Source organism: Sandaracinobacteroides sayramensis (genome assembly GCF_022014495.1).
GTDB lineage: Bacteria > Pseudomonadota > Alphaproteobacteria > Sphingomonadales > Sphingomonadaceae > Sandaracinobacteroides > Sandaracinobacteroides sayramense.
The window spans coordinates 168,436-224,068 of sequence record NZ_JAKLSQ010000007.1 but is presented as its reverse complement, the minus strand read 5'-3'; the positions used below and the strand labels follow the sequence as shown (position 1 = coordinate 224,068).

Sequence of the window (55,633 nt, the reverse complement as noted above, 5' to 3'; positions counted from 1 at the left end):
ACCCAGCGACGCTTCGCACAGCGAGGCGGAAAAGGCGTTGACGCCGCCGACGCGATAGCCCTTGGCGGCGCTGGCATAGAGCATGACGTCGTCTGCCGCATCGAACTGGGCCGCGAAGCGGGGGTTGATGCCGTTTTCCTTTTGCCGGCCGGAGAAGCTGGCCGGGAAAACGGCCACCCCGTCCTGCGAGCCGGCGAAGCGCACTTCGCTGTCGAACAGGCGGGCGCCCGCGATCAGGCGGAGATTATCGGCAGGCCTGAAGGTGAACTCGCCGAAGGCGGCATATTCGGTCGTCCGGGTGCGGAAGTCCTGACTGTAGACGTCGGGGACGACCCCGGGAAGCGGGGTCGGCGGGAAGACCAGCCGGTTATCGCTCTTCTGGTAGAACAGCCCCGCCGTGACATTGACCCAGCCTTCGAAGTCCGAGGCATAGCGGATTTCCTGCGCTCTGCTTTCCACACGGCTTCGCGCGCGCATGATGGCGGGGATGGCCGGTGTCCCGAACAGCAGCTGCGCCACTTCGGAGAAATCCTCGCTTTCATGCACCGTGCGCCCGAACAGGGTGGTGGCAAGGGTTATGTCGCCGGCCCCGGTGTCGTAGCCGATGGTCAGCGTGCCGAGATCCCAGTCGTCTGAGCCCGGCTCCGGCAGGTCGAACAGGCGCGGCTGGGTGAAATTGCCGGCGTTGATGTCGGCGAGCGCGCGTCCGTCTGTGGTGGCCCGCTGGAACATGTAGCGGGGCGTGACGGTAAGCGCGCCGAAGTCCGCCGCCAGCACCAGCGCGCCGCCGAAGCGGTGCGAACTGTCGACATTGCGCGCCGTCCGGAACGGCGCCGGAGCGTTTGCCGCGGCGACACGGTCGTAGATGCCGGACAGCGATTCGTAATAGCCGGACGCGCGAACGGCGACCTTGCCTGCCACGAGGGGTATGTTGACGACGCCGTCCAGCGAACCATTGGCGCCGCCGTTTGCCGTGGTGGACAGGCGGCCGAGTGCGGAGCCCTCGATCGCGTTCATGTCGGGCGCGCGGGTGATGAGGCGCACCGTGCCGCCCATGGAGCGGGCGCCGTACAAGGTGCCCTGCGGCCCGCGCAGCACTTCGATTCGCTCGAAATCCAGCACGCGCGGATCGATGCTGCCCGGCAGCGGCGAATCGTCGAGGTAGAAGCCGGTCGTGTTCTGCCCGAACACGCCCCGGATGGTGACCGTCTGGGCGGTGCCGCCAAGGCTTTGCGTGTAGCCGAAGGCGAGGTTCGGAACCTGTGCCGCATAGCCGCGGAAATCGCTGATTCCCCGGGCTTCCAGCGCGGCGCCGGTAAGGGCGGAAATGCTGAGCGGGATATCCTGAACCGATTCCGCCCGCCTCTGGGCTGTGACGATGATGTCGTCTGCCGGGGCGGTTTCGGCGGCGTATGCACGCGCTGCGGGCAGCGTTGCCGCGCCCGTCAGCAGCAGGGCGATGGTGACGGCGCCGGAAATGCGCCCATGGCTTTCTTGCCGTCTGCAACGAACCAGCATCAGACTACCCCCTCTTTTTTGATTAGAAATATAAATATGATGTCAATATCAGTTTTAAGACATTCCCTGTCAACAGCGATGTCGGGCTTCCGGCATTTGCGCCATGTCTGGCCGTTGCGGGTCGGATGTTCGCCACGGGTTCAGCCGGGCGCGCGGCCAACCAGCCTCGTCGCGACGGTGGCGGCGTCGGCCAGTTCCAGATCGCGCGGAACCTGGCCATAGAGGGCCTGATACCAGAGCACGGCGAGAAAGTCGGCCAGTTCCGCCTTATCCGGAACGGTGCGCCCGGTGAGCGCCAGCAGGGCGGGATCCGGGTGGATCACAAGCTTGCGCGCCAGTTCGTCCATCATCGAGCCCAGCGCATACGCCGACAGCAGCGCCACATCGAGGGGAAGGGCGCCCTCCTGATTCGGCGCCTGCTGACCGCGCGCCTCCTGATCGCGCAGCACCGCCTGTGCGATGCGCTCATACCATTGCTTGTTGACGGCATGGGCCAGGTCGCGGAAATCCTCCACCTCGTCGCCCAGTTGCAGGATGCAGCGCATCAGCCCGGCATTGGCGTAGGTCACTTCCAGCCATTTCAGGTGCGACGCGCGGATCGCCTCGAACGGCCCTTTTCCTTCGGGTCGGACCGCCATCATCTTCATCGCGACGCTCAGATACTCGGCCAGCACGACCTGCGTCACCTGCTCCTTATTGTCGAAATAGAGATAGAAGGTGGCCGCGGCCACACCCGCCGCCTCGCAGATGTCGGACACCCGCATCGCATGATAGCCGACATCGTCCAGAACCTGGATGGCGCCGAACTTCAGCTTGTCCTTCGTCCGCTCGCCTTTCGTCCGCTTCGGTGCGGTATCGATCATATAGTCGAGGTAGTCCGCATAGCGGACAAAACTGTTCACCTCGCGCGGAGCGGCGGGCGTTTGCCCGTTCTTTCGCTCTTTAGCCGCTGATTTTGCCATGAATCCCCAAGCCTTGCACTAAAAACATGATACTGATATCAGGTTTTTAAACCTGCGAGGACAACTATGGACATTCAACCGAAAAGCGCAATCGTAACAGCGGAGCCGGGTTCCCAGCTCGGAGTTTCCGAGTGGGTCACCATCACCCAAGCCATGATCAACCACTTCAGCCTTGCAACGCTTGACGACGATCCGATGCATGCCGACCCGCAGTGGGCGGCGGAAAAGGGGCCCTTTGGAAAGACGGTTTCCTATGGCTTCCTGACGATGTCGCTGCTGACCCACCTGCTGCACGACGTACTGGGCGACGGCCCGGCGCGGGAGCCGGACCGGGGGGGCTATTTCCTCAACTTCGGCTTCAACCGCATGCGCCTGGTGACACCGGTTCCGGTGGATTCGCGCGTGCGGGGCCGCTTCCGGCTGGCCGAACGCAGCCGCGACCGCGCCGGGCGCGCGCGGCTGGGAATCGGCGTGGAAATCGAGATTGAGGGCGAGGCGCGCCCGGCGCTGGCCGGTGTGTGGCTGGTTGTCTGGGTGCCGCCCGCCAATGGCTGAAGCGCGATCCGCGATCCGCGCCGGAACGCTGGCCGGCCCGCGGCTGGGCTTCTATGCGCTGGGCGGCTTCGGCACCGGCGTGCTGACCACGGTGCCAGCGGTTCTGCTGCTGTATTTCAGCACCGAAGTGCTGGGGATGCCGCCCGGGCTGGCGGCGCTCGTGGTGCTGCTGCCGAAACTCTGGGCCATATTGTGGGATCCTCTGGTGGGGGCATGGTCCGACCGAATACGGTCGCGCCTCGGCCGCAGGCGCCCGTTCATTCTGGCCGGCACTGTCGGCGGACCCATTTTCTTCCTGCTGCTGTTCGGCTGGCCCTATCCGCAAGGGGCCGCGGCCTTTGTGCCGGTGCTGCTGCTCTATCTGCTGATGACCAGCTTCTATTCCGTGTTCGCCGTTCCGTTCGTCGCCGTGCCCGCAGAGGCCAGCGACGACGCAGCCGTGCGGGAGCGGATTACCGGCTGGCGCATCGGCTTCGCGATGATCGGCGTGTTTACAGGCGCGGCGGCCGCGCCGGCGATTGCAGCGGCGGCAGGCGGTGGCCGGCATGGCTATCAGGTGATGGCGGCGGTGATCGCCGCCCTTTGCGCAGCAGCGCTTGCCAGCAGCTTTCTGGCCACGCCCTCCCATTTCAGAGCCATGCCGGACGCAGGCAGCCGCCCCCCGTTCAGACTGCGCGCGCTCGCAGAGCGCACGGCGCGCTTCTGGCGGCTCACCGGCGTCTATGTTCTGCAGCTTGTGGGGGTCGGCGTCGTGACGGCGCTGACCCCTTACTGGGTGGTGCATGTGGCCAAGCGCTCCGACGGAGACGCAGGGCTCGCGCTTGGCGCCATGTTCCTGATGACCATATTGACCGTCCCTTTGTGGATGGCCGGCATCCGACGCTGGACGGCCGGCGCCATGCTGGGGGTTTCTGCAGCGATGTTCGGCGCTGCGGCGTTGCTTCTTGCCCTCCCCGGCGGCGGGCCGATGCTCGCAACCTATATGCTGCTCGGCATTCCCTTCGCGGGCATCCAGCTGGGCGCCTTTGCCCTTGTCGCCCATGTCATTCACGCGCTTGCCGGCGAACGGGAGGGACTTTTCACCGGGATCTGGACGGCGGGCGAGAAATCCGGGCTTGCGCTTGGAGCGGCGCTCGCCGGCCTTGGCCTGCAGCTGGGCGGCTTCGTGTCGGCGGCACCCGAACAGTCGGAGGCTGCAATCCATTCGCTGCGCTGGCTGATCGCCGCTGGCCCGATGGCTTGCATGGCTTTCAGCCTGGCCCTGCTGTGGAAGGAGATGCGCCGATGACTGCGTTCGAGGCTGCGCCGCTGTTCGATTCGGTTGCGCATTGGGCGAAGGTGGCCCCCGGGCGGATCGCGCTGGTCGATGGCGAGACACGGCTGAGCTATGCCGAGCTGGCGCAGGCGGTTGACCTGCACGCCCGCGCCATGATCGCCGCGGGCGTGGCGCCGGGCGAGCGAGTGGCCTGCCTTGCGGCGCCATCGGCGGATTTTCTTGTGAGCTTCCTCGCCGCCTGTCGCGTGGGCGCGATCTGGATCGGCCTCAACCCGCGCTATCGGCTGGACGAGCTGCGTTATGTGCTTGCCGACAGCACCCCCCGGCTGCTGTTCGCGAGCCGGACAATCGACGGGCGGGACTATGGCGAGGAACTCGCCTGCCTCGGCGTAGAGTTTCCCGACCTGCGCCAGTTGCCGACGGATAGCCTGGCCGATTTTCTGGCGGCGGGAGAGGCGATTGCGGAGGCGGAGCTGGAGGCGCGCCGGACGACGGGACGGCAGGCGTGCATGATCGTCTATACCTCGGGCTCGACCGGCGCGCCCAAGGGGGCGGTGCTGCATCAGGCGGGGATTTCGGCCTTCTCGGAAGCGCAGAACCGGCTTTGGCCGCTCGATCCCATCTGCGTGCTGAACTATTTCCCGATCAACCATATCGGCAGCGTCGTGGACATAAGCTGCCCGGCGATCGTGGGGGGCGGCACGGTTGTGATGATGCCGAAGTTCGATCCGCGGGCATCGCTGCAGCTGATGCAGCAGGAGCGCTGCACCCTGTGGGTGAGCGTGCCCAGCGTGTTCCAGATGCAGCTGGACCTGCCGGACTTCGCCAGCTTCGACCTGTCGGCCGTGCAGCTGATCGTCTGGGAAGGCGCGCCGATGGCCGAGCCGCTGATCCGCCGCCTGCATGCGCTGCATCCCCGCCTCGCCACCAACTATGGCATGACGGAAGCCACCAGCGCCATTCTGGCCGAGCCACCGTCCGGCGATCCGGCGCTGCTGGCGCGGTCCGTTGGCTTTCCGTTCGAACATGCCGAGGTGCGCCTTGCCGGCCCGGACGGGCAGGACGCGGAGGAAGGCGAGATCCTGCTGCGGTCGCCGCTGGTGATGCTGGGCTATTGGAACCGGCCCGCGGAGACGGCGGCCGCCATCGATCCCGACGGCTGGCTGCACACGGGGGATATCGGCCGTCGGCTGGCGGACGGGCGCTTCGCCATCGCCGGACGGATCAAGGAAATGTACAAATCCGGTGGCTACAATGTGTATCCGCTGGAAGTGGAAGCCGTGCTGCAAAGCCATCCGGACGTGCAGGCGGCGGCCGTGGTGGCCGTCCCCGATCCGCTTTGGGACGAGGTGGGCTATGCCTTCGTCGCGGCGGAAGCGGGCCTGACGGACGCGGCGCTCATGGACCATGCCCGCAAGCGGCTGGCGAACTACAAGCTGCCCAAGCGAATTCTGCTGCGCGGCGAGCTGCCGCTGCTGCCGATCGGCAAGGTGGACAAGCTGAGCCTGCGCGCGGAGGCGCGGGCACTGGCTGCAAAGGACAAATAGGGCAGGCCTTGGGCTGGAGGCCCAAGTTTGTGTTGGACAATTTTATAAACCTGATGTCATAAATATATTATACATGGGAGATGAGGGATGCGGGGTAGAACGAGAAGATCGACCAAGGTGGGATTCGCCGGCGGCGTGGTGTTGCTGGCTCTGTCGCCGGCATGGGCGGCCGAGGGGCCGAGCACGCAGGCGCAGGATATCATCGTTACCGCCGAGCGGCGCGAAACCCGGCTGATCGATACGCCGATCGCCCTCACCGCCTTCACCGCCTCCAATCTCGAAGATCGCAATGTCTCCAGGCTGGAGGATCTGGCCGGCTTCATTCCCGGCGTCTTCATCGACCAGGGCAGCCTGCGCACCCAGCGCATCGCCATCCGCGGCCTGTCGGCCGACCTCAACAATCCCGGGCTGGACCAGAGCGTCGGCCTCTATGTCGACGGCGTCTATCTGGGGCGGGCCACGCCCGGCAACGCCAGCCTGTTCGACCTTGAGCGGATCGAAGTGCTGCGCGGGCCGCAGGGCGCGCTCTATGGCAAGAACACCATCGCCGGCGCGATCAACTATGTGACGCGCCTTCCCGGCGCCGAACTGCGCGGACGCGCCGAGGCGGGCTATGGCAACCACAGCGCCTGGCAGTTGCGCGGCGCCGTCAGTGGCCCATTGGGTTCGGGCGTGTCGGCCGGCGTCGCGGGCGCGGTCGACCGGCGGGACGGCTTTGTGCAGAACAAAACCACCGGAACCCGCCTGGACGATCTCGATTCGCTGGCCGCGCGCGGCACGCTGCGTTTCCAGCCGGGCGCCGATCTCGACATCATCCTGCGCGCGGATTACAGCCGCGACCGCACCAACAGCGGCAGCAGCGATGTGCTCTCCAACGGCGCCTTTGCGGGCACGCCACTGGCCGAAGCCGACCCATGGGACCGCGAGGTGACCAACGACATAGATGCCGTGCAGAACCGCGACGTCTGGGGCGTGTCGGGCGAACTGAACTGGAAGCTGGGCGGCGGCAAGCTGGTCTCGATCACGGCGGTGCGCGGCTTCAGCTGGAACAATTTCGCCGACAATGATTACACCATCCTCGACATGCTGGCGTCGGGCATCGACGAGAGCCAGAATCAATTCTCGCAGGAACTCCGCTATGGCGGCACGAGCGGCCGCCTGACCTACATGCTGGGCGCCTTCTATTTCCATCAGGGCCTGGACACGCAATCCAGATCGCGCGTGGGGCCGGCTGCCGGCATCTATCCGGCCCCCGTGTTCGGAGTCGTCAACGGCAATGTCGATACTGACAGCTATGCCGCCTTCGCGCACGCGGACTATGCCTTCACCGATGCGCTGAGCCTGACCGCCGGGCTCCGATACACCTATGAGAAGAAGAAGCTGGTCCACAGCCAGGTGGGCGATCCTTATGCCGTATTGCTCGGCACCTATCCCGAGCGCACGCTCGACCGTTCGGAGGATGATTTCTCCCCCAGCTTCACGCTCAACTACAAGCCATCGGCCGATGTGCTGCTGTATGCCGGATATTCGCGCGGCTTCAAATCGGGCGGCTTCAACGTCTTCTCCGTTACGCCCACGAACGACGCCCGCTACGATCCGGAACATGTCGACAGCTTCGAAGTGGGCCTGAAGGCCGGCCTGCCGTCGCTGGGCGGCTGGGTGGCCGTCGATGCCTTCCGCATGAACTACAACAATATGCAGGTGAACCAGCTCGTCACGGTGAACGGCGTGCCGCAGTTCGTCACCTCCAACGCTGCCCGCGCCCGAACCCAGGGCGTGGAGGCCGAACTGCACTTGAGCCCGGTGGACGGCCTCGATCTCGCCGCGACCTACAGCTTCCTCGATACGAAGTTCGCCGACTATCGCAATGCCACCAGCTCGGGTGCCGACTACACCGGCAACGTGCTGCCCTTCGCGCCGCGCCACAGCGGCAGTCTGGCGGCCCAATATACGGTTCCGGTTTCGGGGGCGCTGGAGTTGTTCCTGCGCGGCGAAATGAACATGCGCAGCCGCATCTATTTCGGCCCTGACAACGCCTTCAGCCAGAATGGCGTGACGCTTCTGAACGCGCGCGCCGGCGTGCACGACCGCAACGCCGGGTGGGGCATCTACGGCTGGGTCCGCAACCTGGCGGACCGGGACTATGCCGTTGCCCGCTCGCGCGGCGCGCTCGTGCCCGGCCAGACCATCCAGTCTCTGGGGGCGCCCCGCACGCTGGGCGTGGAGCTCACCTTCGACTTCTGAGCCCTTCCAGCCCCGGGGAGAGGGCTTGCGCCCTCTCCCCTTGTTTGTCAGCCGCCTGCCTTCCGCATGGGGAAGTCGGCATCATAATAGTTCAGGATCAGCGACACCGCGCCGTCCGCACCGCGTGCGAAGCGGAACTGCTGTTCGGGGTCGATCGACGAGGCGTAGCGGCCGTTTCCAAGCGGCTGCAACGGGATCAGCGGCGCACCGCTGGTCGCTCCGCCATAGCTCAGATACAGCCCGTCATCCTTCGCGACGAAGTGCAGCCGGTCGAACCCCAGCCTGCGGTTGGTGATCGCATAGGGTCCGGCAATCCACGCCGCCTCCGCCGGATCGAATGGCCGGGCCTCTGCTCCAGCTTCGGGCAAACCGAGGAAGATGCGCGCCAGCCTGTGCTCTACGGTGACGGCCGGGAAATTTTCCCCCTGGCCATTGGCGAGGACCACCACGGTCAGCCGGGAATCGGGATAATAGGCGATGTGGCTGGAAAAACCGTAGATCGAGCCCGGATGCGAATATTTGCGCTGCCCTTGCATCGTGCCGGCGATCAGACAGCCCTTCCGATAGGCATTCGGGGTGCCGTCGGCCAGCAAATCCCCGGACAGCGCCAGATTCCGGACGTCCGCGGACGTCTGCCTGCCGAACAGGCCATTGGAAAAACGCACGAGATCGGGCGCGCTGGAGACGATGGCGCCGGCAGAGAAGGGCACCAGCCAATCATAGGCGGTGCCGTCACGAACGGAACCGCCACGAGTGAGATAACCCTTCGCCCGGTCGGCGCGGGCGCCGAAATCCGAGTTCGTCATTCCGAACGGACGGAAGATGTGATCGGCGACATAGGAGTCGTAGCTTTGGCCCGTCACTGCTTCAAGCAGCAGGCCCAGAAGATAGGTGTTGGAGTTCGAGTAGCTGAACTGCGTGCCCGGCGCGAACATCAAGGGTTTTGCGGCGAAAAAGCCCAGCATGTCCTGCCGCGAGAGCCCTGTCGGCTTGTTGTAGGGGAATTCCTTGTTTTCCAGATAATTGGGAATGCCCGAGCTGTGCGTCAGAAGCTGGCGTGCCGTTGCATCGCGGCTGGGGGCGGGCAAATCGGGCAAATAGCGCGAGATAGGGGAATCAAGGTCGATGCGGCCCCTGTCCACCTGCTGCAGCACCGAAAGGCAGGTGAGGGGCTTGGTGATCGAGCCGATCGGAAAGCGGGTGTCTGCAAGCACGGGGGCATTGCTCTGGCGATCCGCCACCCCGAAGCCGCGCGCGTAGATCAGCTTGCCGTCGCGGGCGACGGCGACCGCCATCCCCGGGAACGGCCCCTTGTCCAGGATGTCCTGCATGGAAGCGTCCGCCCGTGCCGCCTGCGCAGCCGCCGGACTGACCGCCGTCGCAGGCGGCACCGTCGCGCAGGCCAGCGGCGTGCAGCACATCAGCAGCGCGGTAAATCTGAGTGGCGGGGAAAGGCGCATGTGCAGGTTCCTGATCTCGTATGCGGCCTCATTGCCGCAAAACTGACGTCAATGTCATAAATTACTTGCCGGCGGCACGCAATCTGCGGCAGAAGTGAAATCAACGTCAGTTATATTGAAGGTTGCCGATGGCGACGTCCCTCGACGATGAACTCATGGCTTCGCTTGAACGCCTGCGGCGTGAGGGGCTGTTCAAGGCCGAGCATCCTCTTGCCTCGCGTCAGTCGGCGGCGGTCATGGTGGCGCAAGGGGCGTCCTCGCGGCGGCTCCTGAACCTGTGCGCCAACAACTATCTGGACCTGGCGGCAGACCCGCGCCTGGCGGGGGCCGCGCATGAGGCGCTCAGCGAACATGGGCTGGGCATGGCTTCCGTCCGGTTCATCTGCGGCACGCACGCGCTGCACCAGGCGCTGGAGGCCCGGCTGGCGGCTTTCCTCGGCCAGCCGGACGCCGTTCTGTTTCCTTCCTGCTTCGATGCCAATGGCGGGCTGTTCGAGGCGTTGCTGGATGCGGGCGACGCCGTCATCAGCGACCAGTTGAACCACGCCAGCATCATCGACGGCATCCGCCTGTGCAAGGCGGACCGCCACCGCTATCCGAGCGGCGATATGCACGCGCTTGCCGCGTGCCTGGAAGCTGCCGCAGGCGCGCGCCGCAAGCTGGTGGTGACGGATGGCGTCTTCTCCATGGACGGGGTGATCGCCGACCTGCCAGCGATCCGCGCGCTTTGCGACACGCATGGAGCGTTGCTGATGGTCGACGATTCCCATGCGGTCGGCGTGCTGGGGCCGGATGGCAGCGGCACGGCCGCCCACCATGGCGGCGTTCGCGTCGATATCGTCACGGGAACGCTGGGAAAGGCGTTGGGCGGGGCGGCCGGCGGCTATGTCGCATCCTCGCACGCCGTCGTCGGCTGGCTTCGACAGAAGGCCCGGCCCTATCTCTTTTCCAATGCATTGCCCCCGGCTCTCGCCGCTTCGGCGCTTTGCGCCCTCGATATCGTCGCCAGCGAACCCGGCCGCCGCGCCGCGCTGGCCGCGAATGCCGCGCGCTTCCGGGACGAGTTGCAGGCGCGCGGGTTCCAGTTGGCGGGGGCTGGGCATCCCATCGTCCCTGTCCTCATCGGCGATGCGCGCAAGGCCGCCGCGTTCGCGCAAGGGCTGTTGGAGAGCGGGCTCTTCGCCGTCGCCTTTTCCGCGCCGGTGGTGCCGCCGGGCGAAGCGCGCATCCGCACGCAGATGTCGAGCGGCTTGTCTGCCGGGGATATCGACTTCGCCGTCGACCTCTTCGCCTGGACAGGCCGGCGGTTAGGGGTGATCGCATGAACGAACTTGCCGGCCGCTGCGCCATGATCACAGGCGCGGGAAGCGGCATCGGGCGGGCGGCTTCGCTTCGCTTCGCAAGGGCCGGCGCGGCGCTTTGCCTGACCGACAGCAATGCGACCGCCGCGCATGACGTCGCGCGCAGCATCCAGGCCGGTGGCGGCCGGGCAATCGCGCTTGCCGCCGATGTCACCAGGCGCAGCGAGGTCGAGGCCGCCGTGCAGGCCGCCGAGGCGGCTTTCGGCCCGCCGGACATACTGCTCCACAGTGCCGGGATCGGCCTGGAAAGGCCCTTTCTGGAAACCGGCGCGGACGAATGGCAGCGGCTGATCGACGTGGACCTGACCGGCACCTTCCACGTCTGTCAGGCCGTGGCCCGCAGCATGGTGCAAAATGGTGGAGGCCGCATCGTCACCATCGCTTCGACAGCGGGTGTCCGGGGCGGAAGCGGGCGAGCGGCCTATGGAGCGGCAAAGGCGGGCGTTATCGGCCTGACGCGGGCGATGGCGGTGGAACTGGCACTGCATGGCATCGGGGTGAACTGCCTTGCACCCGGCGCCATCGAGACAGAATTGGTGCAGCGCATGCACTCGGCCGAAACGCGCATCGTCTATCGTGCCGGCATTCCGATGGATCGCTATGGCACGCCCGAAGAAGTTGCGGAAGCCGCCCTGTTTCTGGCAGGCGAGGCGTCGGCCTATATCACCGGCCATGTGCTGGGCGTGGACGGCGGTTTCCTTGCGGCGGGTGTGATGCATCGCCGCCAGGCGACAGGTGATGAGGGAGCAGCCCTTGCCGGAACGGATTGAGAAGACGGCGATAAGCGAGATCGAAACGCCTGCCCTGCTGCTGGATCCCGTGGTGATGGATCGCAATATCGACCGGATGCGCGCTGCCGTTGCGTCGCTGGGGGTCGCCTTCAGGCCGCATGTGAAAACAGCGAAGTCGCTGGCCGTCGTGCGCCGGATGACGGGGGGCGTGCCGGGCCCGATCACGGTTTCCACATTGCGCGAAGCGGAGGTGTTCGCCGACGCGGGCTACACCGATATCCTGTATGCGGTGGGCGTGACGCCCAACAAAGTGGCGCGCGCGCAGCGGCTGCGCGGCCGGGGCGTCGATTTGAAACTGATCGTGGACAATGCCGACGCCGCAACTGCAATCGCAGCGGCCGGAGACCCGGCTGACCCGCTGCCCGTTCTTGTCGAAGTGGATTCCGATGGCCATCGGGCGGGCGTCGCGCCCTCTGACGCCGCCGCGCTGCTGGGCATTGCCGCACGGCTGCGGGGCGGCGCCACTCTGTGTGGCCTGCTCACCCATGCGGGCGCCAGCTATGGCGCGACCTCGCACGCGGAGATCCGGCGCTATGCGGATCAGGAGCGCGACGCTCTCCTTTCAGCCGCCGCCATCCTGCGAGAGGCCGGGCATCCCGTTGAAACACTGAGCGTGGGTTCCACGCCGACCGCGCTTTTTGCAACCGACCTGTCAGGGATCACGGAGGTTCGCGCCGGGGTGTTTGTGTTCTTCGATCTGGTGATGGCGGGAATCGACGTCTGCCGTGTTGAGGATATCGCCCTCTCCGTCCTGGCCAGCGTGATTGCCGTGCAGCCGGATCGGGGCCGCTTTCTGGTCGATGCGGGCTGGTCGGCCTTGTCGCGCGATCGGGGAACTGCGCGGCAGGCTGTCGATCAGGGCTATGGTCTGGTGTGCGACGCCACCGGCAGGCCATGCCCGGACCTGATCGTGCTGGAAGCCAATCAGGAACATGGGGTGGTCGGCCTGCGGCCGGGCAGCACCAATATTCTTCCGAAGGTGGCGGTTGGCGATCTGGTCCGCATCCTGCCCAATCATGCCTGTGCAACGGCCGGGCAACATGCGGCCTATCGGCTGATAGATTCGGTCCGGCGCACCGTGACCGGCAGCTGGCCGCGATTTGGAGGGTGGTGATGGCGGATACCGAAATCCTGCGCGCGCCGTCATCGCGACAGAGGCGTTGCACCACGAATGACTGCTAGAACCGTGGTCAACGGCGCGCTCATATTGTCATCATCATGGGGAACCATATTCCGCGCCAAGCCGGGTCTGCCCTGGCGGCCGGTCGTTCAGAAAATGCTGGATGACGCGCTCATGGTCGTGAATGCACACCATGGTCAGCGGCTGGTCGCCACTGTTCGTGAACCGATGCGGCGTATGTGCTGGAACGATCACCACATCGCCGGTGCAGGCGAAGAGGCTTTCATCCTGCACTTCGAAATCCACCATCCCGGACAGCACAAGCCATGTCTCCGCATAGGGATGGATGTGCAAGCCTGGACCTTGGCCGCGGTCGAGATCAACGGCGAAGAATGATATCCCGGCGCCAAAATGTTCACCTTCGAACTTCCATGTCCGATTGGGCGCTTTCGATGTTTCGGCTGCGCGAATGATATGGTGCATGACGCTAACTACCCCTCCAATTTGCCATCATTGCCCGAGACGGGCGGAGTCACTTTGCTTGTTCTGGGCGCGCAGCGGGAATATCGCTCTCAAGGAAGCGTCGCGCAGCCACAGGCCGCCCCACATGAACAGGCCCAGATAGACGCCGAACAGGAGATGGCTGAATACAGGGTTTCCGACGCGGAACTGTGTCGAGACCGCGCCGCCCAGAGAGGCGGTCATCAGGATCGCCCCGGCAACGGAAGATCGTGGAAAGAGATAGAGAGCCAGGCAGGCCAGTTCGATCAGACCGAGCAGGAAGACATGATTATCCGGCCAGCCCAATTGGCGCAGTGTTTCCCCCGCAACCTCCGCTCCGACGAGCTTCGGAGCGATGGAGGCGGCAAGAAGGAACAGCGTAAACAGGCCCGTCAGGGTCCATCCCATGGTATTCCGTGTCTTTTGGGTCATTTCCCCGTTCCGGCTTTCTGCCTTTGCGCCAGTACATGCGCCACGAGCGCGTTCGCATGACCATGCCCCAGCCCATGCGTTTCCTTCAGCCAGGCAACCAGCTCCATATGCTTCAGGCCCGGCTTGGCGCGGATCATGCCGAACCACTCATCAACGGGCCGACCATATGACTTTTCGATCGATGGAAAGTAGGAGGCCGGCCCTCTCACGGGCTGGGGCTGAGCAGCTTTATTATGAGTCATCTCGTCTCCGTTGGATGGACGGTTGCAACCGGGCGCCGTTACATATTATCTTAGCGTCAAGATATTTATCTTGCAATCAAGATAATAAGGAATGTCATGAGTTCGGATGACCGGGTCGAGGCGCGACGAAGGCAATGGGCTGAGGAAATGCCCGGCCTTGATACGAGCGGCATGGCCATCCTTGGCCGCGCGCGTGTGATCACGCTAAGTGTGCGCCCGGCCATCGAAAAAGTCTTCGACAGTCAAGGTCTGGATACGGGCGATTTCGACGTTCTTTCGACTCTGCTTCGCTCAGGCCCACCTTACCGGCTGCGCCCGACAGAGTTGTTCAGATGGCTCATGATCACCTCCGGCGGGCTGACCGCGCGGCTGTCCAGGCTGGAGAAACGCGGCCTTGTGGAGCGGGTTCCGGACCCGGCCGATGGGCGAAGCCTACTCGTCGGGCTTTCGGCAGACGGGCTTGAGAAGGCCCGCGCTGCGATCGTCGAGGACATGCGAACCGAAGCGGATCTGCTCGACGGCCTGTCGGCAAAGGAGCGGGAAACTCTGGCCGAGCTGCTTCGAAAGCTGGCCCTTTCGCTCGAGTCCAAGGGGTTGTGAGCAAGCGCTACTAAGCCGTGCGGCTGTAGCGCGCTAGGACGAGCTGACGGCAACGCGCCAAATCTTCGATCGGCAGGATAAGCGATGAAGCAGGCCACGCCTGGAACCTCGCGCATCCGGCTACGGCCGGAGTGTCCCGGCCATGTTTGGTCGTACGACTTCGTCGACCCTCTACATCACGCCGTGTAGTCCATGGGAGAATGGATACTGTGAATCGTTCAACGGCTCGATGCGCGATGAGCTGCTCAATGGCGAGCCTTCTACACCCTGGCCGAGGCCAGGACACTGACGGCAATGGCGCCGGAGGCCACTATTCACTAACAATTAAACCGGACCACTCAGTGGGGGCCGATCAGCTGCCTTATCCTACAGAGAGAAGATGCATCCCACCGGGCTGCTGGGCAAAGGCAGGCCGTCGGTCGAGGAAGTGCCCAATCACATCGATCGCCGTCAGGCTGTGCTGGCTCGGCTTGACCGTCGTGAAGCTGCCTCCACCCGCGAGCGAGAAGGGAAGCAGCAACTGGTCGGCCAGATAGGGACCAGCAAAGGCATCCGATTCCAGATAGCCACGCATGCGCCCGACCGCCTTCTTGGAGACTCGCTCCGCCGTCACGCCCAGTTGGCCGAAGCCGCTGACGATCTCGGTTCCATGCTCGAACTGCGCCTCCAGCAGCAGGATGTTACCCGGCCCCTGATCTTCGGGCAGTTCGCGCACGCAGACCTCCCGCTCCGACCAGCCAAGGTCGCGACGCACGACGTTGATTTCGCGCTCCGCGATCTCGAAGGGCAGTCCCGCGAACAGGGCATGTCCACTGACGCCAAGGAGCGCCCCGCGCTCTACGCAATCGATCGCCTGCAACGGAGACGGTGTAATATCCACTTCGATCCGGCCGCCACCGCGCGGGTAGAAGCCGTGCCGGATCAGCCGTGCCTCAACCTTCGGCCCCATGCGATTGATGATCGGCAGGAAGCATTTCGCGATGAAATCGAATGGCGGGGCGAGCATATTATGCGTGCCGCCCTCCAGAACCAGCCGCGACGGTGCATCAGCCAACAGCAAGGGCATCAGCACCGTCTGGAGGACAAGTCCCGTGGACCCCGCCGTGCCAACAGCGAAATGATATTCACCCGGCATGACGCGCCCCGGCGTGAAGCTGAGCGCGGACGAGCCGATATGCAGCCCCTGGCATTCGGCATTGCCAATGACGCACGCCGCCTCGACCGCGGTCACATGCTGGCGCATGAGCCCCGGCTTCGACCGCCTGGCGCGGACATTCTCGATCCGAACAGCCTTGCCAGTGGCAAGCGAGAGCGCGCACGCGTTGCGCACGACCTGCCCGCCGCCTTCGCCTGCCGATCCATCGATGATGATCATGTGTTCACCAATTCAAGAAAAAGTTGGTCGGCCCGAATATCGACATCAGGCTCCGTTTCCCGGACAGGCAACTCGCCCGCCCGTAAAAGTTCGTCGCGGATCAGGTCATCCAGCGCCGCTATGCGCGTGGCGTTGCTCTGTTCATTGCTCCGGCGCTTCGCTTCGACCAACTTCGTTATCTCATCCCGCATGGGCTCGGACAGCGCGCAGCGGTCGACCAGCGTCTGAAGGTCCATCGGCGGACGACCATCCCGATTGAGGCGGAGGCAGCGGATCGCGAGCGCCGGACGAAGGGCATAGAAGTACTTCTTCACCGGCACATCACCGTTATCCGTCAGCCAGCGATCCGCAGCATTCTGACCGAGATTGGCGTAATGATGGGCGATGCCTCGTGCATCCATGGCGCGATCCGCCAGCGCGGACAGCCTTGCCACCACCGGATGATCGGCACGATAGCGGATGGGACTTTCGATCCATTCGCTGACCACTGCGTTCGACCTGAGCATGAGGCCCAACGCCTTACGGATATCCCATCCGTTCAGGTCGATCTCATCTTCGATGGGCGTCTCGATCACATCCCGCCCCGGTTTCAGCGACAAATACCAGCTGCGCGCCCGCACATAGAGAAAGCGCACATCATAGTCGCTGTCTGGCGACGGAAATCCCCATGCGCGCGAACCGGACTCCACCGCCAGCAGGATACGCACGTCATACGTCTGCTCGATGCTGTCCAGCCGTGTCTCGATCTCGCGCCGGACGGTTGCGGGAATGGCCTTGTCGGTACCGGTCTGCATGATGCTTCTCGATTAGGAAGCAGTGTGCGTCCGGGGCTTCACCCCTTGACGCACACCACCTGTTTCAACGTGTGGACGATCTCCACCAGATCGGCCTGGGCGGCCATCACGGCTTCGATCGGCTTGTAGGCCTTGGGCGTCTCGTCGATGACGCTCTCGTCCTTGCGGCACTCGACGCCGGCCGTATCGGCGATATGCTCGTCGAGCGAGACCAGCTTTTTGGCCTGGGTGCGGGACATCACGCGTCCCGCGCCATGGCTGCAGCTCTCGAACGATTCCGCATTGCCGAGACCGCGTACGATGAACGATTTCGCGCCCATCGAGCCCGGGATGATACCCATCGTGCCTTTCGCCGCGCGCACCGCGCCCTTGCGGGTCACGAGCACATTCTCGCCGAAGTGGTTCTCCCGCGTCACATAATTGTGATGACAGTTCACCGCTTCGAGCTCGGCGTCGAAAGGCTTGGCGATCTGGCCGCGAAGCGCCCGGATCACGTTGGTCATCATCATCCGGCGGTTCAGCGCCGCGAAGTCCTGCGCCCACTCGACCGCCTCGACATAGTCGTCGAAATGGTCGGTCCCTTCCGGGAAGTAGGCCAGATCCTCGTCGGGCAGGTTGATGAACCACTTGCGCATGTCCTGCTTGGCCAGTTCGATGAAGAACGTGCCGATCGCATTCCCCACGCCGCGCGAGCCCGAGTGGAGCATGATCCAGACGCGCTGTTCGGTATCGAGGCAGAGTTCGATGAAGTGGTTGCCCGTCCCGAGCGTCCCCAGATGGGTGAGCTGGTTGGTGTTCTTGAACCGCGGATATTTCGCCGTGATCCGGTCGAACCGCTCCACCAGCGTCGCCCAGGCCTCCACGATCTCGGCCGGTGGGTCGCCCCACGAACCGGTATCGCGCTTGCCGCGATTGACGCTGCGCCCGTGCGGCACCGCCCGCTCGATCGCCAAACGGATGCCTTCCAGATTGTCCGGAAGATCGCCCGCCATCAGCGATGTGCGCGCCGCCATCATGCCGCAGCCGATGTCGACGCCCACCGCCGCCGGGATCACCGCGCCCTTGGTCGGGATGACCGAGCCAACCGTCGCGCCGATACCGACATGCACGTCCGGCATGGCCGCCACATGCTTGAACACGAAAGGCATGCGCGCCGCCTTGCGGAGCTGCTCATGCGCCTTCTCATCGACCGGCACGCCCCGGGTCCACAGCTTGATCGGCTTGCCGCCCTCGACGTGCTGAAAATCAAAATTTGCCTCGGTCATCGAGACCTCCCTTGCATAATCATGGTGCCGGCGACGAGTTTTGGCGAGACATCCCGGATTTCTCCGGGGCGGATTCGAACCGCTCGGCCTTTCGGCCTTTACCGATGTAGTCCCGCCGGCATTCGCCAGCTTGAATTTGGTGCCATGGCGACAAGTGTTTGACAGACTTCTCTCCGTCCTCGCGGACGGTCCCTGTTCTACCGTTAAACTACGGACCGATTGGGCGGTCCGGCGGGATTCGAACCCGCATCTGGGGCGTGATAGGCCATGTAGTCCGTCGGGCATTCGCCATGATTTTTGTGTTTCCGGTCACGGCGACGAGAAGTGAGAAAGACCGTCCCGAGGGACTGGCGCTCTATCCAGCTGAGCTACTGCATCGTTGCCGATACAGGCGGGACTTGAACCCGCGACAACCACATTACCAATGTAGTCCTTCCCGGCATTCGCCGTGATGATCTTGTCGGGTCGTGGCGACGAGGTTCGGCAAGACGCGGCCCTTAAGCTACGTGTCGGCGGCGGGATTCGAACCCGCATCTCCCTTTCGGCACAACTGCCTTCCGGGCGCTTTACTCGTCGGGCCTCCTCTGGTGACATGTAGTCCTGCCAGCATTCGCCACGACCCTGTTCGTTCAGACCTCCACTTGTTCCACGATGCTCACCCAGTCGTGCGTCTCGCCGGAGACGAAGCGCGCGATGGTGTCGAACACCGCATCGGAGAAGCCTCCGACATTCAATATGTCCTGCCGGCTAGCCGCCTGCGTGGTGCCGTAAGGCGCGATGTCGATGCAGACGAGCTTGGCTTGCGGGTTACGCTTCGCCAGTTTCGTCCATTCCTGCATCGTCGCCGTCGATCCACTCCGCTGCGCATCGACCCAGGACTCGTTGTCCGAGACGATAACCACCAGATCGACCGCCGCCATCTCCTTGTTGAGGAGCGCGAGGGGCGCCGAGACGTTCGTTCCACCACCGCCGACCGCCGCCAGCTTCGCGGCATTCGCCGCGATCCGGTCGGTAGCCTTCAGCTTCATTGGTACGACCGCCTGCTCGAACGGGATGACCCGTGCCTCGCGGTTGGATCGCAGCATCGCCGCCGCGACCAGGGCCGCGACATCGATGCAGCGAACCTTTGACGACGCGCCCTTGCGGTAGCCCGTCACCGGCATCCCCATCGAACCCGACACGTCGGGGCAGACGACCACGTGGCCCGGCACCTTCGGCATGCCTCGGAGCGACAGCTCCCGTGCTTCCTCCAGCGCCGCCTGTACCTTGAGCGGCACGCCGTCGCCGACCTGGCCCAATGCCACCATCAGCTGATAGGGCATGGGCCGCACGGCATGGAGCGCGTCACGGTCGGCAAGCCGGGCCGCAACCTGATCGATAAGCCCCTCCACAGCGAATGCGCCGTTGCGCGCCAGCGTGTTGAGGTTCATCCTCAGGGCCTGCCAGCCCATGCGGGTCGCAAGCTCCGCCCACTGCTCCGCGACAAGCGGATAAGCGGTCAACCACTCGAACGGCACTTCGGGCAAAGGCTGGGCCTGATCCTGTTTCCAGGCCTCGAACGCGGCAATCTCGGCGGGCAGCGCGGCGACGTCATAGGGACGACCGATCAGCCAGCCATAGAAGGCCTTGCGGCCCGCATCCGCCGGACGCGGGTGGACCATCTTGACGATGTCCGCCAGGCTCGGCGCATTGCCGGTCGCAGCATGCATCAGCTCGCGGATCGACGCCCGCTCCAGCCACTGCTGGACCAGCCGCTTCGGCCGGGTGCCGAGAGATGTTCGCCCAACCTGGCCCGATCGCATGATCTGCACGAAACTACGCAGCACGCGGCCGTTGTTCACGACCTTGCCGAAGACCCGGACCGAAAGGTCGGGATCGGCGACGGTCAGATACGCCGCCAGCAAGGCGGGCATATCCTTCATCGCGCCGGACGTACGGGCATAGACCGCAGCCTGAGCGACGAAATAGGGATCGACCGAACGGGCCGCCTCCAGCACATCGGCAAGCTGCGTTTCCGCCGCGCCGTAGAAATTATCGGCGAGCGTGCCGGTCGCTGCCAGCTGGGCGAGCTTCGCCTTTGGCCCATAGGCATAGGCCGGCGAACCCTCCCGGTTCAGCGTATCGGTGCGCGGCAACAGCTTCGCCACGGCGCTTGCAAACAGTCCCTTGTTGGCCATCGTCCAACTCCTTCATCTGGTCAGGGCGGCAGGATTTGAACCTGCGGCCTCCTGCTCCCAAGGCAGGCGCTCTGCGCAAGCTGAGCTACGCCCTATGAATTCTCCGGTCCTTGGGGCGGCCGGCCCATTCCGACCGCCCCAGTTCCGCCTGCCGACCGAGTAGTCTGCCCCGGTCGACGCCAAAAGAACTGCACGGAGCATGCCAAACCATCAGAAAGAGACAGAAAAACTCACATCATATTGATTTTATCTATTTTATTTTTCTCCCCATCGGAACGCTCAAGCTTGGGATTCTGAAAAATATGATCGCATGAGATAGGATTTTATCCTATGATATAAGAATGAAACCCCTGACCGTTATCGGCTTCCTCGGCTCCACCCTCGACGCGAGCAAGTTCGGCCCCTCGCGTTGGAACAAGTGGCGCCCGACCGTCGCGCTGACCATGCATGAGGATCTGCGGGTTGATCGACTGGTGCTGTTGCACGGCACCGCCCATCGTCGCCTCGCCGAATATGTCGCGGAAGACATCGCTTCCGTTTCGCCGGAGACTCAGGTCGACATGCGGGTCCTCGATTTCCGCGACCCCTGGGATTTCGAGGAGGTTTATGGAAAGCTGCTCGACTTCGCGCGGGCCGAGCCATTTGATCCGGACGAGCAGGATTATCTCCTCCACATCACCACGGGCACACACGTCGCGCAGATATGTCTCTTCCTGCTGACCGAGGCGCGTTACCTGCCGGGGCGCCTGCTCCAGACCCAACCGGCGAAGCGCGCCGAGGATGGTGGGGCGCCCGGTCGCTGGAGCATCATCGACCTCGACCTTTCGCGCTATGATAGCATCGCGACCCGCTTCGCCGTTACGAGCGCGGAGAGCACGTCTTTCCTCAAATCCGGCATCGATACACGCAACGCCGCCTTCAACCGCATGATCGACGAGATCGAGCAGGTAGCGCTGCGCTCGCGCGCACCAGTGCTGCTGATGGGACCAACTGGCGCGGGCAAGAGTCAGCTGGCCCGGCGCATCTACGAACTCAAAAAGGCCAAGCACCAGATTGCCGGGCCATTTGTGGAAGTGAACTGCGCGACCCTGAAGGGCGACAGCGCCATGTCGGCCCTGTTCGGCCATCGCAAGGGGGCCTTCACCGGAGCGGTTGCCGACCGACCGGGCTTGTTGCGCGCCGCTGACAAAGGCATGCTGTTCCTCGATGAGATTGGCGAACTCGGCCTCGACGAACAGGCGATGATCCTGCGCGCCATCGAGGACAAGCGCTTCCTGCCCGTTGGCGCGGACAAAGAGGTGGCATCAGACTTTCAGTTGATCGCCGGCACCAATCGCGACCTCGGCGAGGCAGTAGCCGCTGGTGCTTTCCGCGACGACCTTTATGCGCGCCTCAATCTCTGGACCTTCCGCTTGCCGGGCCTCGTCGACCGGCGTGAGGATATCGAGCCCAATCTCGACTATGAACTGGACAGGTTCGCGGAACGCGAGGGCGACCAGGCCAGCTTCAACAAGGAAGCGCGCCTGCGCTATCTCGCCTTCGCGACGTCCGGAGAGGCAAGCTGGCCGGGCAACTTCCGCGACCTCGCCGCCAGTGTGACCCGCATGGCCACGCTAAGTCCGAAGGGACGGATCGATGTCGACAGTGTCGATAAAGAGATTGAGCGCCTGCGACGGCTATGGTCGGGGCAGGCCGACAATGCTGCCGATATTCTTTCAGGGCTGTTGCCCCCGGAACGCATCGGCGAACTCGACCTGTTCGATCATGTTCAGCTTGCCGAGACGATCCGGGTGTGCAGGACCAGTCGCTCTCTGTCGGAAGCGGGCAGAATCTTGTTCAATGCGTCTCGTACTCGACGCAGCAGTTCGAATGACGCTGACCGCCTGCGGAAGTATCTCGCACGGTTTGGACTGGATTGGTCGACGGTGGACAAATGACGAGCGACGCCAACAAAGCGGACGCTCGAAGGCCAAAAATAGTTCCTTGAGACCTGCCCTTGGTTCCCCAAGCCACGACAACGGAGCGAGCGACTGGCTCTGGGACCTTTGCCACCGTCAGCTTCGGGTACTGGCGGCAGTGGCTGAGCTGATCGACGCCGACGCGGGCAACGACGCAGCCGGGCAGCCTGGGTGCCTCTACCCGTCCGTTCGTCTGTCGCTCAGGAAACTGCGGCAAAGCTCCCTCAGTGCCGCGCGGTTTCCGGGCAGCAGCGTGTCGGTGATCACATAGCTGTAGATCAGGAAAGCGCGCGCCTGCACCTGTTCGGCCGGAATCCCGTTCGCCGCGATCACCGCCTCGAAATAGGCAAGCCGGTGGCGGTCGATCTCGGCCATGGCCTTCGCCGGGCGCTCATCGGTCAGCGCCCAGGTGCGCATCGCCATTTCGATATAGGCGCCGGTCTTTGCGCGATCCATGTCCGGGATGCTGAACAGCCGCACCAGCCGGTCCTCCGGCGCTGCATCCAGCGCCCCCAGTTCGGTGACGAGCCCGGTGGTGGTGCGCAGCCGCCAATAGTCGATCATCGCTTCCAGAAAGGCATCGCGCGAGGGGAAGCGCGCGTAGAACATGCCCTTCGTCACGCCAAGCTGCCCGGCGACCAGCTCCACCCGCACGGAATCGATGCCGCCCGTCGCCAGCTGCTCCAGCGCCGTCAGGAACCAGCGCTCTGTCGGGATCTTCGGCTTCGGCCCGCGCCGGGCGGGCGGCTCGGTCAGCTCGGAAATATAGGGCTGCAACGGCAGCGGAGGAAGCTTCATGGCACCCGAGCCTAGGTCCTCCGTCCCGCACGGTCAATCTCTGCGCGGGCCTATATCATCCTGGTTCGAATGTATTTATCCAGCCTATGTTGACGAGATGTTTCAAAGAGGATTATCAATAATACATACGGATACGAATGAATAAGCCATAACGGCTAAGGGGAGGTTAGGATGGTTTTTGATCGACGGGTGAATTGGGCCCTTCTGCTGGCAGGTTCCGCGCTGACCCTTGGCCTCGCCGGCCCTGCGCAGGCGCAGGAAACGGAAACCGCAAAGGAAGAACGCGCAAGCGGCCTTGACGACATCATCGTCACCGCCCGCCGCCGTGAGGAAAGCCTGCGCGACGTGCCGATCTCCGTCAGCGCCTTTTCGGCCGAAGCGTTGGAGGAAAAGGGCACGCCCGACATCACCGGCCTGCAACGCTCCACCCCCAACCTCACCATCCAGGTGGCGCGCGGCACCAACTCCACCCTCACGGCCTTCATCCGCGGCATCGGCCAGCAGGATCCGCTCTGGGGCTTCGAGCCCGGCGTCGGCCTCTATGTGGACGACGTCTACATCGCCCGCCCACAAGGCGCCGTGCTAGACATCTTCGACATCGAGCGCATCGAAGTGCTGCGGGGCCCGCAAGGCACGCTCTATGGCCGCAACACCATCGGCGGCGCGGTGAAATATGTGACGAAGAAGCTCGGCAACGAGTTCACCGGCAAGGTGCGGGCGGAATATGGCACCTATAACGAGCTGAACCTCGTCGGCTCCGTCGCCATCCCGCTGACCGACTGGCTCTCGGTCGGCGGAGCCGTCGCCTGGTACAACCGCGACGGTTATGGCGAGAACCTACATTCGGGCGCCGAAACCAACAACAAGGATGTGCTGGCTGCCCGGCTGTCGCTGGAAATGACGCCGGTCGACAACATCTTCATCCGCCTCGCCGGCGACCGCACGGAAGACAAGTCGAACATCAACCACGGCCACCGCGAAACCTTCGAGCCCAACTCGAAGCAGGCCGTGCTGCCTGGCAAATATGACACGATGGCAGGCCTCGGAGACGACCAGAAGGTCGTCACGCAGGGCGTCTCGCTGCTGGGCGAATGGAACGTGTCGGACACGCTCACCCTGAAGTCGATCACCGCCTGGCGCGACGGCTACACCCGTGGCCCCGGCATCGACTTCGACGGCACGCCGCAGCCCTTCCTGGATGTGGCCGCCAGCGGCAACGTCTACAAGGACCATCAGTTCAGCCAGGAACTGCAGGCGCAGATCGAAACGGATCGCCTGCAAGGGATCGTCGGCCTCTATTACATGGACGCAACCGCCAGCGGCGCCTTCGACACCATCCTCGGCCGCGGCCTGATCCCGGAAGCCGCGCTCGTCCCCGTCGTCAGCGCCTACACCGCGCTGACGCAGCTGACGACCGGCTCGGTCGACACCAGGAGCTTCGCCATCTTCGGGGACTTCAACTACGATATCACCGATCGCCTGAAGGTCTCGGTGGGTGCCCGCTGGACGCGCGACAAGAAGACGGGCGAGGTGTTCAAGGCGAACTATTTCGGCACGCTCGGAAGCCCGCTGCTGAAGCCCTATGTGCCCGTGCTGCCGCCGCCCTATAACGTGCCGCAGATCCTGACGGACTACAGCAACGATCGCACCTTCGAGGAGTTCACGCCGCGCGTCAGCCTCAGTTTCGAGGCGAGCGAGCAGGTGAACCTCTATGCCGCCTATGCGCGCGGCTTCAAGTCGGGCGGGTTCGACATGCGGGGCGACGCCAGCGCCACGCCGGCGACGAAGGACGGCTATGATTCCGAAATCGTCGATTCCTATGAAATCGGCCTGAAGGGCGCCTTTCTCGACAACAGCCTGCGCCTGAACGCCGCTCTCTTCTACGCGGACTATCAGGGCCAGCAGGTGACGACACAGGTCGCCAAGGTGACGCCGCCGCCCGGCGTCGTCAGCTTCGTGGACAACGCCGGCAGTTCGCGCATCTGGGGTGTCGAAGTGGAAGCGAATGCGATGATGAGCCGCAATTTGAGCGCCAACATCACGCTGGGTTATGTGAACGCCAGGTTCAACGAATTCCTCGTCTATGACATGGTGAGTGGCACGATGGTGGACGTGGCCGACAGCCGCGTGTTCCAGAACACACCCGAGTTCACGCTCTCAGCCTCCGTCAACGCGCACGGCGAAGTGGCGGGCGGCTGGCTGACGGTGCAACCGGCGATTTCCTTCCGCAGCGAAACCCACCTGTTCGAAATCCCGATCCCGGCGATCGATCAGGGCGCCTATGCCCTCGTCGACCTCTCCGTCACCTGGACGACGCCGGACGAGAAGTGGCGCTTCGGCGTGTTCGGCCGCAACCTGCTGGACGACCGGTACCGCACCGGCGGCTACAACTTCCCGCTCAATGCCTACGCCCAGTCGGTAATCGGCTTCTATGGCGCGCCGCGCACGGTGCGCGCATCGGTCGAATACCGCTTCTGATGACGGACGCCGCCGTCGCCTTCGTGGAACGACGCTGGACGGCTGCCGACGGATCGTCGCTCTTTGCGCGTGACTATCCGGCGGCGGCCGGCCCGGCCCGGTTGCCGGTGGTGCTGATCCACGGCCTCACCCGCAACTCGGGCGATTTCGAGGATGTGGCACCGTGGATCGCGGCGGGCGGGCGCCGCGTGCTGGCGGTGGACGTCCGCGGCCGCGGCCGCTCGGAATGGAGCGCGGACCCGATGCGCTACCAGCTCCCGACCTACGCGGCCGACATGCTGGCGATGCTGGACGCGCTGGGCATTTCCCGTGCGCATTTCGTCGGCACCTCGATGGGCGGGCTCATCACCCTCCTCGTCTCGGCCCGTCGAATGCGGGCGGTGGCCAGCGCCACGCTCAACGACGTCGGGCCGGAGATCGACCCGGCCGGCATCGCCCGCATCGCCGGCTATGCGGGCAAGCAGGCGGTGATCGAGAACTGGGACGATGCCGCCCGATACGTGAAGCGGACGAGCGAAGTCGCCTTTCCAGATTTCACCGAGGCCGACTGGCTTTCCATGGCCCGCAGGGGCTTTGTGGAAGACGCCGCCGGACGCCCCGTTCTGGACTATGACCCGGACATTTCCCTGCCGATGTCGCGCCGGCCGGTTCCGAACAAATCGTGGCTGGCGGACATCCTGTTCCGCAGGCTGGCGCGGCGGCGGCCCGTGCTGCTGCTGCGCGGCGCCTTGTCGGACATCCTGTCGGCGCCGATTGCCGCGAAAATGCGGCGTGCGGCGCCGAAGATGGTTTATCGTGAAGTGCCCGGCGTAGGTCATGCGCCGTTTCTGACAGAGCCCGCCGCCCGGCGGGCGATCGAGGACTTTCTCGCCCGGCAGCCCTGACACGCGCCGGGCAGTGCAGATTGTCACGATCTGCACTGCCGCCATCAGGGCTTTTCGATAGATCGCGCCCCTGAGAAAGACCATTGCCGGAAGGGGGACAAGTGCAGGCTGGGCTTGTAACGGATTTATGCCGGTCACCTATCTCATCATGCCACCTTGGCTTCGAATGCGAATGGGCTGATGCCGCCTAAATATGAATGGCGCCGCCGGGAACTATAATAGTCGTTGATGTACTGGAAGATGGCAGCTTTAGCTTGCCGCCAGGTTGACCAGCGCTGCTGCCAGATCATCTCCGCCTTCAGGGATTTGAAGAAGGTCTCGACTCCGGAGTTGTCGTAACAATTGTCCTTTTCGCTCATGGATGGACGTAGGCCATAGGCCTGCAGCTTCTTTTGATAGGCGTATGAGCAATATTGGCTGCTGCGATCGGAATGGAAAATACAGCCTACGGGTGGTTGGCGAAGCCGTTCATTCTCTCGCGCCAGATCTGCCTGCTGCGCTACCATCAGGTCCGATGGGCGATATGCGAAACCCATTTGTTCAACGTCGACTTGCCGATCCCCAAATCCGACGCAACCCGCTCACGCGGTAGCCCACTGATCAGCGCAATGCGCACTGCCTCCTGCTTGAATTCTTCACCATGCTTGATCGTCTCGTCGGTCTCCTGTTGCGAGCTTAAAACGCTCGGGTGACCGGCGCAAAACCGTTACAAGTCATCCAGCAAGCCGCCCGCAAAAGCGGTCCTGACGGCGGGGCAACGGCTGCACTTCGGCGAGGGTGCTGCGGCTGTTGCTGGCGAGAGGTCGGCGACGTCCGTACCCTGCTTCAGGATGAACCCCTTTTGCGCGTCTGAGAATCTGGATGCCTTCATCGCTCTTCGCTCCTCCCAGCCAAGGGGAGATTACGGCGAAAAACTCTAACTAAAAGCAGTCCAGTTTTCTGGGATCAGATCAGCTCGACATGGCCACGCGTGCGTTCGCGGTAGCGCAACAACGCCTGTTCGAAGAGGCCGTCCTTGTTGGTGTGGGCGGCATACAGGCTGCCGCGACCGAGGCCCGTCGCATCGACAAGAGCCTGCGCGGACGTGCCATGAACTACCGATCCCGGCAGGCAGCACAGGTTGTTCTCCGCCGGGATCGCGCCGAAATGTGGGAACAAAAGCTACTCCAAATGTTACGATCGCAATCGACCTATCGATTCCGTACTGCCCGGTCATGAGCCAGAGAATGAGCCCGTAAAGAGACGAATCTGCCTGATGGCTATGCTCTCCGTGTACAAAACTTACGGCCAAAGCTGTGGCAACGAGTCAATTGCCCAACCTCTCGCGAGCAACCAAAAGTCTTATGACTAAATGGCGGAAAGCGGTCGGCCCGAACCTTGGTATGGAATCACTTCGCTAACCTACGAAAGTCTGGGGACTAAGTTCCGGCACCCAAAAAACGGAGAATATGATGGCCTACGCCCCAGCCCATCACACCTCAAACCGTACTGAGAGAGCCTGGAGACGATGGTCTCTGCCTGATCGGAAGTTGGGAAAATCTTTTGAAAACAAACGATTGTGTGGCGGAGAGGGTGGGATTCGAACCCACGGTCCGCTTACACGGACAACGGTTTTCGAGACCGCCCCAATCGACCACTCTGGCACCTCTCCGCGCCGGGCTGCTCCGGCCCGCTGAGACCGGTGCCGTTCCCTTATGGTCTCTGGCAAGGCGCGGGCCATAGCCGCCGTGCCGGGCAAACACAAGCCCAACCCCCTTTGCACCAGCCGAAATGCGCCTATATCCTACGGCAGAGGTCGGTTTTGATGACGAACAAAGAACATATTCCCGCCGGAAAGCGCCCCGATGCCAGCGTCGCGCAGCCGCGCCACGCCGAAATCCTTGCGCCGCGAATCGCTGAGGCCCGTTTCGGGATCGGCGACATCGTGCGCCACCGCATCTTCCCTTTCCGCGGCGTGGTGTTCGATGTGGACCCGGAATTCTCCAACACCGAGGAATGGTGGGAGGCTATCCCCGAAGAAGTGCGCCCCGCCAAGGACCAGCCCTTCTACCATCTTCTCGCCGAGAACGAGGAATCCTCCTACGTCGCCTACGTCAGCCAGCAGAATCTGATGCCCGATGAAGAGGGCGAGCCGGTCCGTCACCCCGCCGTCGCGCAGGTGTTCGAAAGCTACCGAGACGGCCGTTATGTGCTGCGCCCGATCAACCGCAACTGATCGGGCAAAGCCCTCAGGTTCAGAACCCATAGACATATATGCTTTCCGTCATCCAGGGCTTGACCCGGGATCCCGCTTCTTGCCTACGCTGGCCGGAAAGCTGGACCCCGGGTCAAGCCCGGGGTGACGAAGGGGAATAGGAGTCCCCAACCTGGGCGCAACCGATCGGGCCGCAACCCTGCGCCCGCTTCAGCGCACCCCCGCCCAGTACATGATGCCGCCGGTGGCGCGCGGCCAGCCATAGCCGTTCACCCACACCGCATCGATGTCGCCGGGGCGCTGGGCGATCCCCTCGGCCAGGATCTTCCGCCCTTCCTCCACCATCGGCTTCAGCAGCCGCTCCAGGATTTCCTGCGCGCTGTGCTCGCGCACCATCCCGCCTTTTTCCTTCACATAGTCACGGATCAACTGCTCGACGACCGGGCTGGGAGAGCGCTTGCGATCCTCGTCATAATCGTAGAATCCAGCCCGCGTCTTCTGCCCGCGCCGGTCCATTTCGCAGAGGCGATCCCGCAGCGTTTCGCCCTTCGACGTCTCCTTCGACCAGCCGATGTCCAGCCCGGCGAGATCGCTCATCTGGAACGGCCCCATGGGGAAGCCGAAATCGGTCAGCACCTTGTCCACCTCCCAGGGCATGGCGCCTTCCATCAGCAGTTCGTTCGCCGCCTGCTGCCGCCTTGAAAGCATGCGGTTGCCGATGAAGCCGTCGCACACGCCCGAGACGACGGGCACCTTGCCGATCTTCACCCCCACTTCCATCGCCGTCTTCAGCACGTCCGGCGCGGTCAGCTTGCCGCGCACCACCTCCAGCAGCTTCATGACATTGGCGGGGGAGAAGAAGTGCATTCCCAGCACGTCCGCCGGCCTCGAGGTGGCGGCGGCGATCTCGTCCACGTTCAGATAGCTGGTGTTGCTGGCGAGGATGGCGCCCTTCTTCGCCAGCCCGTCCAGGCGGGCGAACACCGCCTTCTTGATGGCCATATCCTCGAAGATCGCCTCGATGATGAGGTCGGCGTCGGCCAGATCAGCATAGTCGAGGCTGCCGGTCAGCCGCGCCATGCGCGTCTCCACCTCGTCCGCCGTCAGCTTGCCGCGCTGCAGGGAGCGTTCGTAATTGCCGCGGATCACCTTCAGCCCGCGGTCGAGCGCGGCCTGTTCCCGCTCCACTATGGTCACCGGAATCCCGACATTGGCGAAGTTCATGGCGATTCCGCCGCCCATGGTGCCGGCGCCGATCACCCCCACGCGGGCGATGGGGCGGGTCGGCACATTCGGGCCGATGCCTTCCACTTCGGCCGCCTTGCGTTCCGCCGCCGAAATATGCGCCAATGCCTCGTCGCTCATCTTTTCCTCCCCATATGCTTCGCCTAGAGACTTGGACTTTGAGGAGCCCGGCCGATGGATGCAAGACTGAGAGAAACGCTGAAAGGCCTCGACATCCGCGCGGAGATCGAGCGGCTGCGCAAGGAGCGCAACGCCGTGATCCTGGCGCATTATTACCAGACGCCGGAACTGCAGGACATGGCGGACTTCGTCGGCGATTCGCTGGAGCTGTCGCGCAAGGCGGCCGAGACGGACGCCGATGTGATCGCCTTTTGTGGCGTGCGCTTCATGGCGGAGGTGGCGAAGATCCTCTCTCCGCAGAAAACCGTGATCCTGCCCGACATGGACGCCGGCTGCTCGCTGGAGGACAGTTGCCCGCCGGACGAGTTCGCCGCCTTCCGCGCCGCGCACCCGGACCATCTGTCGCTCACCTACATCAACTGCTCGGCGGCGGTGAAGGCGCATTCGGACATCATCGTCACCTCGTCCAGCGCCGAGAAGATCATCAACTCGCTGCCCCGCGACCAGAAGATCCTCTTCGCGCCCGACAAGCATCTGGGCGCCTGGCTTGCCCGCAAGACCGGGCGCGACATGCTGTTGTGGGACGGGACCTGCATCGTCCATGAAGCTTTCAGCGAGACCGAGCTTCTGAAGCTGAAGGCGCAATATCCGGATGCGCCGGTCGCCGCCCACCCGGAATGCCCGGCGCATATCCTGGACCATGCCGACATGATCGGCAGCACCAGCGCCATCCTGAAGTTCGCGCTGGAAAGCCCAAGCGACCTCATCATCGTCGCCACCGAGCCGCACATCATCCACCAGATGGAGAAGAAGGCCCCGCAAAAGACCTTCATCGGCGCGCCCGGGGCCGACGGCAAATGCTCCTGCAACATGTGCCCCTATATGGCGCTCAACACCGTCGAGAAGCTCTACCTGAGCCTGCGCGACCTGAAGCCGGAACTGCATGTGCCCGAGGAGCTGCGCGTGCGCGCGCTGCTGCCCTTGAACCGCATGCTGGCGATCGCCAGCGGCGCGGCGACCGACCTCACCCCCGCCCAGACCATGCCCCCGGTCACCGGCGACTGACCTGAAGGATGTCCATGAAGACCATCGTTGCCGCCGCGATGCTGCTGGCCGCCCCCGCCGCCGCCCAGACCCCGCCGCCGGCCGATCCGCATCAGTGGCTGGAGGACGTGACCGGCGAGAAGCAGCTCGACTGGGTGCGCGCCCGCAACGCGAAATATCTGCCGGAGCTGGAAGCCGTGCCCGGCTTCGCGGCCTGGCGGGCGAAGGCGGAGACCATTCTTCAGGACCCGCGCCGGATCGCCTATCCGACCGGCGCCAGCCCCAGCGGCGTGACGGCCGGCAGCGTCTACAATTTCTGGCGCGACAAGGATCATGTGCGCGGCCTGTGGCGGGTTTCGCCGCGCGCGGCGTTCGACGCCGGCAAGCCGGAATGGACGACGCTTCTGGACATGGACGCGCTGGAAGCCGCCGAGAAGAAGAATCTGCAATTCTCCGGAGCCTCCTGCTTCGGCGCCGATTACGCGCGCTGCCTCGTCCGCCTGTCGATCGGCGGCAAGGACGCGGTGGAGGTGCGGGAGTTCGACACGAAGGCCCGCCGCTTCGTCCCCGCGTCCGAAGGCGGCTTTGCCAGCCCGGAGGCGAAGCAGGCGCTCGCCTGGCTCGACCAGGACCGGCTGCTGGTCGCCACCGCCGCCGGCCCGGTCAGCACGTCGGGCTATGCCCGCGAAGTCCGGCTGTGGCAGCGCGGCACGCCCTTCTCCAGCGCGAAGCTGCTGCTGAGCATCGGCGAGCAGGAGATGGCCGCCAACCCCGCCGCCTATGGCTCCGGCGCGAACCGCCGGGCCGTCATCCTGCAGGCGCTGACCTTCTGGACCGGCAAGGTCCACCATCTGGGCGCCGACGGGGCGCTCACCGTCTCGCCGCTGCCGGATGACGCCAACTTCCAGTTCATCGCCGATGTGGGCGACGGCCCCCGCGCCTATGCGCTGCTCCGCACCGATTTCAACGGCATCTCGAAGGGCAGCCTCGTGTCCTATGCGGTGCCGGCTTCCGGGGCGCCGGGGCCGGTGGAGGCGGTGTTCACCCCGACCGACAGCCAGGCGATCGACAATGTCGATGCCACCGGCAAGGCCGTCTATGTGAACCTGCTGGACGATGTCGCGGCGAAGCTGGTCCGCCTGCAGCGTGGCAACGGCCAGTGGTCCAGCCGCGAGGTGCCGCTTCCGGCCAACAGCGCGCTCGGCCTCGTCGCCACCGACGATCAGGACACGCTCTACGCCAATGTCGTCGGCTTCACCGAGCCGTCGCGGCTGATGAAGACCGCGAACGGCGCCGCGCCCACGACGCTCGCCTCCGCTCCGGCCTTCTTCGACGGGGCGAAGTTCGAAGTCGCGCAGCGCTTCGCCACCTCGAAGGACGGCACGAAAGTGCCCTATTTCGTGATCCGGCCGAAGGGCGCGAAGGGGCCGCTCAAGACCTATTACTGGTCCTATGGTGGCTTCGAGATCGCGCTGGTCCCGGCCTATCTCCAGCCCGAGGCGCAGATGTGGGTGGAGGCCGGCAACCAATATGTGGTCGGCAACATCCGCGGCGGCGGCGAATATGGCCCGCGCTGGCACCAGGCGGCCCTGCTGGAGAAGCGGCAGAACAGCTATGACGATCTGCACGCCGTCGCCGAGGATCTGAAGAAAACCGGGCAGGCCTCGAAGATCGCCGTCCATGGCCGTTCGAACGGCGGCCTCATGTCGTCGGTCGCCTACACGCAGCGGCCGGACCTTTACGACGCGGCGCTGGTCGGCGTGCCGCTGGCCGACATGCGGCGCTACCATCTGCTGCTGGCGGGGGCCTCGTGGATGGCCGAATATGGCAACCCCGACACCGCCGACTGGGAGTTCATCAAGGCCTACAGCCCCTATCAGAATCTGAAGAAGGCGGCGAAATACCCCCGCGTCTTCTTCTACACCTCCACGAAAGACGACCGGGTCCACCCGGCGCACGCCCGAAAGATGGCGGCCGAAATGGAGGCGTTGGGCCACCCCATCTATTATTATGAGAATATCGACGGCGGCCACGCCGGTGTCGCCAATCTGAAGGAAGCCGCCTACCGCTACGCGCTGATGCTGGCCTATCTCGACAAGGAGCTGAAGTGAGGCGCACACGGGTAGTAGCGCTGCTGGGCATGGCGCTGATCTCGGCGCCTGCCGCCGCGGATCAGTATCTGAAATCCAGGGCTCCCAAAGCGCATATCGACGGCTTTCTGCACGAATGCCGGCAAAAGGTGCCCGATGCGAGCTGTCGCTGCATGGTGAAGGAACTGGCTTCCAACGCGGAAGGCGACTTCCTGCTGGATCTCGGCGCGCCGGCCCTTCGCCTGAAGCAGCAGCCTGCCAATCTGAAGTCGGATGCGGTGCTGAAGGCGCTCAACCGCCATGGGCTGAAGGCGTCGGAAGGCAAGGCAATCGTCGACCGCGCCGCGCCCATCCTGCAAGAGGCCGCCCGTGTCTGCGCCTGAAATCGCCTTGCCCGGCTTCGATCTTTCTGCCTTCGTCGAAGCGACGCTCGCGGAGGATCTGGGCGGCGCGGCCGACGCCGCCCGCGACCTGACGGCGACCGCCTGCCTGCCGGCCGACGCCCGGCTGAAGGCGGTTCTGGACAGCCGCGACAGGGTGGTGGTGGCCGGCCTGCCGCTCGCCGCCGCCTTCTTCCGCCGGCTGGACCCGGCCTGCGCCATCCATATGCTGGTGGCGGACGGCGACGAGGTTGCGGCGGGCACCGACCTGATGACGGTGGAAGGCAACGCCCGGGCGCTGCTCGCCGCCGAACGCTCGGCCCTCAACACGCTGCAGCATCTGACCGGGATCGCCACCCTCACCCGCCGCTATGTGGAAGCAATCGAGGGCACGGAGGCGACGCTTCTCGACACCCGCAAGACGCTGCCGGGCCTCCGGCATCTGGAAAAATACGCCGTTCGCATGGGCGGCGGCCAGAACCACCGCATGGGGCTCTGGGATGCGCCCATGGTGAAGGACAATCACATCGCCGCCGCCGGCGGAATCACGCCGGCGGTCGCCGCCTGCAAGGCGGCCGGGCTTTCCGACATCACCGTGGAGGTGGACCGCATCGACCAGATCGAGCCGGCGATCGCCGCCGGCGCCGACCGGCTGCTGCTGGACAATATGCCGCCGCCGGTTCTGCGCGAGGCGGTGGCGCTGGTCGCCGGGCGGGTGCCGACCGAGGCGTCGGGCGGGGTGAATCTCGACAGCATCCGCGCCATCGCCGAAACCGGGGTGAGCCATATCTCCGTCGGCCGCCTCACCCAGTCGGCGCCGGCCGCCGATGTGGGCATGGACTATCTGGAGTAGGTGACCTGGAACAGGGGCCTTCAGTCCGCGTCCGGTTGTGCGTCCGGATGCGCCGCCTGAAAGGCCGGCAGCGCCGAAGCCGCCGCTTCGATCTCCAGGACGCGAGGGAAGGGCTTGAGGTCCACACCGAAGCGCCGGGCGTTGAACAGTTGCGGCACGATCAGGATGTCGGCCAGCGTCGGCTCCGCCCCGAAGGCGAAAGGCCCGGGGTTGCGCCCCACCAGCCCCTCCACCGATTGCAGCCCGCGCGCGACGGTGTCATGCGCCCAGCGCCGCGCCGTTTCGGCGTCGGTCAGCGCCTCCACCCGCTTCAGCACGCCCAGATTCTGCACCGGATGCATGTCCGCGCCGATCGCCAGCGCCACCGCCCGCACCCGCGCCCGCGCCACCGGCTCCTGCGGCAGGAAAGGCTGCTCGGGCCGGGTTTCCTCCAGCCATTCCAGGATCGCCAGCGACTGGGTCAGAAGCGTTCCGTCGTCCAGTTCCAGCCCGGGCAGCAGCCCCTGCGGATTGCGCGCCAGCCACTCGGCCGCCGCCTGCCCGCCCTTGCGCAGGTCGATGGGCACGCTTTCGAAGTCCACCCCTTTCCAGTGAAGGCCGATCCGCACACGCCAGGCCGCGCCCGACCGGAAATAGGTGTAGAGTTTCATGGCCGGACCCTAGCGCGACGCCAGCGCCTTTGCCAGCCGCCAGCCCCCTTGCGGCCCCCTTGCGGCAATGCCCGCCGAGTGGGATTAACGGGGCAAAGGGGGGTGCAATGGCTGGATGGATATCGTCGCGAGCGGGCCCGGCATCGGGCTTCGCATCGGCCCTGGCTCTCTTCCTTGCCCAGCCGCTTTTCGCGCAGGCGGCAGATGCGGCCGAAAGCCGGCTGGCATCGGCCTATGAAGCGCATGAGCTGGAAGACGAATATGAATTCGGTCCGCCGCCGGCCGTCCGCGACCGGCCCTGGAGCATCGCTTTCTGGGCGCCCGTCAACTGGCGTTCCAACCGCGCCCTTGCCGGCAGCGGCAGACAGGCGGGGGTCTCCATGGACCCGGAATGGTCGCTCGCCCGCCGCTGGGGGCAAGGCCGGGTCGCCTTCTTCACCGAAGGCGGCCTGTTCCTATCGGCGATGCTGCCCGACGCGGCGCTCGACACCTCGGGCTGGTGGGGGACGGCGGAAGTCAGCCTCGACAATCCCGCCGCCGGTCTTTCCCCCTATGCCGCCTACGAGCCGCGCGGCATCTACACCCATGTCTTCGGCCGCGAAGTCGTCACCTTCCACAACTTCACGCTGGGCGTTCGCCGCAACTGGGGTGCGACCGCCCTCAACCTCTTCGCCCGCCGGATGCAGGCCGATCGCGCCATCGCCGACCAGTATCAACTCGCTGCCCACGCCCAGCGCAACATCGCCCTCGGGAACGACCTGCTGCTGAACCTGCGCGCCGACGCCGAATGGCGCAGCTTCGACCGCCACGAAGGCGACCGCCGCCGCGATATCCGCGCCCGCGTGCGCACCCGGCTGATCGTGCCGCTCGACTCCGCGGTCGACCTCGCGCTGACCGCCGACGTCCAGCGGCACTGGTCCACCGTCGACCGTTTCCAGTTCACCAACATCGTCATAGGCCCCGCGCTTTCGGCCCACCTGCGGCTCTAGATATTCCCCTTCGTCGCCCCGGGCTTGACCCGGGGTCCGGGTTTCCGGCCGGCGTGGGAAAGAAGCGGGATCCCGGGTCAAGCCCGGGATGACGAAAGATATATCCATTACACCTATCGGCAACCCGGCGCATAGCCACTCTCTCTCATCGTCTGCGTCGATTTGTAACAGGCAGATAATCAATTTGTTCGATGGCGATTCGGGGGGTAGGACGGCGAGGCCCGAACCCACTCATCTGGCAATAGGAGATTTTATGGCCATCATCGGAAGCTCGCTGAAGCCCTTCACCTCGCAAGCCTTCAAGGAAGGCAAGTTCGTTCCCGTGACCGAGGCCGACGTGCTCGGCAAATGGGCGATCTTCTTCTTCTACCCGGCCGACTTCACCTTCGTCTGCCCGACCGAACTGGAAGACATGGCCGACCTTTACGGCGAGTTCCAGAAGCTCGGCGTGGAAATCTATTCGGTCTCGACCGACACGCACTTCAGCCACAAGGCCTGGCATGAAACCTCGCCGGCCGTCGGCAAGATCAACTACTTCATGCTGGGCGACCAGTCGGGGCAGATCACCAACAACTTCGGCGTGATGCGCGAAGGCGCCGGCCTTGCCGACCGCGCGACCTTCCTGGTCGATCCCGACGGCGTGATCCAATATGTGGAAATCACCTCGGAAGGCGTAGGCCGCAACGCCGCCGAACTGCTGCGCAAGGTGAAGGCGGCCGCCTATGTCCGCGCGCATCCGGGCGAAGTCTGCCCGGCGAAGTGGGAAGAAGGCGAGAAGACGCTGGCCCCCTCGCTGGACCTCGTCGGCAAGATCTGAGCCGAAACCGACGGAAGCCCGCCGCGGGGAAAGCGGCGGGCGACCGCACCCTATTTCAGGAGACCCCCATGCTCGACGCCAATCTCACGGCCCAACTGAAGGCCTATCTCGAGAAGCTGACGCTTCCGATCGAGCTTCTGGCCTCGCTGGACGACGGCGCCAAGTCCGCCGAGCTGGCCGAGCTGCTGGGCGAGATCGCCGCCCTGTCGGACAAGGTCTCCTACGCCCGCACCGACGACGACGCCCGCCGGCCGAGCTTCCTCATCCGCCGCGTGGGAACGGACATCGGTGTCCGCTTCGCCGGCCTGCCGATGGGCCATGAATTCACCTCGCTGGTGCTGGCGCTGCTGCAGGTGGGCGGCCACCCCAGCCGCGAGGCGCAGGACGTGATCGAGCAGGTGCAAGGGCTGGAGGGCGACTTCCACTTCGAAACCTATTTCTCCCTCTCCTGCCAGAACTGCCCGGATGTGGTGCAGGCGCTGAACCTGATGGCCGTGCTGAACCCGCGCATCCGCCACACGGCGATCGACGGCGCGTTGTTCCAGGCCGAAGTGGACGAGCGCAAGGTGATGGCGGTGCCGACCGTGTTCCTGAACGGCGAGCCCTTCGCCAATGGCCGGATGGACATGGCGCAGATCGCGGCCAAGCTGGACAGCAACGCCCATGCGAAGGCCGCCGCGAAGATCGCCGGCAAGTCCGCCTTCGACGTGCTGGTGGTGGGCGGTGGCCCGGCCGGCTCGGCGGCGGCCGTCTATGCCGCGCGCAAGGGCATCCGCACGGGTGTCGCCGCCGAACGCTTCGGCGGGCAGCTGCACGACACGCTGGGGATCGAGAACTTCATCTCGGTGGAATACACCGAGGGGCCGAAGCTGGCCGCGAGCCTTGAAGCGCATGTGAAGTCGAACGACGTGGACATCATGGGCCTGCAGAAGGCCGTGGCGCTGGTGCCGGCGGAAACGCCGGGCGGGCTGGTGGAAGTGAAGCTGGAAAATGGCGCCAGCCTGAAGAGCCGCACGGTGATCCTGTCGACCGGCGCCCGCTGGCGGCGGCTGGGGGTGCCCGGCGAAGAGCAATATATGACGAAGGGCGTGGCCTTCTGCCCGCACTGCGACGGGCCGCTGTTCAAGGGCAAGCGGGTGGCGGTGGTGGGCGGCGGGAACTCCGGCGTGGAAGCGGCGATCGATCTCGCCGGGCTGGTCGCGCATGTGACGCTGGTGGAGTTCGACGCGCAGCTCAGGGCCGACGAGGTGCTGCAAAGGAAGCTGCGCAGCCTGCCGAACGTCACCGTGCTGACCTCCGCGCAAACGACGGAAATCACCGGCGACGGCGAGAAGGTGAACGGCCTCGTCTACAAGAGCCGGGCGGACGACAGCGTGCACCATGTCGAGCTGGAAGGCGTGTTCGTGCAGATCGGGCTGGTGCCCAACACCGAATGGCTGAAGGGCACGGTGGAGCTTTCGAAATATGGCGAGATCGTAACCAACGCGCGCGGGGAAACGAATGTGCCCGGCGTGTTCGCGGCCGGCGATTGCACGACGGTGCCCTACAAGCAGATCGTGATCGCTATGGGCGAAGGTTCGAAGGCAGCGCTGTCGGCGTTCGACTATATGATCCGACTGCCGGACGCGGAGGCCGAAGCGATCGCCGCCTGAGGCCGGGCCGGTTTTACCCCTCCCCCTGCGGGAGGGGTTTCGGCCCCGAAAGGCGGCGCAGCCAGTCCATCACCGCGCGCACATCTTCGCACGCCGCATTTTCCGCCGTGGTGAGCAGGTGATAGCGCTCTCCCTCCAGAACCGGCCCGAAGGGGTTCGTCAGGAGCCCGCGCTGCAACTGCTCCTCCAGCAGCACGAGGCTTGAAATCGCCGCGCCCTGGCCGGCGATAGCGGCGTCCACTGCGTGATTCTCGTCGGTGAAGCGCAGGCCTTTCCGGCTGTCGATCCCGGAAAGGCCGGCTTTGCGCAACCATGTGGGCCAATCCGGCTGCCAGTCCGCCCGCCGCCATTCCGAATGGATCAGCGGAACCCTCGCCAGATCGGTGGGGCCGGAGACGGCGAGGAGCGGATTGCAGACCAAGCCGAAGCGTTCCTGTGAGAGCGGCTCGGACAGCAGGCCGGGATAGTGGCCGCCGCCGTAGCGCACGGCGACATCGGCCACCCCCGCATGCAGGTCGACCACATCGTCCGAAGCATGAAGGCGCAATTCGAACTGCGGGTAGCGCAGGCGGAAGTCGGCGAGCGCTGGCACCAGCCGGCGGGCGGTGAAGAAGGCGGTGGCGGTGAGCGTGACCGCCTGCCGCCGGCTTCGCGGGTAAAGATCGGCAATGGCGCGCTCGAAGGAATCGAGGCCGTCCCTCAAGGCCGGGAAAAGCTGCGCGCCCGCGCCTGTCAGGGATATGCGCCGGATATGGCGATCGAACAGGGAAAGGCCCAGCACGCTTTCCAGCAGGCGAATCTGGTGGCTGATGGCGGTCGGCGTGACTGCAAGCTCTTCCGCCGCCTTTCGGAAGCTCAGGTGGCGGGCGGCGGCCTCGAAGGCGCGAAGCGCCGCCAGCGGGGGCAGGTTGCGGCGCCTTATGGATGAATCAGGCTTGTCCATCGGTTGAGATATTCGCCTTTGTCACACTTTCCACGCCTCCCCATGATGGCCGCCGAAAGATGAGTCTCAGTATTTCATGGAGTGGCTATGGCAGATTTTCGCATCCTGCACATCGATTCCAGCGCCCGCAGGGGCGTTTCCGGAGAGCAGCGGCACGGGTCGCACAGCCGCAGGCTGACGCGGCGCTTCGTGGAACGCTGGCTTGCGGCGCGGCCGGAGGACGAACTGGTCTATCGCGATGTCGGCGGCCAGCCGCCATCGCCCGTGGACCATGACTGGATCGCCGCCGCCTTCACGCCGCCCGAAGCGCGCGGAGCGGATGCGAAAGCGCGGCTGCTAGAAAGCGACCGGCTGACGGCGGAACTGCTCGCCGCCGACCTGATCGTCATCGGTGCGCCGATGTACAATTTCGGTGTTCCAGCGCAACTGAAGGCCTGGATCGACAATGTGGTGCGCGTTGGGCTCACCTTCGGTTTCGACCGGGCGCGCGAAGGCGAGCCCTATTGGCCGATGCTGCCCGAAGGGAAAAGGCTGGTGATCCTCTCGGCCCGCGGCGATCATGGCTATGATCCGGGCGGGCGGCTGGAAGCCAGCAATCTGGTGGAAGCCGGCATCCGGGTGCCGATGGCCTATATCGGCCTCACGCAATCCCATGGCCTCGCCATCGAATATGACGAGTTCGCGGACCAACGGCTGGCCGGGTCCATCGCCGCCGCCGAAGAGGGCGTGGACCGGTTGGTGGACCGGCTGCTGGCCGCCGGGTGAATGGTCAGGCGGATTCGCCGGCGCGGAACGGAAGTTGCGCCGCCAGCGCCAGCGCTTCCGCCTGCATCGCCGAGCGTTCCTGCGCCAGATAGTCCTCGACCGCGTCGCGGAAGCGCCGGTCCTCGATATGGTGCATCGAGCGGGTGAGGACCGGGCGGTAGCCGCGCGCCAGCTTGTGGGCGCCTTGCGCGCCGGCCTCCACCCGCGTCAGGCCATGCGCGCAGGCGATGTCGATTGCCTGATGGTAGCAAAGCTCGAAATGCAGGAAGGGGATGTCCTCTGTCGCCCCCCATTGCCGGCCGTAAAGGCAGTCCGCGCCCAGGAAGTTGAGGGCGCCGGCGACATAACGGCCGGCGCGGCGGGCCATCACCAACAGGATGCGCTCGGCCATGCGTTCGCCGATCAGGCTGAAGAACCGGCGGGTGAGATAGGGGCGGCCCCATTTGCGGCTGCCAGTGTCCTGGTAGAAAGCCCAGAAGGAATCCCACGCGGCTTCGTTCAGGTCGCTGCCGGTCAGCCAGTCTATGCCGTCTATGGCGGAAAGCGCGGCTTCGCGTTCCTTGCGCAGATCCTTGCGCTTGCGCGAGCTGAGGGCACCGAGAAACTCGCCGAAGCCGCGCCAGCCGCCGTCGTTCAGCCAATGATATTGGATGTCGTTGCGCTCCAGCCAGCCGGCGGCTTCGAAGGTGGCGGCGTCGGCGTCGGTCAGGAAGGTGGCATGGGCGCTGGAAAGCCGGTTCTGGCGGACGAGGGTTTCGCTGGCCGCCACCAGCAGGGCGCGGGTTTCCGGGTCTTTCGCCAGCAGTTTCGGCGCGGTGGCGGGGGTGAAGGGGGTGGCGTGCTGCAGCTTCGGATAATAGGGCAGGCCGGCCCGCTGCCAGGCGTCCGCCCAGCCATGGTCGAAGACATATTCGCCCTGGCTGTGGCTCTTCAGATAGCCGGGCAGGATGCCGGACAACTCCCCGCCCGCGCCATGGGTGACGATGTGCAGCGGGCGCCAGCCGGCTTCGGCCGTGGCGCTGCCGCTGTCTTCCAGACTGGTGATGAACGCGTGCGAGGCGAAGGGGTTTTCGCCGCCGGCAAGCCTGTCCCAGTCGGCGGCGGCGATATTGCCCGCCGCGCCGATCAGGCGGGCTTCGGCCTCCGCCACGCCGGCCTCAGCGAAGCTGGATGACCGCGTCCACCTCGACGGCCACGCCGCGCGGCAGGGCCGGCACGCCGACGGCGGCGCGGGCGTGCCGGCCGGCGTCGCCCAGCACCTTCACGAACAGGTCGGAGGCGCCGTTCGCCACTTCCGGCTGCTCGGCGAAATCGGGGGTGCATTGCACGAACACGCCCAGCTTCACGATCCGCTCGACCCGGCCGAAGCTGCCGCCGAGCGCCGCCTTCACCTGCGCCAGGATCATCAGCCCGCAGCGCTCGGCCGCGGCCTTGCCCTGCTCGACGCTGAAATCCTCGCCCAGCCGGCCCTTGATGAGGCTGCCGTCGGCGGCGAAGCTGATCTGCCCGGAGACATAGAGCATATTGTCCGCCTCGACCGTCGGCACATAGGAGGCGACCGGGGCGGCGGCGGCCGGCAGTTCCAGGCCCAGTTCCGTCAGTCTGTCCTCAACGCCCATCTGTCTGCCCTTCCATCCAGTTCATGATCCATGGCTCGGCATCCGCCCAGCGGTCGATGCGCGCATGCGCATCCGGCGCGGCCGGAATCAAACCCCCCAGCGCCGCATCGGCGACCATGTGCAGCCGGCCGACTTCGGGCGCATGCTGGGCGGCGCTCCGGTGGTGCGGCGGCAGGTCGTCCACGAAGACCGCCCGGCGCTCGCCCGCCAGTTCCTTCACCCGGCGCCCCTTGGGGCCGTCGTTCGCGTGCACCGGCACGTCGAGGCCCAGCGCCTTCAGCCGCTCCAGCCTGATATCGCGGAAGGCGGCGGGAATGTTGGTGAGGACGACGAGGTCCATATGCCGCCGCAGGCCGGTCAGGGCGCGGATGGCGTCCTCGGCCGGATCCTGCAGATGCTGGCCCTCGGCGAAGAAACCGTCCAGCAGGCCCGGGAATTCGGCCTTGTCGACGGCGCTGCCGTCTTTCAGGTGCCGCATGTTGCCGACGAGGGCGAAGCTGTCGAACTTCAGCTCCACCTCGCGCGAATCGCGCAGCCAGCGGGCGAAGGGCCTGGCGAATTCCAGGATCACCTCGTCGCAATCGAGTATCAGCAGCGGCTTCACGGCCGGCGCCCCAGCAGCTTTTCGGGCGGCACGCCCAGTTGAGCCGCCACCCGCATCAGGTCCGGCTCATGGCCCCCAAGGAAATCGGCGACGGCTTGCGCCATGTCGGCGCTGCCGGCGCGGGCGCGGATGGTGTCGCCGTCATAGCCGGTCAGCGCCAGGAAGCGGTCGCGCAGATCGTCCTCGGCGATGATGGCGGCCAGTGCCTGGAGAGCCAGCGTCGAATCCATGCGGCCTCCCTAGCGCATCGGGGCGATGCGCCGGAAGGGGGTTCAGCCGACGAAGGCGCGCTCCACCGCATAATGGCCGGGCTGGGCGTTGGAGCCTTCGCGGAAACCCAGATCGTCGAGCAGCGCCTTGGTTTCCTTCAGCATCGCCATGGAGCCGCAGAGCATCAGCCGGTCCGTTTCCGGGTCCAGGCGCCGCTCGCCGCTGGTGCCGTCGAACAGGCGGCCGCTTTCGATCAGGGCGGGGATCCGGCCCATGGTGTGGAAGGTCTCGCGCGTGACGGTGGGGATGTAGCTCAGCTTGCTCAGCGCCAGGTCGCGCACCAGCGGGTCGTCGGCCAGATGCGATTCCAGTTCCCGCCGGTAGGCGAGGTCGGCGATCGAGCGCACCGAATGCACGAGGACGGCATGGTCGAACCGCTCCCAGGTGTCGGGCTCGCGCAGCACCGAGAGGAAGGGGGCGATCCCGGTGCCGGTGGACAGCAGGAACAGCCGGCGGCCGGGCTCCAGCGCGTCCAGCACCAGCGTGCCGGTGGGCTTGCGGCCGAGGAAGATCTCGTCCCCCGGCACGATGTGCTGGAGCTTCGAGGTCAGCGGACCATCCGAAAGCTTGATCGAATGGAATTCCAATTCCTCGTCCCAGCTCGGGGAAACGATGGAATAGGGGCGCAGGATGGGGCGCTCAGGCCCGGGCAGGCCGATCATCACGAACTCGCCGGCGCGGAAGCGGAAACTGGACGGCCGCGTGGTGCGGAAGCTGAAGACGAAGTCGCTCCAGTGGTGCACGCTCGTCACCTGCTCGACGGTCAGGCTGTCGGAAGGGGGCAGCAGTTTGGCGTTGGTTGCGCGGTTGCTCATGCGTTTGTCGGTCCGTTCGGTGGGTCAGTGGGTGAGGCGCACGGGCGCCAGTCTTGCGGTAGAGAGATGCGCGACGATTTCCAGCATCAGGTTCAACATGGGACCTATAGCAATGGGTTTCACCATCAACTCTATGGTGGCGAGAGCCCTCGGCGCGCGGTCCTCCGCCATGTCGATCCAGAGCGTCAGCATCAGCGCCTCGGCCTCCGTGATGCGCGGCTTCGCCATCTGCCCGAAGCGCATGGGCTGGTTGCCTTCGCGGTGCAGCAGCCGCATCAGCCGGTGGAAGCGGTCCGCCAGCGGCGGCGCCTCCGCCTCGGCCAGCACCTGCGCCACGCCCTGGCGCGGGCAGCGGCGGGCGGCGATCGCCAGCACCCAGGCGCGCATCGCCGTCACCAGCAGCCGGCTGCCCGGATCGAGCGCGTCTGTCGGTCGGTCGAGAAGGCTGTACATGCAGGGCCCCGCGCTGGCGGCAGGCGCGACCCGCCTGCGATTCGCCTGCAATATGCGGTCGCGCGGAAGTTCATGCAATCAATAATCATTCGCATAAAAGGAAAGATAATCTTGCCCGAAACGCAATTTGGCCATGGCCCGGAAGGCCATAGCCAAAGTTCGAACCGGCGGATGCCCGGGTTGCAATGCCTTCGCCCGGACGGACCCGGGCATCGGGCGCGAAGGCGTTGCCGCCTTCGGCTTATTTGATCTTCGCTTCCTTGAACTCGACGTGCTTACGCGCGACGGGGTCATATTTGCGGAACGAGAGCTTTTCGGTCTTCGTGCGCGGGTTCTTCTTGGTCACATAATAGTAACCCGTCTCCGCGGTGCTCACGAGCTTGATCTTGACCGTCGTCGGCTTCGCCATCTTGTCCTCGAAACGATGAATAAGGCCCGTGAGCGGAACACCCCGGGAAAGGGCGCGCCTCTAAGGCAGAATCACCCTTTGCGTCAAGTCCGGCTGGCCTGTGGGCTGTGCGCCGGTTCGAATCCGCCCCAACCACGCGTCGCCCCGGGCTTGACCCGGGGATTGGGTGGAGCCGCCGGCTTCAGATTAGAAGCGAGGCGCTGCCTGGCCTATCGCTTTCTTCCGCGCCGGACGCCGGGCGGGGGGCCGCCGCGCTTCTGGCGCGGGCCGCCCCGACCGTCGCGGCGGAAGCGGGGGCCACGGTCCACGGCTTCCACCCCGGGGATGGAAAAGCGCAGGCTGCCGGTGACGGGGTCGGCTTCCTCCAGCCTCAGGTCCAGCTTCTGCCCCTGGCTGTAGCGGGTGCCGCTTTCGGCGCCTTCCAGATAGCGCCCGGCCTCGTCGAAACGGAAACGCTCGTCGCCCAGCGCGCCGACCGGCACCAGCCCGTCGCCGCCGATGTCCTCGACGGCGGCGAAGAAGCCGAAGGCCTGCACGCCGGAAATCCGGGCGCGCACCACCTGCCCGACGTGATTCGCCAAATGCCGGGCGATGTAGCGGTCCAGTGTCTCGCGCTCGGCCTCCATGGCGCGGCGCTCAGTGAAGCTGATATGCTCGCCGATGGCGGGAAAGCGCTGCTCGGCGCCGTCCGCCAGCCCGCCTTCGCCCAGCCTGCAGGCGCTCACCAGCGAGCGGTGCACCAGCACGTCTGAATAGCGGCGGATGGGGGAGGTGAAATGCGCGTAGCTTTGCAGGGCAAGCCCGAAGTGGCCGGTGCTGCGCGGGGCGTAATAAGCCTGCGTCTGGCTGCGGAGCACCGCTTCGGAGATTTCGGTGAGGTCGGTGCGCTCGCGGCTGCGCTCCAGCACGCGGTTGAAGGTGGCGGGCGTCACCACCTGCCCCAGCGCGAAGCTGATGCCCAGCGTGCCGAGATATTCCTTCAGGCTGGCCAGTTTCTCCCGGTCGGGGGCTTCGTGGCAGCGGTACATGACCGGCGCCTTCTTCTCTTCCAGCGCCTTCGCCGCCGCGACATTGGCGGCGATCATCATTTCCTCGATCACCCGGTGCGCGTCAAGCCGCTCGCGCACGGCGATTCCGGCGACGCGGCCCTCGGCATCCAGCACCACGCGCTTTTCCGGCAGTTCGAGGTCCAGTGGCGCGCGCGCGTCCCGCGCCTTCATCAGCGCCCGCCAGCAGCCCCACAGCGGCTCCAGCACAGGGGCCTTCAGCGGGCTGTCGGCGCGGCCGTCCATCACCGCCTGCGCCGCCTCATAGGCGAGATTCTCCGCCACGCGGATCCGGGCGCGGTGGAAGCTCCAGCGATTCAGCTCGCCCGTGGCGGTGATGTGCAGGGTGGCGGCCAGCACCGCCTTGTCGCTGCCGGCCTTCAGGCTGCAGGCGCCGGCCGACAGCGCCTCGGGCAGCATCGGCACCACCTTGACGGGGAAATAGACGCTGTTGCCCCGGTCGAAGGCGCTGCGGTCCAGCGCCGATCCGGGGCGGACATACCAGCTGACGTCGGCGATGGCGACGAGCAGGCGCCAGCCATCCCCCTCCGGCTCGGCCCAGACGGCGTCGTCATGGTCGCGGGCGTCGGCCGGGTCGATGGTGATGAAGGGAACCGGGGTCCAGTCCTCGCGCGGGCCGAGCGGGGAAGCGCCGGAGCGTTCGGCCTCCTCCTCCACGCCGTGCGGGAATTCGTCGGGGATGCCCTTGGCGGCGATGGCGATGTCGCTGAGCGACGTGCCGGAGAAGGGGTCGCCCAGCCGGGAGACGACATGCGCCGCCGTGCGGGCGCCGGAACCTTTCAGTTCGGCGCGCACCAGTTCGCCCGGCTGCACCTCGCTCGCATGGTGGATGGGCCAGGTGCGGCGCTCGCGCTTGTCGATGGATTTCAGGATCAGCCCGGCGCGGGCGTCCTTTGCCACCACGCCCATCAGCAGCGCATGGCCGCGCGACAGCTTCTTGATGACGGTGCCGAGATAGCGCGGCGCCTCGCCCTCGATCCGGGTGAGGATGCGGTCGCCGACCTCGTGGCGTTCCCGCCGGCCGGCGACGCGGCCGCGGCCCGTGCCCGTGCCGATCAGCACCTTGGGCAGGGTGCCTTCGCCCTCCCACTTCTCGGGCGTCGCCAGCACGCGGGCGCCGTCCGCCGAAACGACCGTCAGCACCGCCACGCGCGGCAGGCCGCCGGCCTGGTGCACGGAACGGCCAGGTCCGCCGGCCAGCAGCCCTTCCTCCTCCATCTCGCGCAGAAGCTGCTTCAGCGCGTCGCGCTCCTCACCCTTCAGCCCGAAGGCACGGGCGATTTCCCGCTTGCCGACAGAAGACGGCGTCTGCCGGATGAAGGCCAGAATGGCCTCCCTGTCCGGCATACTCATGCCGGACAGAACTCAAGCAGGTCGGGCAAACTCAAGCGGAAGCTTTCTTCTTGGGCGCAGCCTTCTTCGCCGCCGGCTTCTTGGCGGCAGGCTTTTTCGCCGGCGCCTTCTTCTTGCCCTTGGCCGGCGCGCGGGCGGCGCGTTCGGCCAGCAGTTCCACCGCCTGCTCCAGCGTCACCGCCTTCGGGTCGCCGCCCTTGGGCACATTGGCGTTGACCGAACCGTCGGTGATGTAGGGGCCGAAGCGGCCGTTCAGCACCTTCACCTCCACGCCGGTTTCCGGGTGGGCGCCCAGCACCGCCAGCGGCTCGGCCGGGGTGCGCGCGCCGCGCCCGCCCTTGGGCTCGGCCAGCTTCACCACCGCCGCGTTCATGCCCATCTCGAACAGGTCGGACGTGTCCTTCAGGTTCGCATATTTGCCGTCGTGCAGCAGATAGGGGCCGTAGCGGCCGAGGTTGGCGACGATCGGCAGGCCGCTTTCCGGGTGCAGGCCGATCTCGCGCGGCAGGCTCAGCAGCTTCAGTGCCATCGCCAGGTCGAGATTGTCGACGTCGCGCGGGATGCTGCTGCGCTTCTCGCCCGATTGCACGTAACGGCCGAAGCGGCCGCTCTTCACTTCCACGGGCAGGCCGGTGGCCGGATCGTCGCCCAGCGACTGCGGGCCGGTATCTTCGCCATTGGCCCCGGCGAACTGCCGCGTGTAGCGGCATTCGGGGTAGTTGGAGCAGGAGATGAAGGGGCCGAACTTGCCCACCTTCAGCGCCAGCCGGCCGTCGCCGCAGCCGGGGCACTGGCGCGGGTCGCCGCCATCGGCGCGGGGCGGGAACAGGTGCGGGGCCAGATATTCGTCCAGCGCCTTTTCCACGTCCCACGGCTTCTGGCCCAGCACATCGTCGGCGCGGGGTTTGAAGTCGGCCCAGAAGTCGCGCAGCACCTCCAGATAGGCGGCCTCGCCGGCCGAGATGTCGTCCAGCTTGCCTTCGAGGCCGGCGGTGAAATCATATTCGACATAGCGCTCGAAGAAGCGTTCGAGGAAGGCGGTCACCAGCCGCCCCTTCTCCTGCGGGCGGAAGCGCTTCTGCTCCAGCAACACATAATCCCGGTCCTTCAGCACCTGGATGATGGAGGCGTAGGTGGAAGGCCGGCCAATGCCGAGTTCTTCCATCCGCTTCACCAGGCTGGCTTCCGAATAGCGCGGCGGCGGCTGGGTGAAATGCTGGTCGGCCTTCACTTCTTCCGTCGCCGGCTTGTCGCCCACCATCAGCTTCGGCAGCCGGCCGCCTTCCTCGTCGTCCAGCCCGTCGTCCTGCCCCTCGGTGTAGAGCGTCAGGAAGCCGGGGAAGACGACGACGGTGCCGGTCGCGCGCAGTTCCACCTGCCCGTCTTCCGAGACGAGATCGACCGCCGTGCGCTCAAGCTGGGCGGAGGCCATCTGCGAAGCGACGGCGCGGGTCCAGATGAGGTCGTAGAGCTTCCCCTCCATGTCCGACAGGCCGAGCGTGCGGGCGGATCTCGCGAAGTCGGTCGGGCGGATCGCCTCATGCGCTTCCTGCGCGTTCTTCGCCCTCGAGGTGTAGTGGCGCGGCTTCTCCGGCACATAGTCGCGGCCGTAGCGCTCCATCACCATGTCGCGGGCGCGGCCGATGGCGGACCCGTCCATGGAGACGCCGTCCGTCCGCATATAGGTGATGTGCCCGGCCTCGTAGAGCGTCTGCGCGGTGCGCATCGTCTGCTGCGCGCCGAGGCCGAGCTTGCGCGACGCTTCCTGCTGCAGCGTTGACGTGGTGAAGGGCGGCGCGGGGTTGCGCACCGCATTCTTCACATCGACGGCGCCGACCGAGAAGCTCGCGGTTTCGACGCGCGCCTTCGCTGCCTCGGCGGACGCCTTGTCGGGCAGCGCGAACTTGTCGAGCTTCCGGCCGTCCAGCACGGTCAGTTTCGCGTGGAAGGCCACGCCGTTCGCGCTCTTCAGCCCGGCTTCCACCGTCCAATATTCGCGCGGGGTGAAAGCCTCGATCTCCCGCTCGCGCTCGACGATGAGGCGCAGCGCGACCGACTGCACGCGGCCGGCGCTCTTGGCGCCCGGCAGCTTGCGCCAGAGCACCGGGGAAAGGGTGAAGCCCACCAGATAGTCGAGCGCGCGGCGGGCGAGATAGGCGTCCACCAGCGGCTGGTCGATGTCGCGCGGGTTCGCCATCGCCGTCTTCACCGCATCCCTGGTGATGGCGTTGAAGGTGATTCGCGAAATGCCGCCCGCCGGCACCGCCTTCTTGGCGGCCAGAAGCTCGGCCAGATGCCAGCTGATCGCCTCGCCCTCGCGGTCGGGGTCGGTCGCCAGCACGATGCGGTCGGCCTGCTTCGCCGCGTCGGTGATCGCCTTCAACTGCTTGGAACGGTCCGACGAGACCTCCCAGCGCATGGCGAAATCCTGCTCGGGGTCGACGCTGCCGTCGCTTGCGGGCAAGTCGCGCACATGGCCGAAACTTGCCAGCACCTTGGCGCCGCCGCCCAGATAGCCTTCGATAGTGCGGGCCTTGGCCGGCGACTCGACGATGACCAGATCCATCAACCGTCCTTCCTTGGGGCGCGGCCCATAGCCCCGCTCCGCACGCAAACGCAACCTAGGGGCAGCCCGGGCTAGGCAGCCCGGGCGACCTTCCCGCCGGCCAGCCTTATCACTTGGCCATCGATTTCCAGATCGGCAAGCCTTGCCTGCACGGCGGAGGCGGAAAGGCCCGACGCCCGCACCAGTTCGTCGAGGCTGACGCCGCTGGTGGAGAGCAGGTGGAGGAAAGCCTCCTCGCCCGGCGGATTGCCGACCGGCTTCGGGGCGAGGCGCGGCGCAACCGGCTTGCGGGGGCGCGGTTCGGGCCGGGCGATCACCGCGAAGGGTGAAAGCGCCGCCAGCGCGTCGGCGGCGCTTTCCACCAGCGTCGCGCCGTCGCGGATGAGGCCGTTGCCGCCGCGCGAGCGCGGGTCGGCCGGATGGCCGGGAACGGCCATCACCTCGCGCCCCGCTTCTCCCGCCAGCCTGGCGGTGATGAGGCTGCCGGAGCCGGGGGCGGCCTCGATCAGCAGCGTGCCGCGCGCCACTCCGGCGATCAGCCGGTTGCGGCGGGGGAAGTGGCGGGCCTGCGGCTCGGTTCCGGGCGGCAGCTCGGAAAGCAGGAGGCCGGCGGCGGCGATCTCCGCCTGCAGGCCGGCGTTTTCCGGCGGGTAGGCGATGTCCACCCCGCCCGCCACGCAGGCGATGGTGCCGGTCGCAAGCGCGCCGCGATGCGCCTCGGAATCGATCCCGCGCGCCAGCCCGGAGGCGACGACCCAGCCGGCTTCGCCGAGGCCATGGGCGATCTCCCGCGCCAGCGCCCGGCCGGCAGCGCTGGCGTTGCGCGCGCCGACAATCGCCACCACCGGCCGCGCGGCGAACCCCACGTCGCCCAGCGCCAGCAGCAGCGGCGGCGGGTCCGCCAGCGCGGCAAGCAGCGGGGGGTAATCGGCGTCGCCCAGCAGCACATGCCGGGCGCCGACGCGTTCGGCCTTTTCGATCTCCGCCGCCGCCACCCCTTCAGGCGCTAGACGCTTGCCCTGGCCCTCCAGCGTGTCGCAGGCGGCTCCGGCGCTGCCGTGCGCGGCCAGCAATTGCCCGAAGCCCACCGGACCGATGCCGTCGGTGCGCGCCAGCCGGATCCGCGCCAGCCGCTCGGGGGCGGAAAGGGGGCTCACCCAGCGGAATCGGGTTTGGAACGGCCGATCTTCGGCTCGGTGCCGTCGCGCAGGCGGGCGATGTTGGCGCGGTGCGTGAACAGCACCCAAAGCGACAGCAGGGCAACGACGAGCCCGGCATAGGGCCGTTCCACCAGGCCCAGCACGATGGCCGCCGCGAAGCCCGCCGCCATGCCGCCGACGGAGGAGATGCGGGTGAGAAGCGCTACCCCCACCCAGGCGGCGGCGAAGCCGAGCGCGGCCCAGATGGAAAAGCCGAGCGAAATGCCCAGCAGCGTCGCCACGCCCTTGCCGCCCCGGAACTTCAGCCAGACCGGATGCACATGGCCGGCAAAGGCGCCGACGGCCGCCGCCAGCGCCGCCCATTCGCCGCCGTAACGCGCCGCCAGCCAGACGGCGAGCGCGCCCTTGCCCGCGTCCAGCAGCAGGGTCGCCGCCGCCACGCCCTTCTTCCCCGTGCGCAGCACGTTGGTGGCGCCGATATTGCCCGAGCCGATCGAGCGTATGTCCCCGCCGCCCGACAGCCGCGTCAGGATCAGGCCGAAGGGGATGGAGCCCAGAAGATAGCCGACGAACAGCCAGAGAAGCGGGTGTGTCACGCGCGAAAGCCTAGCCTGAGGGCCGGGGTGCTGCAACCGGGCTGCGGCTTCGGGTCGGCATCAGGTCTCCACCCCCCGTCACCCCGGGTCAAGCCCGGGGTGACGAAGGCCTAGGCGGGTAGCGTGGCATAGACTTTCGTCCGGCTTGGCAGCTTTGCGCTTCCGCGCTTCGCCGCTTCCCGCCTAAGGGCGGCGACTGCCCATGAACCCGATGCAAAGGAAGAGCCTGCAAATGGTGGACCATGTCGCTGCCTATCGTGATCGCCTGATGTCGGCCGCCGAGGCGGTCGGGCTGGTGGCATCCGGCGCGAAGGTGGCGATGGCGCTAGGCGCCGGAGCGCCGCCCGCCATCCTGCAAGCGCTGGCCGAAAGAGCGCGCAGCGGAGGCGGGCTTCACGACGTGCGGCTCTACTACATGCTCTCCACCGCGGTCGCCGCCAGGACGGTTCTGGCCGCCGACCTGAACGACATCCTGCGCCCGGTTTCCATCTTCCATTCCGGCGTGGAACGGGCGCTGGATGCGGAGCGGCTGAAGGCGCAGGCGCCGGCGGTGGATTTCATTCCCGCCGCCTTCCAGCATGTGCCCCGGCTGCTGTGCGAGCATGTGGGGGTGGACACGCTGATCGCCACCGTTTCGCCGATGGACGCGGACGGCTGGTTCAGCCTCGGCACCAACGCCGATTACGCCCATGCCGTCACCCGCTCGGGCGCGAAGCTGATCCTGGAGGTGAACCGCCACATGCCCTTCGTGCGCGGCGAATGCTTGGTGCATGTCTCGCAGGTGGCGGCGCTGGTGGAGCATGACGCGCCGCTTCTGGAATTGCCGCAGGCGGAGCGGACGGAGACGGACGACAGGATCGGCGCCATCATCGCCGGGCTGATCGACGATGGCGCCTGTTTGCAGATGGGCATCGGCGCGCTGCCGGACGCCGTCTGCGAGCGGCTGGCGGGCCACCGGCATCTGGGCATCCACACCGAGATGATGACCTCCGGGCTGGCGCGGCTGGTGGCGAGCGGTGTAGTCGACAACAGCCGCAAGCGCATGCATGCCGGCAAGACCATCTACACCTTCGCGCTGGGCGACGGCTTCCTCTACGACTTCCTGCGGACAAGCCCCGATGTCGAGGCGCATCCGGTGGAATATGTGAACGATCCGGCGGTGATCGCCAGGAACGACGGCGTGGTGTCGGTGAACGCCACGGTGCAGATCGACCTGCACGGCGCCTGCAATTCGGAACATATCCGCGGCCGCCAGTTCAGCGCCACCGGCGGGCAGCTGGATTTCGTGCGCGGCGCCTATGCCTCGAAGGGCGGGCGCTCGATCCTCGCCTGCCATTCGACGGCCGCGGGCGGCAAGATTTCGCGGATCGTGCCGGTGCTGGAAGGGCCGGTGACGACGCCCCGCACCGACACCCATATCGTCGTCACCGAATATGGCTGGGCGGACCTGAAGGGGAAGACGCTGGCCGAGCGCGCCCATGCGCTGATCGGCCTTGCCCACCCGGACTTCCGGGAGGGGCTGGAGCGGGACGCGGTAGCGGCCGGCGTTATCGGCCGCCGCTGACCGGCACGATCCGGCGGTTGACGAGGCGCCCGTCCGGCCCGAGGGCGGCCACCACCTGCATCGGGCCTTCGCGCAACTGCGCCTCCAGAATGGGCGCGCTGCTTTCGGAGACGAAGAGCCGGCTGCTGAACGCCGCCGTGCCGGCGGGAAAGCTGGCGCTGATCTGCATGTCGCTGGCGCGCGGGCTGACGCGGGCCGAACATTCCATGCCGGGGGTTTCGACGGTGGCGATCACCCGGCCATCCTCGCGGCCGAGGCAGAGGTTGCAGTCGAGCGCGTCGACGCAGGCCCTACCGTTTCCGCGCAGTTCCCAATCATAGGCGAAGCGGATGTAATGGCCGCGCAGCGGGTCGCGCGGGTCGTAGCCGCGGATCGGGATATGCCATTCGTCGGCGCTCGAAAGGTTGGACTGGTGGCGCCAGATGCCATGCCCCAGAACGAGGAAGGGCAAGGCGAGGGCGGCGGCGAGCAGGGCCTTCTTCATGCGTCCGCCTTCCGCTTGCTGACGATCCGGTGCCAGAGGTAGCTCAGCCCCACCAGCAGCAGGCCGCCCAGCACCAGCCCGCCGCCGGTGGCGGCGAGCGAGCCGAACAATTCGATGTAGATGATGAAGATTCGGATGGCGATCGCCGCGATGGCGACGGCGAACAGGCTGTTCAGCCCGGTGCGCGCCGCCCCTTGCGCCACCCAGCCCCACATGCCGACGAAGGCGAGGAGACCGACGAGGCGGCTGGCGATCCCGTCCGGGTGGGGGACGGCCAGCGCCAGCGCGAAGGCGGCGACCGGGCCGATGAGGATAGGCAGCAGGAGCGGGCGGGGAAAGTCCGACGCCGGCTGGCGCCCGAGCCAGAGCGCCGCGAGGCTGGCGCCCGCGGGCAGGATCAGCCTGAGCGCATTGTCCGCCGCCTGCGATGCGGTGATGTTGGAGGCCCAGGCGAAATGCGCGATGCTGGCGCCGGCGAGGATGGCGACGAGGCCGGCTTCCCGGAGCGCCATGCGGAACCCCGGGCCATTGCCCAGCGGCCGCATGGAAAGCAGCAGCAGCAGCGCCGGCACGGCCATGGCGGCGCCCTGCGCCAGCCACCAGAGGCCGCGATCGTCCACCGTCTCGGCCCCCATGATCGCCGGGCCGAGCAGCGCCATCGCCGCGAAGAGGATGCCGGTCAGCCGCGTGGTGCCGCCGAGCAGCAGCGCTGGGCCGGCGATCGCCAGCCAGAGGATGAGCGCATGCCAGATGTGGCCGGTCAGTTGATAGACCTGCGCCTGCAAGGCGATGCCCGCCAGCGCCAGCCCGGCGAAGGCGAACAGCAAGCCTTCCGCGAGCTTGCGCCGGCCCTGCCCGCGCGCCCACAAATGGCCCGCCGCGACCGCGGCCAGCGCCAGCATATGGGCGGAAAGCTTCAGCCAGTCGGGGATGCGATCCCAGTTGGCGGAAACGAGGAGGAGGATTCCCAGCAGCAGCGCCAGCAGCCCGAGCCCGGCCATCGCCCACAGGGCGACGGGCCGGCGATCGGCGCTTTCATGGGCCAGTATCCTGTCGGCGGTCGGCCGGTCGATAAGGCCGGCTTCCACCCAGCTTTCCAGCCGGCGTTCCAGAGACATGCCCCCTTGTGGCGCGGCGACGGCCACCCGGCAAGCCCTTCCATCCGGCTTCCGGCTTCCTACATCGCATGCGACGAGGCCCGCCGGGCGCGGGCCGATGGAAAGGCAATTCTTCCGATATGAGCAATCCCGAAAGCTGGCATGGCACGACGATTCTGGGCGTGCGCAAGGGCGGCAAGGTGGTGGTGGCCGGCGACGGGCAGGTGTCGCTGGGGCAGACGGTGATCAAGCCGAATGCGAAGAAGGTCCGCCGGCTGGGCGCCGACGGCAAGGTGGTGGGCGGCTTCGCGGGCTCCACCGCCGACGCCTTCACCCTGTTCGAGCGGCTGGAAGCCAAGCTGGAGCGTTTCCCCGGCCAACTCACCCGCGCCTGCGTCGAGCTGGCGAAGGACTGGCGGCAGGACCGTTACCTGCGCCGGCTGGAGGCGATGATGATCGTCGCCGACGCCGACACCATGCTGATCCTGACCGGCACCGGCGACGTGCTGGAGCCGACGGACGGCGTCGCCGCCATCGGCTCGGGCGGCAATTACGCGCTGGCCGCCGCCCGGGCGCTGATCGACACCGACGCCGACGCCGAGGCCGTCGCCCGCAAGGCGATGGGAATCGCCGCCGACATCTGCGTCTACACCAACAACAATCTGACCGTGGAAACCCTCTGATGGACGCCATCGCCAATCCCGAAGCCGCCGGCTTCGACACCCTGACCCCCAAGGCCATCGTCGCCTCCCTCGACCGCCACATCGTCGGCCAGCAGGAGGCGAAGAAGGCGGTCGCCGTCGCGCTTCGCAACCGCTGGCGGCGGCAGCAGTTGAGCGCCGAACTGCGCGACGAAGTGACTCCGAAGAACATCCTGATGATCGGGCCGACGGGCTGCGGGAAAACCGAAATCTCCCGCCGGCTGGCGAAGCTTGCCGACGCACCCTTCCTGAAGATCGAGGCGACCAAGTTCACCGAGGTCGGCTATGTCGGCCGCGACGTGGATTCGATCATCCGCGACCTGGTGGAGGAATCGATCCGCTTGACGCGCGACCTGAAGCGCGCCTCCGTCCGCGAGGCGGCGGAGAAGGCGGCGCTCGACCGGCTGCTGGACGCGCTGGTGGGCAAGGACGCGAGCGAGGCGACCCGCCTCGCCTTCCGCGACCGCATCTTCGACGGCCAGTTGAAGGGCCGCGAGGTCGACATCGAGGTGGAGGATTCGGGCTCGGGCCTGCCGTTCGAGATTCCGGGCATGCCGCCGGGGCAGGTCGGCATGATCAACCTCGGCGACATGTTGAAGAACATGGGGCCGAAGCGCACCAAGCGCCGCAAGATGCCGGTGGAAGACGCCTGGGAACTGCTGGTGAACGAGGAGAGCGACAAGCGCCTCGACACCGACGACCTGACGCGCGAGGCGGTGAAGAATGCCGAGGCGAACGGCATCGTCTTCCTGGACGAGGTGGACAAGATCGCCGTGTCCGACGTGCGCGGCGGCA

General features: G+C 66.1%; 52 protein-coding genes, 3 tRNA genes and 2 pseudogenes (2 of these 57 running past the window's edge). 24 read left to right on the top strand and 33 right to left on the bottom strand.

Annotated features, from left to right (window positions below):
• Both L6Q21_RS06575 and L6Q21_RS06570 read right to left on the bottom strand, forming a co-directional pair.
• Positions 1-1,518, bottom strand: partial view of a TonB-dependent receptor gene (locus L6Q21_RS06575; protein ID WP_237829893.1) — the 5' portion only. 672 nt of this gene lie to the left of the window's left edge; only the first 1,518 of its 2,190 coding nucleotides appear in the window; it begins with the start codon at positions 1,516-1,518; its stop codon lies beyond the left edge, outside the window.
• Positions 1,519-1,658: 140 nt separating this feature from the next.
• On the bottom strand, positions 1,659-2,480 hold the full coding sequence (locus tag L6Q21_RS06570) for a TetR/AcrR family transcriptional regulator (protein ID WP_237829890.1): 822 nt from the start codon (positions 2,478-2,480) through the stop codon (positions 1,659-1,661).
• Positions 2,481-2,546: 66 nt separating this feature from the next.
• Between L6Q21_RS06570 and L6Q21_RS06565 the strand changes: the two genes are divergently transcribed.
• The 4 genes from L6Q21_RS06565 to L6Q21_RS06550 all read left to right on the top strand — a co-directional run bounded on the left by L6Q21_RS06565 (position 2,547) and on the right by L6Q21_RS06550 (position 8,102).
• Positions 2,547-3,035, top strand: coding sequence for a MaoC/PaaZ C-terminal domain-containing protein (locus tag L6Q21_RS06565; protein ID WP_255696764.1), 489 nt, complete (start codon positions 2,547-2,549; stop codon positions 3,033-3,035).
• Positions 3,028-4,323, top strand: coding sequence for an MFS transporter (locus L6Q21_RS06560; protein ID WP_237829886.1), 1,296 nt, complete (start codon positions 3,028-3,030; stop codon positions 4,321-4,323). The genes L6Q21_RS06565 and L6Q21_RS06560 overlap by 8 nt, the downstream gene beginning before the upstream one ends.
• Positions 4,320-5,858 carry a class I adenylate-forming enzyme family protein gene (locus tag L6Q21_RS06555; protein WP_237829884.1) on the top strand — a complete coding sequence of 513 codons (1,539 nt, stop codon included), beginning with the start codon at positions 4,320-4,322 and terminating at the stop codon, positions 5,856-5,858. Before L6Q21_RS06560 ends, L6Q21_RS06555 begins: the two co-directional genes overlap by 4 nt.
• A 117-nt stretch (positions 5,859-5,975) precedes the next feature.
• The gene (locus L6Q21_RS06550) at positions 5,976-8,102 is read left to right on the top strand and encodes a TonB-dependent receptor (RefSeq protein ID WP_237829883.1); all 2,127 of its coding nucleotides are present in this window, start codon (positions 5,976-5,978) and stop codon (positions 8,100-8,102) included.
• A 47-nt stretch (positions 8,103-8,149) separates the two neighbouring features.
• On the opposite strand, the gene L6Q21_RS06545 is transcribed toward L6Q21_RS06550, so the two are convergent.
• Complete coding sequence (locus L6Q21_RS06545) at positions 8,150-9,562, bottom strand: serine hydrolase domain-containing protein (RefSeq protein WP_237829881.1); 1,413 nt, start codon at positions 9,560-9,562, stop codon at positions 8,150-8,152.
• A gap of 128 nt (positions 9,563-9,690) precedes the next feature.
• Here L6Q21_RS06545 and L6Q21_RS06540 point away from each other — a divergent pair, with 128 nt between their 5' ends.
• The 3 genes from L6Q21_RS06540 to L6Q21_RS06530 are packed head-to-tail and all read left to right on the top strand — an operon-like array spanning position 9,691 to position 12,828.
• Positions 9,691-10,887 (top strand): glycine C-acetyltransferase, encoded by a 1,197-nt coding sequence (locus tag L6Q21_RS06540; RefSeq protein ID WP_255696761.1) that lies wholly within the window; start codon positions 9,691-9,693, stop codon positions 10,885-10,887.
• Positions 10,884-11,693 (top strand): SDR family NAD(P)-dependent oxidoreductase, encoded by an 810-nt coding sequence (locus L6Q21_RS06535; protein WP_237829877.1) that lies wholly within the window; start codon positions 10,884-10,886, stop codon positions 11,691-11,693. Before L6Q21_RS06540 ends, L6Q21_RS06535 begins: the two co-directional genes overlap by 4 nt.
• Positions 11,677-12,828 carry an alanine racemase gene (locus L6Q21_RS06530; RefSeq protein ID WP_336246230.1) on the top strand — a complete coding sequence of 384 codons (1,152 nt, stop codon included), beginning with the start codon at positions 11,677-11,679 and terminating at the stop codon, positions 12,826-12,828. Before L6Q21_RS06535 ends, L6Q21_RS06530 begins: the two co-directional genes overlap by 17 nt.
• Positions 12,829-12,930: 102 nt before the next feature.
• Here L6Q21_RS06530 and L6Q21_RS06525 read toward each other — a convergent pair whose 3' ends face one another.
• Genes L6Q21_RS06525 through L6Q21_RS06515 form a run of 3 tightly spaced genes read right to left on the bottom strand, consistent with a single transcriptional unit; the run spans position 12,931 to position 14,009 of the window.
• Positions 12,931-13,317 carry a cupin domain-containing protein gene (locus tag L6Q21_RS06525; protein WP_237829876.1) on the bottom strand — a complete coding sequence of 129 codons (387 nt, stop codon included), beginning with the start codon at positions 13,315-13,317 and terminating at the stop codon, positions 12,931-12,933.
• 27 nt (positions 13,318-13,344) lie between these two features.
• The gene (locus tag L6Q21_RS06520) at positions 13,345-13,743 is read right to left on the bottom strand and encodes a DoxX family protein (RefSeq protein WP_237829874.1); all 399 of its coding nucleotides are present in this window, start codon (positions 13,741-13,743) and stop codon (positions 13,345-13,347) included.
• A gap of 20 nt (positions 13,744-13,763) precedes the next feature.
• Complete coding sequence (locus L6Q21_RS06515; RefSeq protein ID WP_237829872.1) at positions 13,764-14,009, bottom strand: DUF4287 domain-containing protein; 246 nt, start codon at positions 14,007-14,009, stop codon at positions 13,764-13,766.
• A gap of 96 nt (positions 14,010-14,105) precedes the next feature.
• Here L6Q21_RS06515 and L6Q21_RS06510 point away from each other — a divergent pair, with 96 nt between their 5' ends.
• Together L6Q21_RS06510 and L6Q21_RS06505 are read left to right on the top strand one after the other, a co-directional pair.
• Complete coding sequence (locus L6Q21_RS06510; protein ID WP_237829871.1) at positions 14,106-14,609, top strand: MarR family winged helix-turn-helix transcriptional regulator; 504 nt, start codon at positions 14,106-14,108, stop codon at positions 14,607-14,609.
• A gap of 163 nt (positions 14,610-14,772) precedes the next feature.
• Positions 14,773-14,897: pseudogene (locus L6Q21_RS06505) on the top strand (integrase core domain-containing protein); the annotation flags it as partial.
• Positions 14,898-14,970: 73 nt separating this feature from the next.
• Here L6Q21_RS06505 and rtcA read toward each other — a convergent pair.
• From rtcA to L6Q21_RS06475, 6 genes are all read right to left on the bottom strand, one after another.
• Positions 14,971-15,984: an RNA 3'-terminal phosphate cyclase gene (gene rtcA, locus L6Q21_RS06500; RefSeq protein WP_237829870.1), complete on the bottom strand. Its 1,014-nt coding sequence runs from the start codon at positions 15,982-15,984 to the stop codon at positions 14,971-14,973.
• A complete protein-coding gene (locus tag L6Q21_RS06495; RefSeq protein ID WP_237829869.1) occupies positions 15,981-16,778 on the bottom strand; it encodes a nucleotidyltransferase domain-containing protein in 798 nt (265 codons plus the stop codon). Before L6Q21_RS06495 ends, rtcA begins: the two co-directional genes overlap by 4 nt.
• A 38-nt stretch (positions 16,779-16,816) precedes the next feature.
• Positions 16,817-18,043 carry an RtcB family protein gene (locus L6Q21_RS06490; RefSeq protein ID WP_237829868.1) on the bottom strand — a complete coding sequence of 409 codons (1,227 nt, stop codon included), beginning with the start codon at positions 18,041-18,043 and terminating at the stop codon, positions 16,817-16,819.
• 382 nt (positions 18,044-18,425) lie between these two features.
• Positions 18,426-18,489: transfer RNA gene (locus L6Q21_RS06485), tRNA-Thr, on the bottom strand.
• A gap of 183 nt (positions 18,490-18,672) precedes the next feature.
• The gene (locus L6Q21_RS06480) at positions 18,673-20,220 is read right to left on the bottom strand and encodes a vWA domain-containing protein (RefSeq protein WP_237829867.1); all 1,548 of its coding nucleotides are present in this window, start codon (positions 20,218-20,220) and stop codon (positions 18,673-18,675) included.
• Between the two features lie 17 nt (positions 20,221-20,237).
• Positions 20,238-20,315 (bottom strand) — tRNA-Pro (locus L6Q21_RS06475).
• Between the two features lie 246 nt (positions 20,316-20,561).
• Here L6Q21_RS06475 and rtcR point away from each other — a divergent pair.
• A complete protein-coding gene (rtcR, locus tag L6Q21_RS06470) occupies positions 20,562-22,157 on the top strand; it encodes an RNA repair transcriptional activator RtcR (protein WP_237829866.1) in 1,596 nt (531 codons plus the stop codon).
• Between the two features lie 198 nt (positions 22,158-22,355).
• Here rtcR and L6Q21_RS06465 read toward each other — a convergent pair whose 3' ends face one another.
• Positions 22,356-22,976, bottom strand: coding sequence for a TetR/AcrR family transcriptional regulator (locus tag L6Q21_RS06465; protein WP_237829865.1), 621 nt, complete (start codon positions 22,974-22,976; stop codon positions 22,356-22,358).
• Positions 22,977-23,165: 189 nt separating this feature from the next.
• Between L6Q21_RS06465 and L6Q21_RS06460 the strand changes: the two genes are divergently transcribed.
• Both L6Q21_RS06460 and L6Q21_RS06455 read left to right on the top strand, forming a co-directional pair.
• Positions 23,166-25,454, top strand: a complete 2,289-nt coding sequence (locus L6Q21_RS06460; protein WP_237829864.1) for a TonB-dependent receptor — start codon at positions 23,166-23,168, stop codon at positions 25,452-25,454.
• On the top strand, positions 25,454-26,338 hold the full coding sequence (locus tag L6Q21_RS06455) for an alpha/beta fold hydrolase (protein ID WP_237829863.1): 885 nt from the start codon (positions 25,454-25,456) through the stop codon (positions 26,336-26,338). Before L6Q21_RS06460 ends, L6Q21_RS06455 begins: the two co-directional genes overlap by 1 nt.
• 146 nt (positions 26,339-26,484) lie before the next feature.
• On the opposite strand, the pseudogene L6Q21_RS06450 reads toward L6Q21_RS06455, so the two are convergent.
• The 4 genes and pseudogenes from L6Q21_RS06450 to L6Q21_RS06440 form a co-directional block, all read right to left on the bottom strand.
• Positions 26,485-26,799: pseudogene (locus L6Q21_RS06450) on the bottom strand (IS3 family transposase); the annotation flags it as partial.
• A 44-nt stretch (positions 26,800-26,843) separates the two neighbouring features.
• On the bottom strand, positions 26,844-26,987 hold the full coding sequence (locus L6Q21_RS18220; RefSeq protein WP_418895810.1) for a transposase: 144 nt from the start codon (positions 26,985-26,987) through the stop codon (positions 26,844-26,846).
• 296 nt (positions 26,988-27,283) lie between these two features.
• Complete coding sequence (locus L6Q21_RS06445) at positions 27,284-27,496, bottom strand: TetR/AcrR family transcriptional regulator (protein ID WP_237829862.1); 213 nt, start codon at positions 27,494-27,496, stop codon at positions 27,284-27,286.
• A gap of 403 nt (positions 27,497-27,899) precedes the next feature.
• Positions 27,900-27,989 (bottom strand) — tRNA-Ser (locus tag L6Q21_RS06440).
• Between the two features lie 153 nt (positions 27,990-28,142).
• Between L6Q21_RS06440 and hspQ the strand changes: the two genes are divergently transcribed.
• On the top strand, positions 28,143-28,553 hold the full coding sequence (gene hspQ / locus L6Q21_RS06435) for a heat shock protein HspQ (protein ID WP_237829861.1): 411 nt from the start codon (positions 28,143-28,145) through the stop codon (positions 28,551-28,553).
• Positions 28,554-28,742: 189 nt separating this feature from the next.
• Here the strand turns inward: hspQ and L6Q21_RS06430 are convergent, their stop codons facing one another.
• Complete coding sequence (locus L6Q21_RS06430; protein ID WP_336246229.1) at positions 28,743-29,897, bottom strand: 3-hydroxyacyl-CoA dehydrogenase; 1,155 nt, start codon at positions 29,895-29,897, stop codon at positions 28,743-28,745.
• A gap of 54 nt (positions 29,898-29,951) precedes the next feature.
• Here L6Q21_RS06430 and nadA point away from each other — a divergent pair, with 54 nt between their 5' ends.
• From nadA to nadC, 4 genes are read left to right on the top strand one after another with little or no spacing between them, the layout of a single operon-like run.
• Positions 29,952-30,962 (top strand): quinolinate synthase NadA, encoded by a 1,011-nt coding sequence (gene nadA / locus L6Q21_RS06425; RefSeq protein ID WP_237829860.1) that lies wholly within the window; start codon positions 29,952-29,954, stop codon positions 30,960-30,962.
• 14 nt (positions 30,963-30,976) lie between these two features.
• Entirely contained in the window at positions 30,977-33,052 is a 2,076-nt protein-coding gene (locus L6Q21_RS06420; RefSeq protein WP_237829859.1) for a prolyl oligopeptidase family serine peptidase, read from the top strand.
• Positions 33,049-33,414, top strand: coding sequence for a hypothetical protein (locus tag L6Q21_RS06415; protein WP_237829858.1), 366 nt, complete (start codon positions 33,049-33,051; stop codon positions 33,412-33,414). Before L6Q21_RS06420 ends, L6Q21_RS06415 begins: the two co-directional genes overlap by 4 nt.
• Positions 33,401-34,264, top strand: a complete 864-nt coding sequence (gene nadC, locus L6Q21_RS06410) for a carboxylating nicotinate-nucleotide diphosphorylase (protein WP_237829857.1) — start codon at positions 33,401-33,403, stop codon at positions 34,262-34,264. Before L6Q21_RS06415 ends, nadC begins: the two co-directional genes overlap by 14 nt.
• Before the next feature lie 20 nt (positions 34,265-34,284).
• Here nadC and maiA read toward each other — a convergent pair whose 3' ends face one another.
• Complete coding sequence (maiA, locus tag L6Q21_RS06405; protein WP_237829856.1) at positions 34,285-34,914, bottom strand: maleylacetoacetate isomerase; 630 nt, start codon at positions 34,912-34,914, stop codon at positions 34,285-34,287.
• 107 nt (positions 34,915-35,021) lie between these two features.
• On the opposite strand from maiA, the gene L6Q21_RS06400 reads away from it, so the two are divergent.
• The 3 genes from L6Q21_RS06400 (at position 35,022) to ahpF (ending at position 38,372) form a co-directional block, all read left to right on the top strand.
• Positions 35,022-35,903, top strand: coding sequence for a hypothetical protein (locus L6Q21_RS06400; RefSeq protein WP_237829855.1), 882 nt, complete (start codon positions 35,022-35,024; stop codon positions 35,901-35,903).
• Positions 35,904-36,156: 253 nt separating this feature from the next.
• The gene (gene ahpC / locus L6Q21_RS06395; protein ID WP_237829854.1) at positions 36,157-36,720 is read left to right on the top strand and encodes an alkyl hydroperoxide reductase subunit C; all 564 of its coding nucleotides are present in this window, start codon (positions 36,157-36,159) and stop codon (positions 36,718-36,720) included.
• 68 nt (positions 36,721-36,788) lie between these two features.
• Entirely contained in the window at positions 36,789-38,372 is a 1,584-nt protein-coding gene (gene ahpF / locus L6Q21_RS06390) for an alkyl hydroperoxide reductase subunit F (RefSeq protein WP_237829853.1), read from the top strand.
• A gap of 13 nt (positions 38,373-38,385) precedes the next feature.
• On the opposite strand, the gene L6Q21_RS06385 is transcribed toward ahpF, so the two are convergent.
• Positions 38,386-39,315 (bottom strand): LysR substrate-binding domain-containing protein, encoded by a 930-nt coding sequence (locus L6Q21_RS06385; protein WP_237829852.1) that lies wholly within the window; start codon positions 39,313-39,315, stop codon positions 38,386-38,388.
• A gap of 87 nt (positions 39,316-39,402) precedes the next feature.
• Between L6Q21_RS06385 and L6Q21_RS06380 the strand changes: the two genes are divergently transcribed.
• On the top strand, positions 39,403-40,080 hold the full coding sequence (locus L6Q21_RS06380) for an FMN-dependent NADH-azoreductase (RefSeq protein ID WP_237829851.1): 678 nt from the start codon (positions 39,403-39,405) through the stop codon (positions 40,078-40,080).
• A gap of 4 nt (positions 40,081-40,084) precedes the next feature.
• On the opposite strand, the gene L6Q21_RS06375 is transcribed toward L6Q21_RS06380, so the two are convergent.
• The 11 genes from L6Q21_RS06375 to plsY all read right to left on the bottom strand — a co-directional run bounded on the left by L6Q21_RS06375 (position 40,085) and on the right by plsY (position 50,992).
• Entirely contained in the window at positions 40,085-41,230 is a 1,146-nt protein-coding gene (locus tag L6Q21_RS06375) for a GNAT family N-acetyltransferase (protein WP_237829849.1), read from the bottom strand.
• Positions 41,231-41,237: 7 nt separating this feature from the next.
• Entirely contained in the window at positions 41,238-41,699 is a 462-nt protein-coding gene (locus L6Q21_RS06370) for a RidA family protein (protein ID WP_237829848.1), read from the bottom strand.
• Positions 41,689-42,303, bottom strand: a complete 615-nt coding sequence (locus L6Q21_RS06365; RefSeq protein ID WP_237829847.1) for an HAD family hydrolase — start codon at positions 42,301-42,303, stop codon at positions 41,689-41,691. The genes L6Q21_RS06370 and L6Q21_RS06365 overlap by 11 nt, the downstream gene beginning before the upstream one ends.
• Positions 42,300-42,533, bottom strand: a complete 234-nt coding sequence (locus L6Q21_RS06360; protein WP_237829846.1) for a DUF3572 family protein — start codon at positions 42,531-42,533, stop codon at positions 42,300-42,302. Before L6Q21_RS06360 ends, L6Q21_RS06365 begins: the two co-directional genes overlap by 4 nt.
• Positions 42,534-42,575: 42 nt before the next feature.
• Positions 42,576-43,388 (bottom strand): ferredoxin--NADP reductase, encoded by an 813-nt coding sequence (locus L6Q21_RS06355; protein WP_237829845.1) that lies wholly within the window; start codon positions 43,386-43,388, stop codon positions 42,576-42,578.
• 24 nt (positions 43,389-43,412) lie between these two features.
• On the bottom strand, positions 43,413-43,841 hold the full coding sequence (locus L6Q21_RS06350; RefSeq protein ID WP_237829844.1) for a hypothetical protein: 429 nt from the start codon (positions 43,839-43,841) through the stop codon (positions 43,413-43,415).
• Between the two features lie 241 nt (positions 43,842-44,082).
• Positions 44,083-44,250, bottom strand: coding sequence for a 50S ribosomal protein L33 (gene rpmG / locus L6Q21_RS06345; RefSeq protein WP_237829843.1), 168 nt, complete (start codon positions 44,248-44,250; stop codon positions 44,083-44,085).
• Between the two features lie 209 nt (positions 44,251-44,459).
• Positions 44,460-46,670 (bottom strand): ribonuclease R family protein, encoded by a 2,211-nt coding sequence (locus L6Q21_RS06340; RefSeq protein WP_237829841.1) that lies wholly within the window; start codon positions 46,668-46,670, stop codon positions 44,460-44,462.
• Positions 46,671-46,701: 31 nt separating this feature from the next.
• A complete protein-coding gene (gene topA, locus L6Q21_RS06335) occupies positions 46,702-49,236 on the bottom strand; it encodes a type I DNA topoisomerase (RefSeq protein ID WP_237829839.1) in 2,535 nt (844 codons plus the stop codon).
• 71 nt (positions 49,237-49,307) lie between these two features.
• Positions 49,308-50,393 carry a DNA-processing protein DprA gene (gene dprA, locus L6Q21_RS06330; protein ID WP_237829838.1) on the bottom strand — a complete coding sequence of 362 codons (1,086 nt, stop codon included), beginning with the start codon at positions 50,391-50,393 and terminating at the stop codon, positions 49,308-49,310.
• Positions 50,390-50,992 carry a glycerol-3-phosphate 1-O-acyltransferase PlsY gene (gene plsY / locus L6Q21_RS06325; RefSeq protein ID WP_237829837.1) on the bottom strand — a complete coding sequence of 201 codons (603 nt, stop codon included), beginning with the start codon at positions 50,990-50,992 and terminating at the stop codon, positions 50,390-50,392. Before plsY ends, dprA begins: the two co-directional genes overlap by 4 nt.
• Before the next feature lie 211 nt (positions 50,993-51,203).
• On the opposite strand from plsY, the gene L6Q21_RS06320 reads away from it, so the two are divergent.
• Positions 51,204-52,556: an acetyl-CoA hydrolase/transferase family protein gene (locus L6Q21_RS06320; RefSeq protein ID WP_272492458.1), complete on the top strand. Its 1,353-nt coding sequence runs from the start codon at positions 51,204-51,206 to the stop codon at positions 52,554-52,556.
• Here L6Q21_RS06320 and L6Q21_RS06315 read toward each other — a convergent pair.
• Together L6Q21_RS06315 and L6Q21_RS06310 are read right to left on the bottom strand one after the other, a co-directional pair.
• Positions 52,540-53,040, bottom strand: a complete 501-nt coding sequence (locus tag L6Q21_RS06315; RefSeq protein ID WP_237829836.1) for a GDYXXLXY domain-containing protein — start codon at positions 53,038-53,040, stop codon at positions 52,540-52,542. The two genes, L6Q21_RS06320 and L6Q21_RS06315, sit on opposite strands and share 17 nt — an antisense overlap.
• Positions 53,037-54,158 carry a DUF2157 domain-containing protein gene (locus L6Q21_RS06310; protein ID WP_237829835.1) on the bottom strand — a complete coding sequence of 374 codons (1,122 nt, stop codon included), beginning with the start codon at positions 54,156-54,158 and terminating at the stop codon, positions 53,037-53,039. The genes L6Q21_RS06315 and L6Q21_RS06310 overlap by 4 nt, the downstream gene beginning before the upstream one ends.
• A gap of 119 nt (positions 54,159-54,277) precedes the next feature.
• Between L6Q21_RS06310 and hslV the strand changes: the two genes are divergently transcribed.
• Together hslV and hslU are read left to right on the top strand one after the other, a co-directional pair.
• Positions 54,278-54,820: an ATP-dependent protease subunit HslV gene (gene hslV, locus L6Q21_RS06305; protein ID WP_237829834.1), complete on the top strand. Its 543-nt coding sequence runs from the start codon at positions 54,278-54,280 to the stop codon at positions 54,818-54,820.
• Positions 54,820-55,633, top strand: the 5' portion of a protein-coding gene (gene hslU, locus L6Q21_RS06300; RefSeq protein ID WP_237829832.1) for an ATP-dependent protease ATPase subunit HslU. 521 nt of this gene lie beyond the right edge of the window; 814 of the gene's 1,335 nt are visible here — the first part of the coding sequence; it begins with the start codon at positions 54,820-54,822; the stop codon falls past the right edge of the window. Before hslV ends, hslU begins: the two co-directional genes overlap by 1 nt.

Bases quoted from the DNA above. Each gene is read 5' to 3' on its own strand.
- L6Q21_RS06570 (WP_237829890.1), bottom strand. From the start codon at position 2,480: ATGGCAAAATCAGCGGCTAAAGAGCGAAAGAACGGGCAAACGCCCGCC.
- L6Q21_RS06565 (WP_255696764.1), top strand. From the start codon at position 2,547: ATGGACATTCAACCGAAAAGCGCAATCGTAACAGCGGAGCCGGGTTCC.
- L6Q21_RS06560 (WP_237829886.1), top strand. From the start codon at position 3,028: ATGGCTGAAGCGCGATCCGCGATCCGCGCCGGAACGCTGGCCGGCCCG.
- L6Q21_RS06555 (WP_237829884.1), top strand. From the start codon at position 4,320: ATGACTGCGTTCGAGGCTGCGCCGCTGTTCGATTCGGTTGCGCATTGG.
- L6Q21_RS06545 (WP_237829881.1), bottom strand. From the start codon at position 9,562: ATGCGCCTTTCCCCGCCACTCAGATTTACCGCGCTGCTGATGTGCTGC.
- L6Q21_RS06540 (WP_255696761.1), top strand. From the start codon at position 9,691: ATGGCGACGTCCCTCGACGATGAACTCATGGCTTCGCTTGAACGCCTG.
- L6Q21_RS06535 (WP_237829877.1), top strand. From the start codon at position 10,884: ATGAACGAACTTGCCGGCCGCTGCGCCATGATCACAGGCGCGGGAAGC.
- L6Q21_RS06525 (WP_237829876.1), bottom strand. From the start codon at position 13,317: ATGCACCATATCATTCGCGCAGCCGAAACATCGAAAGCGCCCAATCGG.
- L6Q21_RS06520 (WP_237829874.1), bottom strand. From the start codon at position 13,743: ATGGGATGGACCCTGACGGGCCTGTTTACGCTGTTCCTTCTTGCCGCC.
- L6Q21_RS06515 (WP_237829872.1), bottom strand. From the start codon at position 14,009: ATGACTCATAATAAAGCTGCTCAGCCCCAGCCCGTGAGAGGGCCGGCC.
- L6Q21_RS06510 (WP_237829871.1), top strand. From the start codon at position 14,106: ATGAGTTCGGATGACCGGGTCGAGGCGCGACGAAGGCAATGGGCTGAG.
- rtcA (WP_237829870.1), bottom strand. From the start codon at position 15,984: ATGATCATCATCGATGGATCGGCAGGCGAAGGCGGCGGGCAGGTCGTG.
- L6Q21_RS06495 (WP_237829869.1), bottom strand. From the start codon at position 16,778: ATGCAGACCGGTACCGACAAGGCCATTCCCGCAACCGTCCGGCGCGAG.
- L6Q21_RS06490 (WP_237829868.1), bottom strand. From the start codon at position 18,043: ATGACCGAGGCAAATTTTGATTTTCAGCACGTCGAGGGCGGCAAGCCG.
- L6Q21_RS06480 (WP_237829867.1), bottom strand. From the start codon at position 20,220: ATGGCCAACAAGGGACTGTTTGCAAGCGCCGTGGCGAAGCTGTTGCCG.
- rtcR (WP_237829866.1), top strand. From the start codon at position 20,562: ATGAAACCCCTGACCGTTATCGGCTTCCTCGGCTCCACCCTCGACGCG.
- L6Q21_RS06465 (WP_237829865.1), bottom strand. From the start codon at position 22,976: ATGAAGCTTCCTCCGCTGCCGTTGCAGCCCTATATTTCCGAGCTGACC.
- L6Q21_RS06455 (WP_237829863.1), top strand. From the start codon at position 25,454: ATGACGGACGCCGCCGTCGCCTTCGTGGAACGACGCTGGACGGCTGCC.
- hspQ (WP_237829861.1), top strand. From the start codon at position 28,143: ATGACGAACAAAGAACATATTCCCGCCGGAAAGCGCCCCGATGCCAGC.
- L6Q21_RS06430 (WP_336246229.1), bottom strand. From the start codon at position 29,897: ATGAGCGACGAGGCATTGGCGCATATTTCGGCGGCGGAACGCAAGGCG.
- nadA (WP_237829860.1), top strand. From the start codon at position 29,952: ATGGATGCAAGACTGAGAGAAACGCTGAAAGGCCTCGACATCCGCGCG.
- L6Q21_RS06420 (WP_237829859.1), top strand. From the start codon at position 30,977: ATGAAGACCATCGTTGCCGCCGCGATGCTGCTGGCCGCCCCCGCCGCC.
- maiA (WP_237829856.1), bottom strand. From the start codon at position 34,914: ATGAAACTCTACACCTATTTCCGGTCGGGCGCGGCCTGGCGTGTGCGG.
- L6Q21_RS06400 (WP_237829855.1), top strand. From the start codon at position 35,022: ATGGCTGGATGGATATCGTCGCGAGCGGGCCCGGCATCGGGCTTCGCA.
- ahpC (WP_237829854.1), top strand. From the start codon at position 36,157: ATGGCCATCATCGGAAGCTCGCTGAAGCCCTTCACCTCGCAAGCCTTC.
- ahpF (WP_237829853.1), top strand. From the start codon at position 36,789: ATGCTCGACGCCAATCTCACGGCCCAACTGAAGGCCTATCTCGAGAAG.
- L6Q21_RS06385 (WP_237829852.1), bottom strand. From the start codon at position 39,315: ATGGACAAGCCTGATTCATCCATAAGGCGCCGCAACCTGCCCCCGCTG.
- L6Q21_RS06380 (WP_237829851.1), top strand. From the start codon at position 39,403: ATGGCAGATTTTCGCATCCTGCACATCGATTCCAGCGCCCGCAGGGGC.
- L6Q21_RS06370 (WP_237829848.1), bottom strand. From the start codon at position 41,699: ATGGGCGTTGAGGACAGACTGACGGAACTGGGCCTGGAACTGCCGGCC.
- L6Q21_RS06360 (WP_237829846.1), bottom strand. From the start codon at position 42,533: ATGGATTCGACGCTGGCTCTCCAGGCACTGGCCGCCATCATCGCCGAG.
- L6Q21_RS06355 (WP_237829845.1), bottom strand. From the start codon at position 43,388: ATGAGCAACCGCGCAACCAACGCCAAACTGCTGCCCCCTTCCGACAGC.
- L6Q21_RS06350 (WP_237829844.1), bottom strand. From the start codon at position 43,841: ATGTACAGCCTTCTCGACCGACCGACAGACGCGCTCGATCCGGGCAGC.
- rpmG (WP_237829843.1), bottom strand. From the start codon at position 44,250: ATGGCGAAGCCGACGACGGTCAAGATCAAGCTCGTGAGCACCGCGGAG.
- L6Q21_RS06340 (WP_237829841.1), bottom strand. From the start codon at position 46,670: ATGAGTATGCCGGACAGGGAGGCCATTCTGGCCTTCATCCGGCAGACG.
- topA (WP_237829839.1), bottom strand. From the start codon at position 49,236: ATGGATCTGGTCATCGTCGAGTCGCCGGCCAAGGCCCGCACTATCGAA.
- L6Q21_RS06320 (WP_272492458.1), top strand. From the start codon at position 51,204: ATGCAAAGGAAGAGCCTGCAAATGGTGGACCATGTCGCTGCCTATCGT.
- L6Q21_RS06315 (WP_237829836.1), bottom strand. From the start codon at position 53,040: ATGAAGAAGGCCCTGCTCGCCGCCGCCCTCGCCTTGCCCTTCCTCGTT.
- L6Q21_RS06310 (WP_237829835.1), bottom strand. From the start codon at position 54,158: ATGTCTCTGGAACGCCGGCTGGAAAGCTGGGTGGAAGCCGGCCTTATC.
- hslV (WP_237829834.1), top strand. From the start codon at position 54,278: ATGAGCAATCCCGAAAGCTGGCATGGCACGACGATTCTGGGCGTGCGC.